The sequence below is a fragment of the uncultured Parasphingorhabdus sp. genome, from assembly GCF_963975555.1.
Lineage (GTDB): Bacteria > Pseudomonadota > Alphaproteobacteria > Sphingomonadales > Sphingomonadaceae > Parasphingorhabdus.
Genome location: NZ_CAXBHH010000001.1, coordinates 977850 through 1034154, shown reverse-complemented (window position 1 = coordinate 1034154; position 56305 = coordinate 977850). Strand labels below are relative to the sequence as shown.

At 57.0% G+C, this 56305-nt stretch carries 56 protein-coding genes and 1 tRNA gene (2 of these 57 only partly in view); 29 read left to right on the top strand and 28 right to left on the bottom strand.

Annotated elements, in window-relative coordinates:
• Nucleotides 1–361, top strand: the 3' end of a protein-coding gene (locus tag AAC060_RS05165; protein ID WP_339823610.1) for a DUF1295 domain-containing protein. 434 nt of this gene lie to the left of the window's left edge; 361 of the gene's 795 nt are visible here — the last part of the coding sequence; its start codon lies beyond the left edge, outside the window; the stop codon is at nt 359–361.
• A 3-nt stretch (nt 362–364) separates the two neighbouring features.
• Here AAC060_RS05165 and AAC060_RS05160 read toward each other — a convergent pair whose 3' ends face one another.
• The 3 genes from AAC060_RS05160 to AAC060_RS05150 are packed head-to-tail and all read right to left on the bottom strand — an operon-like array spanning nt 365 to nt 3512.
• Nucleotides 365–1294 (bottom strand): nitronate monooxygenase, encoded by a 930-nt coding sequence (locus tag AAC060_RS05160; protein ID WP_339823608.1) that lies wholly within the window; start codon nt 1292–1294, stop codon nt 365–367.
• Nucleotides 1291–2445 carry a thiolase family protein gene (locus AAC060_RS05155; protein WP_339823606.1) on the bottom strand — a complete coding sequence of 385 codons (1155 nt, stop codon included), beginning with the start codon at nt 2443–2445 and terminating at the stop codon, nt 1291–1293. Before AAC060_RS05155 ends, AAC060_RS05160 begins: the two co-directional genes overlap by 4 nt.
• Before the next feature lie 2 nt (nt 2446–2447).
• The gene (locus AAC060_RS05150) at nt 2448–3512 is read right to left on the bottom strand and encodes a hypothetical protein (RefSeq protein ID WP_339823604.1); all 1065 of its coding nucleotides are present in this window, start codon (nt 3510–3512) and stop codon (nt 2448–2450) included.
• A 135-nt stretch (nt 3513–3647) separates the two neighbouring features.
• On the opposite strand from AAC060_RS05150, the gene AAC060_RS05145 reads away from it, so the two are divergent.
• Entirely contained in the window at nt 3648–5315 is a 1668-nt protein-coding gene (locus AAC060_RS05145; protein WP_339823601.1) for a class I adenylate-forming enzyme family protein, read from the top strand.
• A gap of 54 nt (nt 5316–5369) precedes the next feature.
• Here the strand turns inward: AAC060_RS05145 and AAC060_RS05140 are convergent, their stop codons facing one another.
• A complete protein-coding gene (locus tag AAC060_RS05140) occupies nt 5370–6824 on the bottom strand; it encodes a carotenoid oxygenase family protein (RefSeq protein WP_339823600.1) in 1455 nt (484 codons plus the stop codon).
• Between the two features lie 129 nt (nt 6825–6953).
• On the opposite strand from AAC060_RS05140, the gene AAC060_RS05135 reads away from it, so the two are divergent.
• The 7 genes from AAC060_RS05135 to AAC060_RS05105 all read left to right on the top strand — a co-directional run bounded on the left by AAC060_RS05135 (nt 6954) and on the right by AAC060_RS05105 (nt 12717).
• On the top strand, nt 6954–7484 hold the full coding sequence (locus AAC060_RS05135) for a nuclear transport factor 2 family protein (protein ID WP_339823598.1): 531 nt from the start codon (nt 6954–6956) through the stop codon (nt 7482–7484).
• Nucleotides 7481–8851 (top strand): MFS transporter, encoded by a 1371-nt coding sequence (locus AAC060_RS05130; protein ID WP_339823596.1) that lies wholly within the window; start codon nt 7481–7483, stop codon nt 8849–8851. Before AAC060_RS05135 ends, AAC060_RS05130 begins: the two co-directional genes overlap by 4 nt.
• Before the next feature lie 71 nt (nt 8852–8922).
• On the top strand, nt 8923–9894 hold the full coding sequence (locus AAC060_RS05125; RefSeq protein ID WP_339823594.1) for a helix-turn-helix domain-containing protein: 972 nt from the start codon (nt 8923–8925) through the stop codon (nt 9892–9894).
• Between the two features lie 78 nt (nt 9895–9972).
• Complete coding sequence (locus AAC060_RS05120; protein ID WP_339823591.1) at nt 9973–10857, top strand: SDR family NAD(P)-dependent oxidoreductase; 885 nt, start codon at nt 9973–9975, stop codon at nt 10855–10857.
• Nucleotides 10858–10883: 26 nt separating this feature from the next.
• Nucleotides 10884–11447 (top strand): nuclear transport factor 2 family protein, encoded by a 564-nt coding sequence (locus AAC060_RS05115; RefSeq protein WP_339823590.1) that lies wholly within the window; start codon nt 10884–10886, stop codon nt 11445–11447.
• On the top strand, nt 11447–12196 hold the full coding sequence (locus tag AAC060_RS05110; protein WP_339823587.1) for an SDR family oxidoreductase: 750 nt from the start codon (nt 11447–11449) through the stop codon (nt 12194–12196). The genes AAC060_RS05115 and AAC060_RS05110 overlap by 1 nt, the downstream gene beginning before the upstream one ends.
• Complete coding sequence (locus AAC060_RS05105; protein ID WP_339823586.1) at nt 12196–12717, top strand: nuclear transport factor 2 family protein; 522 nt, start codon at nt 12196–12198, stop codon at nt 12715–12717. The genes AAC060_RS05110 and AAC060_RS05105 overlap by 1 nt, the downstream gene beginning before the upstream one ends.
• 82 nt (nt 12718–12799) lie before the next feature.
• Here the strand turns inward: AAC060_RS05105 and AAC060_RS05100 are convergent, their stop codons facing one another.
• Nucleotides 12800–15148 carry a TonB-dependent receptor gene (locus AAC060_RS05100; RefSeq protein WP_339823584.1) on the bottom strand — a complete coding sequence of 783 codons (2349 nt, stop codon included), beginning with the start codon at nt 15146–15148 and terminating at the stop codon, nt 12800–12802.
• 550 nt (nt 15149–15698) lie between these two features.
• Between AAC060_RS05100 and AAC060_RS05095 the strand changes: the two genes are divergently transcribed.
• The gene (locus AAC060_RS05095) at nt 15699–16043 is read left to right on the top strand and encodes a hypothetical protein (protein ID WP_339823583.1); all 345 of its coding nucleotides are present in this window, start codon (nt 15699–15701) and stop codon (nt 16041–16043) included.
• Between the two features lie 156 nt (nt 16044–16199).
• Here AAC060_RS05095 and AAC060_RS05090 read toward each other — a convergent pair.
• A tRNA-Gly gene (locus AAC060_RS05090) sits at nt 16200–16274 on the bottom strand.
• Nucleotides 16275–16495: 221 nt separating this feature from the next.
• Between AAC060_RS05090 and AAC060_RS05085 the strand changes: the two genes are divergently transcribed.
• The 3 genes from AAC060_RS05085 to AAC060_RS05075 are packed head-to-tail and all read left to right on the top strand — an operon-like array spanning nt 16496 to nt 18215.
• Nucleotides 16496–17404 (top strand): tetratricopeptide repeat protein, encoded by a 909-nt coding sequence (locus AAC060_RS05085; protein WP_339823582.1) that lies wholly within the window; start codon nt 16496–16498, stop codon nt 17402–17404.
• Entirely contained in the window at nt 17401–18021 is a 621-nt protein-coding gene (locus AAC060_RS05080; RefSeq protein ID WP_339823581.1) for an LON peptidase substrate-binding domain-containing protein, read from the top strand. The genes AAC060_RS05085 and AAC060_RS05080 overlap by 4 nt, the downstream gene beginning before the upstream one ends.
• Nucleotides 18018–18215, top strand: a complete 198-nt coding sequence (locus AAC060_RS05075) for a Trm112 family protein (protein ID WP_339823579.1) — start codon at nt 18018–18020, stop codon at nt 18213–18215. The genes AAC060_RS05080 and AAC060_RS05075 overlap by 4 nt, the downstream gene beginning before the upstream one ends.
• Nucleotides 18216–18256: 41 nt before the next feature.
• Here the strand turns inward: AAC060_RS05075 and AAC060_RS05070 are convergent, their stop codons facing one another.
• The gene (locus tag AAC060_RS05070) at nt 18257–18433 is read right to left on the bottom strand and encodes a hypothetical protein (protein ID WP_339823577.1); all 177 of its coding nucleotides are present in this window, start codon (nt 18431–18433) and stop codon (nt 18257–18259) included.
• 1 nt (nt 18434) lies between these two features.
• Complete coding sequence (locus AAC060_RS05065) at nt 18435–18566, bottom strand: hypothetical protein (RefSeq protein ID WP_339823575.1); 132 nt, start codon at nt 18564–18566, stop codon at nt 18435–18437.
• A 510-nt stretch (nt 18567–19076) separates the two neighbouring features.
• Here AAC060_RS05065 and AAC060_RS05060 point away from each other — a divergent pair.
• The 5 genes from AAC060_RS05060 to AAC060_RS05040 all read left to right on the top strand — a co-directional run bounded on the left by AAC060_RS05060 (nt 19077) and on the right by AAC060_RS05040 (nt 22856).
• The gene (locus tag AAC060_RS05060; protein WP_339823574.1) at nt 19077–19604 is read left to right on the top strand and encodes a LuxR C-terminal-related transcriptional regulator; all 528 of its coding nucleotides are present in this window, start codon (nt 19077–19079) and stop codon (nt 19602–19604) included.
• A 58-nt stretch (nt 19605–19662) separates the two neighbouring features.
• Nucleotides 19663–20031: a hypothetical protein gene (locus AAC060_RS05055; RefSeq protein ID WP_339823571.1), complete on the top strand. Its 369-nt coding sequence runs from the start codon at nt 19663–19665 to the stop codon at nt 20029–20031.
• Nucleotides 20032–20171: 140 nt separating this feature from the next.
• The gene (locus AAC060_RS05050) at nt 20172–20540 is read left to right on the top strand and encodes a hypothetical protein (RefSeq protein WP_339823569.1); all 369 of its coding nucleotides are present in this window, start codon (nt 20172–20174) and stop codon (nt 20538–20540) included.
• A 113-nt stretch (nt 20541–20653) separates the two neighbouring features.
• Nucleotides 20654–21082 carry a DNA repair protein RadC gene (radC, locus tag AAC060_RS05045; protein WP_339823566.1) on the top strand — a complete coding sequence of 143 codons (429 nt, stop codon included), beginning with the start codon at nt 20654–20656 and terminating at the stop codon, nt 21080–21082.
• A gap of 64 nt (nt 21083–21146) precedes the next feature.
• On the top strand, nt 21147–22856 hold the full coding sequence (locus AAC060_RS05040) for a hypothetical protein (RefSeq protein WP_339823563.1): 1710 nt from the start codon (nt 21147–21149) through the stop codon (nt 22854–22856).
• 15 nt (nt 22857–22871) lie between these two features.
• Here the strand turns inward: AAC060_RS05040 and AAC060_RS05035 are convergent, their stop codons facing one another.
• From AAC060_RS05035 to mutS, 7 genes are all read right to left on the bottom strand, one after another.
• The gene (locus AAC060_RS05035; RefSeq protein WP_339823560.1) at nt 22872–23489 is read right to left on the bottom strand and encodes a MarC family protein; all 618 of its coding nucleotides are present in this window, start codon (nt 23487–23489) and stop codon (nt 22872–22874) included.
• On the bottom strand, nt 23486–24202 hold the full coding sequence (locus AAC060_RS05030) for a hypothetical protein (protein ID WP_339823558.1): 717 nt from the start codon (nt 24200–24202) through the stop codon (nt 23486–23488). Before AAC060_RS05030 ends, AAC060_RS05035 begins: the two co-directional genes overlap by 4 nt.
• Nucleotides 24202–25098 carry a bifunctional methylenetetrahydrofolate dehydrogenase/methenyltetrahydrofolate cyclohydrolase FolD gene (folD, locus tag AAC060_RS05025; protein ID WP_339823556.1) on the bottom strand — a complete coding sequence of 299 codons (897 nt, stop codon included), beginning with the start codon at nt 25096–25098 and terminating at the stop codon, nt 24202–24204. Before folD ends, AAC060_RS05030 begins: the two co-directional genes overlap by 1 nt.
• Nucleotides 25095–25391, bottom strand: a complete 297-nt coding sequence (locus AAC060_RS05020) for a YggT family protein (RefSeq protein WP_339823553.1) — start codon at nt 25389–25391, stop codon at nt 25095–25097. The genes folD and AAC060_RS05020 overlap by 4 nt, the downstream gene beginning before the upstream one ends.
• Before the next feature lie 98 nt (nt 25392–25489).
• Nucleotides 25490–26404, bottom strand: a complete 915-nt coding sequence (gene argB, locus AAC060_RS05015) for an acetylglutamate kinase (protein ID WP_339823550.1) — start codon at nt 26402–26404, stop codon at nt 25490–25492.
• A gap of 43 nt (nt 26405–26447) precedes the next feature.
• Entirely contained in the window at nt 26448–27002 is a 555-nt protein-coding gene (locus AAC060_RS05010; RefSeq protein WP_339823547.1) for a redoxin domain-containing protein, read from the bottom strand.
• Nucleotides 27003–27006: 4 nt separating this feature from the next.
• Nucleotides 27007–29586, bottom strand: coding sequence for a DNA mismatch repair protein MutS (gene mutS / locus AAC060_RS05005; RefSeq protein WP_339823811.1), 2580 nt, complete (start codon nt 29584–29586; stop codon nt 27007–27009).
• A gap of 241 nt (nt 29587–29827) precedes the next feature.
• Here mutS and AAC060_RS05000 point away from each other — a divergent pair, with 241 nt between their 5' ends.
• Nucleotides 29828–32098 (top strand): NADP-dependent malic enzyme, encoded by a 2271-nt coding sequence (locus AAC060_RS05000; protein WP_339823545.1) that lies wholly within the window; start codon nt 29828–29830, stop codon nt 32096–32098.
• Nucleotides 32099–32131: 33 nt separating this feature from the next.
• Here AAC060_RS05000 and AAC060_RS04995 read toward each other — a convergent pair whose 3' ends face one another.
• Nucleotides 32132–32572: an outer membrane protein assembly factor BamE gene (locus AAC060_RS04995; RefSeq protein WP_339823808.1), complete on the bottom strand. Its 441-nt coding sequence runs from the start codon at nt 32570–32572 to the stop codon at nt 32132–32134.
• A gap of 199 nt (nt 32573–32771) precedes the next feature.
• Between AAC060_RS04995 and AAC060_RS04990 the strand changes: the two genes are divergently transcribed.
• Nucleotides 32772–33305 (top strand): ubiquinol-cytochrome C chaperone family protein, encoded by a 534-nt coding sequence (locus tag AAC060_RS04990; RefSeq protein WP_339823543.1) that lies wholly within the window; start codon nt 32772–32774, stop codon nt 33303–33305.
• Nucleotides 33305–33829, top strand: coding sequence for a YceD family protein (locus AAC060_RS04985; protein WP_339823540.1), 525 nt, complete (start codon nt 33305–33307; stop codon nt 33827–33829). The genes AAC060_RS04990 and AAC060_RS04985 overlap by 1 nt, the downstream gene beginning before the upstream one ends.
• On the opposite strand, the gene AAC060_RS04980 is transcribed toward AAC060_RS04985, so the two are convergent.
• Together AAC060_RS04980 and AAC060_RS04975 are read right to left on the bottom strand one after the other, a co-directional pair.
• Entirely contained in the window at nt 33826–36606 is a 2781-nt protein-coding gene (locus AAC060_RS04980; protein WP_339823538.1) for a [protein-PII] uridylyltransferase, read from the bottom strand. The genes AAC060_RS04985 and AAC060_RS04980 overlap by 4 nt on opposite strands.
• Nucleotides 36603–38312 carry a class I adenylate-forming enzyme family protein gene (locus tag AAC060_RS04975; protein ID WP_339823535.1) on the bottom strand — a complete coding sequence of 570 codons (1710 nt, stop codon included), beginning with the start codon at nt 38310–38312 and terminating at the stop codon, nt 36603–36605. Before AAC060_RS04975 ends, AAC060_RS04980 begins: the two co-directional genes overlap by 4 nt.
• 79 nt (nt 38313–38391) lie before the next feature.
• Here AAC060_RS04975 and lgt point away from each other — a divergent pair, with 79 nt between their 5' ends.
• Complete coding sequence (gene lgt / locus AAC060_RS04970) at nt 38392–39258, top strand: prolipoprotein diacylglyceryl transferase (protein ID WP_339823533.1); 867 nt, start codon at nt 38392–38394, stop codon at nt 39256–39258.
• Entirely contained in the window at nt 39251–40330 is a 1080-nt protein-coding gene (locus tag AAC060_RS04965; RefSeq protein WP_339823532.1) for an SAM-dependent methyltransferase, read from the top strand. The genes lgt and AAC060_RS04965 overlap by 8 nt, the downstream gene beginning before the upstream one ends.
• Before the next feature lie 17 nt (nt 40331–40347).
• Here AAC060_RS04965 and AAC060_RS04960 read toward each other — a convergent pair whose 3' ends face one another.
• The 4 genes from AAC060_RS04960 to AAC060_RS04945 form a co-directional block, all read right to left on the bottom strand.
• Nucleotides 40348–40947 carry an ABC-type transport auxiliary lipoprotein family protein gene (locus tag AAC060_RS04960; protein ID WP_339823530.1) on the bottom strand — a complete coding sequence of 200 codons (600 nt, stop codon included), beginning with the start codon at nt 40945–40947 and terminating at the stop codon, nt 40348–40350.
• 10 nt (nt 40948–40957) lie between these two features.
• The gene (locus AAC060_RS04955; RefSeq protein WP_339823528.1) at nt 40958–41905 is read right to left on the bottom strand and encodes an MlaD family protein; all 948 of its coding nucleotides are present in this window, start codon (nt 41903–41905) and stop codon (nt 40958–40960) included.
• Between the two features lie 65 nt (nt 41906–41970).
• Complete coding sequence (locus AAC060_RS04950; protein WP_339823526.1) at nt 41971–42786, bottom strand: ABC transporter ATP-binding protein; 816 nt, start codon at nt 42784–42786, stop codon at nt 41971–41973.
• Nucleotides 42786–43898 (bottom strand): ABC transporter permease, encoded by a 1113-nt coding sequence (locus AAC060_RS04945; protein WP_339823523.1) that lies wholly within the window; start codon nt 43896–43898, stop codon nt 42786–42788. The genes AAC060_RS04950 and AAC060_RS04945 overlap by 1 nt, the downstream gene beginning before the upstream one ends.
• 115 nt (nt 43899–44013) lie before the next feature.
• On the opposite strand from AAC060_RS04945, the gene AAC060_RS04940 reads away from it, so the two are divergent.
• The 4 genes from AAC060_RS04940 to AAC060_RS04925 all read left to right on the top strand — a co-directional run bounded on the left by AAC060_RS04940 (nt 44014) and on the right by AAC060_RS04925 (nt 46140).
• Entirely contained in the window at nt 44014–44685 is a 672-nt protein-coding gene (locus AAC060_RS04940) for an HAD-IB family phosphatase (protein ID WP_339823520.1), read from the top strand.
• Between the two features lie 145 nt (nt 44686–44830).
• Entirely contained in the window at nt 44831–45397 is a 567-nt protein-coding gene (locus tag AAC060_RS04935; protein ID WP_339823517.1) for a DUF1993 domain-containing protein, read from the top strand.
• A 65-nt stretch (nt 45398–45462) separates the two neighbouring features.
• Entirely contained in the window at nt 45463–45672 is a 210-nt protein-coding gene (locus tag AAC060_RS04930) for a hypothetical protein (RefSeq protein ID WP_339823514.1), read from the top strand.
• Between the two features lie 3 nt (nt 45673–45675).
• The gene (locus AAC060_RS04925; protein WP_339823512.1) at nt 45676–46140 is read left to right on the top strand and encodes a GreA/GreB family elongation factor; all 465 of its coding nucleotides are present in this window, start codon (nt 45676–45678) and stop codon (nt 46138–46140) included.
• Between the two features lie 560 nt (nt 46141–46700).
• On the opposite strand, the gene AAC060_RS04920 is transcribed toward AAC060_RS04925, so the two are convergent.
• The 5 genes from AAC060_RS04920 to pepN all read right to left on the bottom strand — a co-directional run bounded on the left by AAC060_RS04920 (nt 46701) and on the right by pepN (nt 54073).
• Nucleotides 46701–47678: an SEL1-like repeat protein gene (locus AAC060_RS04920; protein ID WP_339823510.1), complete on the bottom strand. Its 978-nt coding sequence runs from the start codon at nt 47676–47678 to the stop codon at nt 46701–46703.
• Nucleotides 47679–47820: 142 nt separating this feature from the next.
• Nucleotides 47821–49098, bottom strand: a complete 1278-nt coding sequence (locus tag AAC060_RS04915; protein WP_339823806.1) for a cystathionine gamma-synthase family protein — start codon at nt 49096–49098, stop codon at nt 47821–47823.
• 97 nt (nt 49099–49195) lie between these two features.
• Nucleotides 49196–50602 carry a DASS family sodium-coupled anion symporter gene (locus AAC060_RS04910; RefSeq protein ID WP_339823508.1) on the bottom strand — a complete coding sequence of 469 codons (1407 nt, stop codon included), beginning with the start codon at nt 50600–50602 and terminating at the stop codon, nt 49196–49198.
• Between the two features lie 119 nt (nt 50603–50721).
• Nucleotides 50722–51510, bottom strand: coding sequence for a peptidoglycan editing factor PgeF (gene pgeF, locus AAC060_RS04905; RefSeq protein ID WP_339823505.1), 789 nt, complete (start codon nt 51508–51510; stop codon nt 50722–50724).
• The gene (gene pepN / locus AAC060_RS04900; protein ID WP_339823804.1) at nt 51476–54073 is read right to left on the bottom strand and encodes an aminopeptidase N; all 2598 of its coding nucleotides are present in this window, start codon (nt 54071–54073) and stop codon (nt 51476–51478) included. The genes pgeF and pepN overlap by 35 nt, the downstream gene beginning before the upstream one ends.
• 102 nt (nt 54074–54175) lie before the next feature.
• Between pepN and AAC060_RS04895 the strand changes: the two genes are divergently transcribed.
• Entirely contained in the window at nt 54176–55471 is a 1296-nt protein-coding gene (locus tag AAC060_RS04895; protein WP_339823503.1) for a M48 family metallopeptidase, read from the top strand.
• Between the two features lie 15 nt (nt 55472–55486).
• On the top strand, nt 55487–56278 hold the full coding sequence (locus AAC060_RS04890; RefSeq protein ID WP_339823802.1) for an SDR family oxidoreductase: 792 nt from the start codon (nt 55487–55489) through the stop codon (nt 56276–56278).
• A gap of 3 nt (nt 56279–56281) precedes the next feature.
• Here AAC060_RS04890 and AAC060_RS04885 read toward each other — a convergent pair whose 3' ends face one another.
• Nucleotides 56282–56305 carry the final stretch of a DMT family transporter gene (locus AAC060_RS04885; protein ID WP_339823501.1) on the bottom strand. The gene runs 915 nt beyond the window's last position, so only the last 24 of its 939 coding nucleotides appear in the window; the start codon falls outside the window, past its right edge; its stop codon occupies nt 56282–56284.

Sequence of the window (56305 nt, the reverse complement as noted above, 5' to 3'; positions counted from 1 at the left end):
GATCGGCGCTGCACTCGCCGTCGTCGGCATCATCTTTGAAACGGTCAGCGACTGGCAGCTTACGAAATTCAAGAAAAATCCTGATAATGCCGGAAAGGTCATGCAATATGGCCTGTGGCGCTACACCCGCCACCCCAATTATTTCGGTGACGCCTGCGTCTGGTGGGGATTGTTCCTGATCGCAGCGGAGACGCCTGCCGGCATATGGTCTTTCTTCGGTCCTGCCCTGCTCACCTGGACATTGATGAAATGGTCAGGCGCGCCGACGGTGGAAAACCGGTTGCACAAAACCAGAGAAGGCTATGCCGATTATGTGCGGCGCACGTCAGGTTTTATCCCGATGCCACCAAAAGCCAGCTGATCGCTATCCCCCGATAGCGGCCAGCCGTGCTTTGGCGGACATGAATTCACCTTCCAGCTGATCGGCAATGGTCGCGACCTGCTCGCGCCCCTTGACCGCCTGAATACCTTGGCCAGCAGCCCACAGGTCTTTCCAGCGCGTGCCAACGTCATCGCCGCCATAATTGCGGGTGGCCGGCTTGGTCAGATTGTCGAGATCATAGCCGTTGGCAAGCAGCGACGGGATCAGCCAGGACGCCGGTGTACCCGTGACACCTGCGCTGACGATCAGGTCGGTGGCGTCGCTATTGACCACCATATCTTTATAGTCATCGACCGCCATGCTCTCGTCTGCGGCGAGAAAGCGTGTTCCCATATAGACCAGATCGGCACCGGCTGCGACCGCCCCGGCGACACCAGCACCGTCGGATATCCCGCCACCGACGCAGACAATGCCGTCGAAAAATTCCCGGATCGCGGATATAAAGGCAAAGGGTGATAATTGCCCCGTATGCCCCCCTGCACCGGAGGATACCGCGACCAGTCCATCCGCGCCTGCAGCAGCAGCTTTCCTGCCGAGCGCAATCGTCACAATATCGGCCAGCACGATCCCGCCATATTCATGGACCACCGAAATGGCCGGTGCGGGGCTGCCCAAAGCGGTAATCACGATCGGCGGCTTGTGCTTGGCTACCAGCGCAAGATCGTCGGCCAGCCGGTCGTTGGTGCTATGGGTGACAAGATTGGCCGCCCAGATTCCAGCACAATCTTTCGTTTCGGCAACAATTTGCGTCATCCACTGGTCAAGCTGCTCCGTTGTCCGGCAATTGGGTGTGGGAAAGGCTCCGACCAGTCCGGCACGGGCAGCGGCAATGACCATCTCCGGCCCGGAAACCAGAAACATCGGAGCAACGGCCACCGGCAGGCGCAGGCGTTCGAGAATCGGATTCATCATGACAGTCTCTCCACAATCATCGCCACACCGACGCCTTGTGCGCCTGACGCCACGACCAGTCCATATTTGCCATTGGCTGCATCCAGAGCATCCAGCAAAGTGGATAATAAGATCGCACCGGTTGCACCCATCGGATGGCCCTTGGCAATATGACCGCCGCTGACATTCACCTTATCCATATCCGGCTGATAGTTACGGCGGAACAATGCATAAGGCACAGCGAAGGCTTCCATAAATTCTATGCGGTCCATCTGGTCGAGCGACAATCCGGCGTCTTCCAGTACCTTGTCCATCGCGACAAATCCGGCGGTCAGCGATTGCCGTGCGTTGCTGCCCGCATCGGCAAACGCAACCACCCGGGCACGGGGAGATTCAAATGCTTCGCGCCCTCCGACGACTGCCAACCCTGCGCCATCGGTCATCGGCGGCGCATTGGCGACCGTCATCCGCGGAGCCGAAGCTTCACCGGTCAGTGCGTGGGCATATTGTTTCGCCAACTCGCCAAAAGAAGCGGGCATTGCGGCAAGCTTTTCTCTCGTCGTCACCCGCACTGCTTCGTCATGGTCGAGACCGCCGATCGCGATACGGGATGCCTGCAAGCCACTATCCGTTTCCGCTTTGCCCGCCCGTGATTGCGAGAGATAACTGAGATCATCCATCTCCTCGCGCGTGACATCCATTTCCCCCGCCAGCAGATCGGCCGCGAGCACCACCGGAATATAACGGTCGATTGGCGCGAATGTCATGTCGGTATAATAATCCGCCTGATCGCCCATGAACGGAACATGCGACAACATTTCCACACCGCCCGCTAGGGCAATCCGGCTGTGTCCTGCCGCTACCGCAGAAACCGCCTGGCCGATCGCCGTCAATCCGGAGGCGCAGAAATTGTTGATTGTATGGGCGCTGCCGGTTTCCGGCAAACCGGATGCGATTTTCGTGACCAGCGCGATATGGCCGCCCTGGGCGCCGGTCTGCCCGACGCATCCCAGAGTCAGCTTGTCCACATCCGATCGTTCGACCGACCCGCGCTGCTCCACCGCATCGATCAGCGCACCGACCAGACCATAAGGGGTCTGTTTGGCCAGTCCGCCATCCGGGCGCGCCTTGCCGCGTACCGAGCGGACACAATCGCCGATAAAAATTTCCATGATTAAACTTTCTGTCGTTGCAAAGAAATCGAGGGCGGCTGAAAGGCGAAGAGCCCGGCCGGTGCAGCGATGACTTCAGGAATAGCGTTGATGGCGACCGCGCAGACGGCATCGGTCAGCGCACGAGACGGCGGCTTAGCCGGATCGGCCTCGGATATATCGAGGGTCATTTTGATATCGGGGCGGCCCTTGATATTCATGACCCAATGGCCTTGCCGGTCACCGTCATGCAGACTGCGATCCGCTGTCCAGATAATCGACAGCAGCAACTCTGTGCCATTCTCCAGATAGGCGGTCCAACGCCATTCAGTTGCAGCGACTGTATCTTTGGCAATTGTTCCGGCCGCCACGACAATATCACGCGGCGCTATGGTCAGCTGATGGTCCGGCTCTATAGCCGCTATTTTGCTGCCCAGATGATTGGCGCAGAAATACAGGATTTCCGAGAATAATGCGCCATAGAGTTCGCTGAGCGGGCCTTGGCGAATATCCTTTTCCGCCGGATCGGAGCCCAGCCCCATCAGGCCGAAGACAAATTCCGGACTGGCCATGGCGGATGCGTCGACGGTTTCGAAAATCTCGATCCGGTCCGTTTCGACTGACATCGCGCTAGCCGCCATCACCAGCCGTTCTGCGACCATTCCCGGATTGACTCCGACGCCGGCGAGGGTCGCATTCCCCCTGATCGCTGCGGCGCGTAGCGGCCCGGCATAGAGCTCTCCATGCGCGTCGGGCCAGTGAAAGCCCGCGGTGGAAATGACATTCTTGCCCGATTCCAGCAGGCGGACGACATCCGGAACAAGAGCCTCATAAGGCAATGTTATCCGCGGCATATGCAGCACCACATCAGCGTCCGTCCTGAGGATGTCGTCAATATTATTGGTGGCCAGAACGCCGGAAACAGGCCGTCTTGCAATTTCACCGACATCTATCCCGTGTTTCCTGGCAGAATAAACCAGCGTCCCGACCAGGTCCATATTGGCGTGATCGATCACCATCCGCATCGCGGTACGGCCCATCGACCCGCTGGCCCATTGCACGACGCGGATCGCTTCGCCTACATACATATATTCTGTTCCCGAAAAAGTTGCACTTGCCTGTTAGTATCTTTATGCAAGTTTATAAGGTCATCGTCAATTGGCCAGTTAAACCAAATTTTCATATGAGAGAGGGTCGCGATGTTTCTGACACCGAATAGCCAAATGGAAGAGTATCGAGCCAAAGGCTGGTGGGGCAAAAGAACGGTCGATGATATGCTGCAAGATGCCATATCCGCGTATCCAGCCAAGATGGCTCTGGTCGATCCGCTCAATCGGGAATCGCTCGATGGCGTCGCGCCACGTTCTCTCACATGGGCCGAACTTGGACAGGACGTCGAAAAGACAGCGGCTGCGCTGCTCGCCAGAGGTCTGGAGAAAGATGACCGGCTGGTCGTACAGTTACCGAACACGGTCGATGCGGTGATTATATTCCTCGCCGCCGCCCGGATCGGCCTGATCATCAGCCCGGTGGTCATGCAATATCGCGAGCATGAAATAAGCTATATTATCGAGAAAATCGAGCCGGCGGCCTTTGTGACTATCCCGAGATTTGGTGCTTTCGATCATGCCAAGCTGGGCCACAACCTGACCGATGGGCAAACGGGCATTCAGTTGATCACATTGAACGACGACGGTGAAACGGCGCTTGATCTTCACTCTACCGACATCACAAATGTTCAGAATTATCGCAACGAAAATCCGGTGGATGCGGCTGAAATCCTTACCATTTGCTGGACTTCGGGGACGGAATCACGACCCAAAGGCGTGCCACGCAATCATTGTCACTGGGTGCTCAACGCCGATGTGATTGTCGATGCCACAGGGATGGTTGAAAGTGACGTGCTGCTCAACCCGTTCCCGCTGGTCAATATCGGATCGATCGGCGGACTGGTGCTGCCGTGGCTGCAATTGCAAACCAAGCTTGTTCTACATCACCCTTTCGATATCGGCATTTTCCTCAACCAGATCGCAGACGAGAAAGTCAGCTACACGATTGCACCGCCCGCCGTCCTCGGTGCCTTGCTCAAGAACCCCGAGCTTCTGGAGAAATTCGATATCGGGTCGCTACGGGCGGTCGGGTCGGGCTCTGCGCCGCTTTCCCCCTGGCTGATCGAAACATGGAAGAGCATCCATGATATCGAAATCACCAATATTTTCGGGTCGAACGAAGGCTCGTCGCTGTTTTCCAGCCCCGCATTTGTCCCCGATCCCAGCGAACGGGCGCGGTTCTTCCCGCGCCTTGGCGCCAAAGACATCGATTGGCCGGGACGGGTGGCGGAAGTCATGCAAACCCGTCTGGTCGACCCTGCAACCGGGGCGGAAATCACCGAAGCGGGACAGGTCGGCGAGATGCGCCTTGCCGGAGGAACCATATTTAGCGGCTACTGGCGTTCACCAGAACTCAATGATGCTGCTTTTGACAAGGATGGATATTTTTCAACCGGTGATCTTTTCGAAATTGCCGGAGAAGGCGCGCTATCCCGCTATTACCGGTTCGTTGGCCGCTCCAAGGAAATCATCGTGCGCGGCGGCGTTAATATCTCGCCGGCCGAACTGGATGACCTGATTGTCGGCCACCCCAAGATCCGTGAAGCGGCAACAGTCGGCATTGCCGATGACAAGCTAGGCGAACGGGTCGCGGTAGCCGTGGCTGCCAATGCGGGAGAAGAGATCAGCCTGTCAGACCTGTCCGCATGGCTCGGCGAGCAGCATATCGCAATTTTCAAGCATCCCGAAATGCTGGTGACGGTAGATCAGTTGCCCCGCAATGCGATGAACAAGGTCATGCGCGACGAATTGCGCGAAATCGTGATCGCAAAGCTGGCCTGATGACAAGAGTCCCGACCCGTTAACCACGCTCCGCGCAGTTAACGGGTCCTGACCCTAGAGCTTGTCGCGCGACACCCATGTGGAATGGGTTCCGCTGCTGATCTTGTGCGGTAATTTGATCCGGCATACGGGGCCGGCGTCAAATTTTTTCGCGTCAATCAATATGCATTCGGATGTGCCGGCATTCTCGTCGATGATGAAACTGACCAGATAACCGTCATCTTCCGACTGCGCATTGATCCGCGGAGCAAATGGCGATTCCGAGGCATAGCGCCCCTCGTCCAGCATGATCTGCTGGCTCTCGCCTGTCTCCAGATCATGTTTGATGAAGCCGCAAAACAGGAACCAGCCGGGTTTCGCTACCGTCGAATAGACATAGCGATATTTGCGACCCGAATATTGCTGGTTGATCATGCCGAATTCGACAATCCGGTCGTCGAGCCGTTCCTCTGTGGTCGTGCCGTCCTTCAGATTGAAACGCCAGCGGTGGAGCCGCGATTTGAAACTATGCTGGTCCACATAGGCCATCAAGTGGCCGTATTCGCCCGCTTCGGCAATCGGCGGCGGTGAAGGATCTTCCTGGAAATAGCCGTCCATGATGACTTCGTCGCCTTCTTCATAGGCATTGAGCCAGTGCAGAACATAGGTCGGAGCGCCCTCGAACCAGCGAATTTCAGACGGATCTCCATGCCGCGGAATCAGGCCAAAACGCGAAGGCACGTCTTCGTGAAAGCGCACGGCATGGATGTCACGCTTCAGCAATTCCGCGTCCCAGAAGACCGGCAAATCATTCACGATCGACCAGTTTTCACTGAACGTCATATCGTGCGGCAGCCTTGGTCCAGGCAGCTCGATCGGCACGTAATGCACCAGCTTTTGATCCTTATCGACCACACCATAATGCATATAGGGAGCGAATTTCGAATAGTTGAAAAACATCATCTCGCCGGTACTCTCGTCAACCCGGGGATGCGCGGAGATTCCGTCAATCGGCACCCAGGGGGCAAGGCCTTCGGGTTCCAGTGTCACGGGATCGAGCACATAGCCTTCGCCGCACTGGTAAAAAGTCGAAATGGCTTTGCCAGCGTGGACCACGATATCGGTACTGGAACTATCCTTCAACGATCCATGCGCGCCATAGCCGGGACGTATCGAGATGTCCGGCCGATCCATCAATCCGCCCCATAAGGATTGTTCCGCCGCCTGCTCGGCGTCAAAGCAACGTGTCTTGACGAAGCGGTTGCGATAGCTAGCCTTCCCGTTCTGGAAACTGATCTGGTGGATCATCCCGTCCCCGTCAAACGGATGGTAGCGGCCCAAGGGCTGGTGAATCTGATTCTCGGTATTGCGCAGATACAGGCCGTCAATATCGTCCGGAATAGCGCCCTCAATAACCTCCAGATCCACTGCATCCACTTCCTCCATCAAGGGCGTCCAAGCGCCATTGAGATAGGGATGGTTGCTTGGCTGCAAGGTCGATTTGATCGGAGGTAGCTTTTCTACTTTCATCTTCATTTCCATTTTTCACGTTTCTGGCCCGGCATGAATTTGGCGCAAACCAGTCCAAGTATTTTTCTTGACACGATCAACCGAATGTCACACGCATCACTTTTATAACAATACCTACTGGAGGATATCATGAATTTGCGCAAGCTATTTTTACCCGTTTTAGTCGGACTGTCACCATTGGTCCTGTCGCCAGCCATCGCTGCGGACACCATGATTTCCGCGCAATCCCACGAAGCAGCAGAAAAGGACCAAACCACCGTGACCCAGGACCCCAAAATCGCCGTTGTGGAAGAAATGATCACAGCCTGGAACGAGCGGCAGTGGAGCAAAGTAGGCGATTTGTTCACCGAAGATGGCGTACTCCACTCAATGATGCTGGATCCGGTTGTCGGTCGCGAAACCATTCGTGCCCGCATCATCGCATTGGGCGAAGGCATTGAGGAAATCACCCTTCATATCCACAATATCGGCCGCATCGGTGATGTTGTTGTCATCGAACGGACCGACGAATTCACATACAAGGGTCACAAGGGCAAAGTGCCGGTTGTCGGTATCCTAGAAGTAGAGGGTGACAAGGTGAGCGTTTGGCGGGAATATTATGACCGCGCCGAACTGATCGAAGCCCTGGGATTGTCTGACGACTTCGATCCGTCCGCGTGAATTTGAACGAACAGCCTGAAGCGGCCGGGAGCAGCGACATTGCTGCTCCCGGCCGCACCGATATCAGCGAGGCGCCCTATCCCAGCCCCGTGTTATCCTGGTGCATAGTCGCGGCGCTTTTCGTCGCCTATATTTTCTCCTTCATTGACCGGATGCTGATTGGCTTGCTGGTTGAACCGATCAAGAAAGATCTGCTGCTTACGGATACACAGGTCAGCCTTCTGCAAGGTTTTGCCTTCGCTCTCTTCTATACGATTGCGGGAATACCCCTCGGCCGATGGATTGACCGGGCCCCCAGAATGCGGCTTGTGGCGCTTGGCATTGCGGTGTGGAGCGGGATGACAGTCCTATGTGGCACGGTCACCAATTTCTTCCAGTTTTTCGCGGCCCGCATGGGCGTCGGAGTGGGTGAAGCCGTACTCTCGCCTGCCGCTTATTCCGTCATCTCGGATAGTTTCCCCAAAAACCGACTGGGTCTCGCAATGGGCATATATGGCCTGGGCTCGGCCATCGGGGCGGGTCTCGCGTTCATGATCGGAGCGGTGGTTATCGCCGCGGTTGCCAATGCCGAAGCCATCACGGTTCCCGTGCTCGGCGTCATCAAGTCATGGCAAGTAGCGTTTCTCATTGCCGGCCTGCCGGGCGTATTCATTGCCTGCGTTTTCCTGCTGCTGCCCGAACCGGTACGCCGCGTCACTCCGGGAGAGGAGCATCTTACCGGTCAAGTTCCGATGTCAGCGGTTATCCAGTATCTGAAGCAAAACAAGGTCTTGTTCTGGTGCATTTTTCTGGCTGTCGGCATGATCAACCTCTCGGTGCTCGGTTCGATCTCCTGGCTGCCCGTGATGATGGTTCGTTCTTTCGGCATGGGCCTTGCCGATGCCGGCTGGTTATCGGGATCGCTGCTCATCATCGGCGGCCTGATCGGCATGGTCGGCGGCGGCGCCCTCATGGACCGGATCGGCGGCGGAACAGCTGAATCGCGTCTCAAATTCTGCGCGTGGATGACGGTAATCGGGATATTCGGAGCCGCGGCCTTCCCGCTGCTCGACAATAAGATCCTGATGTCCGTCGCATTCGTCCTCTTCTTTACCGCTGCGGCAGTGGCCGTCGGTGCAGCGCCCTCGATCATCCAGCAACTGGTGCCCAATCGCATGCGCGCGACGATTTCTGCGGCCTATGTGTTTGTGATCAACATTATCGGACTGGGAATGGGACCAACGCTTACCGCGGTAATCGGAGACAATTTCTTCCCGTTCGAATCGGGGATCCGATATGCGATCGCGATTGTTGCTCCCTTTGGCTATATTGCCGGAGCCATCTTGCTGTTTATCGCAGCCAGGAACATTCGAACGCACAAGAACTGATTCTTTTCGATCCAGCACGAAACGCGGTGCGTGGATAGACAAATGGCCAGTGTTGCGCCTATAAAGCAGGTATGGAAAAGAAACTTATCCGTTCCTGTTCAATCTGGCGTGCTCTGGAGGTGGTCGGCGACGTCCCGATCCTTCTGATTCTGGAAGTCAGTTTGCTGGGTGGTAAAAGATTTGACGAATTCCGGCGGCGCACTGGCCTTTTCAAGGCGCTGCTTTCCGATCGGCTCGGCCGGTTGGTCAAGGCCGGCCTGATGGAGAAGAGACTCTACTGCGAGAGCCCGCCACGCTACGAATATCTGATGACCGAAATGGGCCAAGGTCTATACTGGACCGGCCTGATGCTGCTGCGCTGGGAAAAGAAATGGCAGGTCGAGGACAAGATCGGTGTGGAATTGACACATCGGAACTGCGGCAAGACATTCGATCCCGTTCCGGCATGCGGACATTGCCACGAGGAAATTAATCCCACCCGTGTGACGTGGAGCGAAGGCCCGGGCCTGGGCTGGATGAAACCGCTTTACAGCCGCCGCCGCAAAAGCCGCGAAAGCATGAGCAATACCACTTCCCTGATGGATCAGGCAGCGCAAATCATGGGAGACCGCTGGGGCAGCCTGATCATGCGATCCATCTATACCGGTGTGAACCGGTTTGACGATATTCGCGCCGACACCGCGATTGCCACCAATATTTTGTCAGAGCGTCTGGCGTGGCTCACCGACTTCGGAATGATCCGGCAACGCCAGTATAACAACAATCCGCCGCGCTATGAATATCGTCTGCGCCGCAAGGGCGTGGATTATTACCATGCACTGCTGATGCTGATGCAATGGGGTGACAAATATTTCGTCGCGCCCGAAGGCCCGCCCCTGTTGCTGACCCACGAAGAATGCGGTCATGATCTCAACCCGCAAGTCATCTGCTCGGAGTGCAAGGAACCGGTTTCCTTCCGCGACGTCAGTTACCGGATTATCGACTGCAATCCGGAACTCGGGATTGATTTGGGCACCGACTCCATATCCCGGGCGGCCTCCTGACAACCTGCCCTAGCGGAACTAATAACTTTCATTATCATACCATCTCGGCTAATAAATTGAAAAAGCCGGAGAGGGTATATGGAAAAGCAGAGAACAGCATTGGTAACCGGCGCCGGCAAAGGGCTGGGCGCCGCTTTTGCCCGCGGACTTGCACTGGATGGCTGCAGCGTGATGGTCAACAATCGCAGCCATGAAGGGCAGCCCAGCTCTGCCAGACAAATATCCGACGCCTTGATTGCAGAGGGTTTTACGGCGAGCCATATGGACCATGCGGTGGATGGTAATGGCGCAGCCCAAAACATCATCGACCACGCGGTCGAGACATGGGGCGGCTTGGATATACTGGTTCTGAACGCTGGGATAACGGGACCTGCGGCAAAGGTCGGGGCGTTGACCGATGCCGATATCCGGGCGGTGATGGAGATTAATTTTCACGCCAACACCGCGCTTGTCGATGCCGCTCTGCCCCATTTGATGGCCTCCCCCGCCGGTCGTGTCCTGTTCATCGCCTCTTCGGCTGGCCTATACGGCGTGAGGGGGCGGGCATCCTATGCTGCGTCCAAGGGCGCATTGATCGCTTATGCCCGAACACTCGCCGATGAATTGGCCCAGACTTCGATACGGGTGAATATTCTCGCCCCTTATGCCGCAACCAATATGACCGCAGCCCAGGGGGAAGAACTCAACGAACCGCTCAACCCCGACAAGGCAGTGGCAGCGGCGGTCTGGCTTTCCCGTCCGGAATGCCAACGCACGGGCGAGACATGGATCGCGGGCGGCGATTATTTCTGCCGGGCGACAGCGATTGAAGGAACGGGCGGCGGCACCCCCGGTGCCACCGCCGACTGGTTCGGCGAAAACGTCGAACGATTGTCCGCAACGGAAGGCGGACAGGAATATCTCGGTGCCGAAGCGGCCTTCGCCGGTTTCTTCCAGCGCGCCAAGCCCGGTTCCGCAAATTAAACATCTTGAACAGGAGTGATGTCACAATGGTACGGCCAAAATCCGTAGAGGAACTATTCGACCGGGAAGAGATATACGACATATTGGTCAACTATGCCCGCGGAGCCGACCGCGGGGATGCCGACCTGATCGCGGCGGCTTATCATGACGATGCAATAGAGGATCACGGCGGTACGTTTTATGGGCCGGCGAGCAAATATGTTGCAATGTTGCGCAAGATTTTACCGGGCGCGGCGCGCATGTCGCATATTGTGACCAACATTAATATCGAGCTGGACGGCGAGAAAGCCTATACCGAATGCTATTTCCTGACATTCTCCCGCCGAGAAGAGGTGGAGAATCCCTATGACAACCTGACCATGGCCCGGGTCATCGACCGTTTTGAACGCCGCAACGGCGCGTGGAAAATCGCTCATCGCCGCCTCGCCTGGGACTGGAATCACGAAATGCCGCTGCTGGAAAGCTGGGGCCGTGGCGAAATCGCCCCCGACCCTTCCAAGCTGACCAGAGGCGCGAAAAAGCCGAACGATATTTTATATGGCGACTGGCTGCGTGACGACAGCCCGGCCGCCCACAAAGGAGGAATATAATGAAAGTCAAAGGATGTACAGCGCTGGTCACCGGCGGAAATCGCGGGATTGGCAAAGGCTTTGTCGAAGAGCTTCTCGATGCCGGTGCCAAACGGGTCTTTATCGCCGCTCGGAAATTGGCCGACGCCGAAGAATTGGCACAAACGGCACCGGACCGGCTGGTAGCGATCGAGCTGGACGTTACCAACAGCGAGCAAATTGCAAAAGCTGCCGCACAATGTACGGATCTGGATCTGCTGGTGAACAATGCCGGCGCCTTTAATAACGTCACCCTGATGGGCGCGGATGACATGTCCGCAATGCGGCAGGAAATCGAAACCAATTATATCGGTGTGGTCGCGATGTGCCGTGCTTTCGCACCGATACTGAAAGCCAATGGCGGCGGCGCAATCGTCAACGTATTGTCCGCAGGTGCTATTATCGCAGTTCCCAATATGGGCGGATATAGCCCCTCGAAATTTGCGTCCCGTGCGGCCTCTGATTGCATTCGCGCCGAACTGGAACCACAGGGCACCCAAGTCTCGGCACTGATTGTCGGTTCGGTCGACACGCGCATGGCCTCCCATGTCACATGGCAGGAGAAAAGCTCTCCCCGGACGATAGGCAAAGCCGGCATCCTCGCCGTAGAACATCGCATCGACGAACATGATACCGATCCACATTCGGTATCGGTGCGCGCCTTTCTGGCCCGTGACCCCCATACGATCAAACGCGCGATGGTCGATGCACTTCATAAAGGACGCAGCTAATGTACAAGAATACGATCGAAACGGTTATCGCCAAACAGGATATTTCCGACGTTATCATGCGCTATGCCCGCGCGATTGATCGTGCGGACGGGCCGTTGCTGCACAGCTGTTACTGGGATGATGCCATCGAAGAACATGGCAGCAATTACAGCGGACCGGCGCGACCCTATATTGATGGTGCGATCGAACGGCTGCAAAACGCTGGCGTGATGATGCATCATGTCGGCAATATCCATATCGAGCTGGAAGACGATCTCGCATGGGTCGAGAGCTATGTGCTGACATTCGCGCGGTTCAAGAAAGACGGCGAACCGTGGGACACGATGACCGGCGGACGCATCTTTGACAAATTCGAGAAGCGCGAAGACGAATGGCGCATTTTGCATCGAAAAATTGCCCTCGACTGGAACCGGGATGATCCGATTTCAGAAAGCTGGTGTCTCGGACTGTTCGATCCCGAAGATCCAAGAATGATTATCGGAGAAAAAGGCAAAGGCGATCTGACCTACTCCAGATTTTAGACAGCGTTTCACCAAAACCTCCCCAGACAAGAAAAGGCCCGTAGATCACTACGGGCCTTTTTTATTTTCCGGTTAATCGCTGTTAGAATTTAACCGCAATTTCCGCACCGTAAGTTCGCGGTGCACCGAGGCGTGATATTTCATCACCGAAGAACGCGATCACGTTTGTACGATAGAGCTTGTTGGTCAGGTTGCGTCCCCAGATCGAGAAAGACAGGTCGCGCGTCGGGCTGATCGTTACCCTTCCGCCCAGCGTTCCATAACCTGGCTCGTTCGCCAACCCATCCGGGCTCCAGCTCATCTTGCCCTGATGGCTATAGCTCACATTGGCCGCGAAACCGTCGGACCACGAGCCGAGATCGGTAACATAGCTGGCACCGACATTGAACTGATAGTCCGGTGTCCGCTGCAAGAACTTGCCATCATTCACATTGCCGACCGAATCCGTGAATTCAAGATATTTGGTGTCGAGCCAAGTCAGTGCGCCGTTCAGATTGAAACCGGGAAACACAACAATTTGCGCTTCCGCTTCGATGCCCATGATCTTCGCGTCGGCAGCATTGTCGGTAATGTTGCACAGACAAATCTGCGACGTCTGGGTGACCTGCAGATTCTTGTAGCGCATCGAGAAGGCAGCAACGTTAAGCCGCGCACGACGATCGAACAGATCGAATTTCGCGCCGATTTCATAGCTGTTGACGGTTTCCGGATCATAGCTGCTCTGCGCTGCCAGAGCATTAGCCGGATCGTCTTCGAACCCGCCACCCTTATAACCGGTCGAATAGGTCGCATAGAGCATTATGTCAGGATTCGGCTTAAATTCGGCAGTGATCTGCGGTGTAAACTGTGCCCAATGGTTGGAATAATCGGTGGTATAGCCGCCACCTTCGACATAATTCGCCGCAAGTGGGGCTGACGGAACCGGATCGTTAGGCGTGAACTTGTCGCCCGTTTCCAGTGCCAGACCCGAGACCGTACCGCTCTTTTTATCACGCGACCACCGCAAGCCGCCGACAACCCGGAACTGCTCGCTAAAGCGGTAACCCAATTGTGCGAACAGCGCATAAGATGTGTTTTCGCCTTCATTATCCCATTGCGATTGGCCGCTCAGGGTCGGGATTGCCGGCACTGCGATTTCGAACGCGATAATGTCATGCTTTTCCACGTTGTCATGCTGGAAATAGCCACCGACGATCCAGTCGAACCCGCGATCATCCGGTTGCTCGGAGACCATCCGGATTTCCTGCGTGAACTGCTTGATATCTTCACTTTCGCGAACCGGAGACCGGAACAGCAGCGGCAAGGTAATACCGTAGCTGTTGCTGGGCCCGATGCCGGTCTGGTCATACTGGCTGAACGCCTTGCCGCTGCGATAGCCGGTGATGCTGGTAAGCGTACCGACACCCTCGAACTCGTTCGAGAGGTTGAGCGTCAGACCCCAGGCTTCGCGGTCGAGCTGCTGGGGAGTCGCGTCCGCGTCGCCCTTGTAGGTCTGCCAGTCAGGCAAACTTTCTCGGATCGAGAGTCCTTCAGGACGCAAGGCAGCCACTTGTGCCCGCGCCGTGCTCCACGGGCCGGCTCCGGCGGCCGGACCATCTATAGCCACCGAATGTGTTCCGGTTGAGCTATCCTTGGTATAATCGGCGATAAGGAGCGCGCTGAAATTGGAATTTGAAGGCTGATATTGCAATTGTCCGCGCATCTGCACGCTGTCGACATTGTCCAGATCGACGTCATGGGCAACATCGTGGCCAAATCCGTCGCGATTGCGTACCTGAAACGCGAACCGGCCATTGACGCTGTCGCTGAGTGGTCCGGTGATATGTCCTTTTACCAGCTTTTCATCATAATTGCCGTAAGACGCGTTTAGACTTCCGCCATAAGTTGATTCCGGACGCGCACTATAGATGCTGATCGCACCGCCGGCGACGTTGCGGCCCAGGAGAACGCCCTGAGGCCCGCGAACCACTTCGACCCGACCGATATCGTAAAGGTCAAAATTGAAAAGACCGGAGCGGCCGACATAGACATCATCGGTAAAGATACCGATCGACTGATCGGCAGTCGGGGAATCGAGCCGGGTGTTGGTGATCCCGCGAATATTGAATTCCTGATCGAGCGGAGACAATGCAGTGAACGACAAAGAGGTCGCTGCGCCTGCCAGATCCTCGAAACTGAGAACCCGGGCTGCTTCGAGTCCTTCAGACGAGAAAGCCGAGATCGCCGCTGACGTATCCTGCACGCTTACATCTCGCCTTTGCGCCGTCACAACAATGACATCGAGTTGCATATTAGAACCCGCTTGCGCTGCCGGTTCGGCCTGCACTTCGGTCTGGGTCGGCGCTCCAGCGGACTGCGCCAGGGCCACCACCGGGAACGCAAAACAACAGATTGCTATTGAAAAATGACTCGATGTTTTAAATAAATTCATATGCTCTCTCCCATCATATCCGGTCATACATGCAACCGAACTATCTTCTCAGGGTCGTTAAACTAGCGAAGTGGGTACGTCAATGCAAGTTAGTTGATCGAGCGAAATTCTTCGCATCTCGATGCCGTCAAATATTCACCGATCAAATATGGCGCACAAATGGGGCGGAAAGGCTCCCGCTCAAAGAAGCCGCGTTTGATGTGGACACGTCGGGAGACCCGAAACTGATAACGGGAATTTTGAGGGCGTAGGAGCAGTGATCAAAAGAGGGTTTGCCCGAACATTCCACGCCCTGCTTTTCAGCCCGGCGTAGAAACCAAGCCTGACTGAAGCACAAAGCACTATATACAATAGCCTGGTGAACACAGAATGATGATCCGGCAGGCGGATACATCCGTATCGCAAACTGGTCCGAAATATCGGCTTTCCCACAATGGCCTGCACTGGACATCGAATCGGTTGCAATTTTCGCTGCGGACACAATAATCACCAAACCGATATAATCCCGACAAGGGCGCATTTACGGACGGAGGGATATAGTGGGATTGTCATGACTCGTTCAGCACAATTAAGCACCGAATCCGGCTATCTTATGATTGATCATATTTCCGGCCTTATTGCCAATGCTTCGCGACTGCGCGAGCAAGCCCTTGAGCGTGCTGCTGCGGGCGACCGGACGGCGGCTGCTGATTTATACGGCCAAGCGGGATCACTAGCCTCCATTGCGATTTCGTTCCGCTACGATTTGGCAGATGCCCATGCTGACACGAAGGATGCGGACGGCTTGATTGCCATGCTCGATAAATGGGCCGCGACATTGGAGTGGGCCCGTGCCCTGGACGAGGAACCTCGAACAGACGTTGCCAACGCTGTGTTTAGCTGGGCGACTGAATAAAGCTGTAAATTGCCTAGCCCGCCCAACAGTCGATTTTCCCGGAACAGGAAACTCGCGGGGTGATAGTGCTGAGAGGTGTTTGGGTGATCGCCCCTTCCTTACGGTCGGGAGTTTTTCGGGCAAACATGCGCCGCATGTTTGCTTTAACCGAAAAACTGGAGCGGGCGAAGAGATTCGAACTCTCGACCCCAACCTTGGCAAGGTTGTGCTCTACCCCTGAGCTACGCCCGCTCGGCGTTGCTGCGACACTTGGGTAATCACTTGGTCAGCAGCAGTTGAGGCGCGCGGTTAGCATGGGTTTTTATACCCCGCAAGCCCCAATCAACCACTAGTTCAATACAAATGCAAAAATATCCTTGGTATTGACGCGCCGGACCCCACATAATGTCCACAAGATTAACGATTTGGGCGCGGGTCCGGGCATTGGTCCGGCGCCATAACAGGAGCATGATGTGGCAACAGCAGGACTGACAGTCGAAGAACAAAAAGCGGTAGAGATTTTCCAGCGGGAAGTCGTGACGCCCAGTATGGACAAGCTCGTCATCCTCGATTTCTGGGCAGAATGGTGCGGGCCGTGCAAGGCACTGACGCCAGTGCTGGAAAAGGTTGCGGCGCAATATGCGGATCGCGGCGTTATATTGGCGAAACTCAATGTCGACGAGAACAAGTTTATCGCCGCGCAATTCCAGGTGCAGTCGATCCCGACCGTCTATGCGATTTTCCAGGGCAAGCCGGTGGCCGACCTGACCAGCGCACGCACCGAGAGCCAATTATCCTCGATGCTAGACCAACTGCTCGAGAAGCTGCCGGTTGGTGGCGGAGCGGAACCCGAACAGGATGTCGCGCCCTTGCTCGCCATGGGCGAAGAAGTACTGGGTGAAGGCGATGCCGAGCGTGCTGCCGGGATTTTCGCGCAGATCGCCGACATGGCGCCTGATAATGTCGAGGCCGTCGGCGGACTGATTCGCGCGCTGGTTGCGGCTGACCATATAGAGCAAGCAGAAGCGGCGCTCGCCGGATTGCCGGAGGAGCTGCTCAGCGACCCCGCGATCGAACGGGCGCAGACAACCCTGCAACTCGCCAAGGACAAACCGGATGCCGGTGCTTTGGAAGCCTTGAAGGCGGCTGTAACTGCCAATGGCAAAGACCATCAGGCACGATTCGACCTCGCCAGCGCGCTTATCGCCACCGGTGACCATGACGCTGCCGCCGAGCATCTGCTATCCATCATCGCCGCCGACAAGGAATGGAACGACGGTGCGGCCCGTCTGAAATTGCTGTCGCTGTTTGAAATGGTCGGTCTTGAAGACGAATGGGTTGCCGCCACCCGCCGCAAGCTCAGCGCTGTGCTCTTCGGATGAGTGAAACCAAACGGCTCTCTATATTCCCATTGTCGGGCGCGTTGCTGTTTCCCGGCATGCATCTGCCGTTGCACATATTCGAGGAACGCTATCGTGCGCTGATCAACGATGCGATGGCCCGCGACCGGCAGATCGGAATGGTCCAGCCGAAGGAGGCGGGCAAGCACCCTGCCCTGTTCGACATCGGCTGCCTCGGCAAGATCATCGATATCGAGGCGCTGGATGACGGCCGCTTCAATGTCGTATTGGAAGGTGTGGCCCGATTCCGCATTGTCGAAGAAATCGACGCGTCGACTGCATTCCGCCAGGTAAGAGCTGAAATCGAAGACGATCAGGAACTGGACGAGGTGCTGGCCAGCGCCGAACGCGCCGCACTGGAGATTGAATCGCGGAAATTTGCCGACCTGCAGGGTTATCAGGTCGATTGGGACAGTATCGGCCGACTCGACGACACGGCCTTTGTCAACGGTATCGCACAGATCGCGCCTTTCGACGCCGCCTCGAAACAGGCCCTGCTTGAGGTCGATGGCTTGGCCAATCGCGCCGAGATGATCATCCAGCTGCTGGAATTTTTCGGCCGCCAGGATGGCGACGACGATCGGGTCACGTTACAATGACCAATGAGTCAGCAACCGATGGAAAGCGGGCAATTGATCCCGAGCTGCTGGAAATACTGGTTTGCCCGATAAGTCGCGGGCCGCTTGTCCATGATGCCGAAGCGCAAGAACTCATCAGCGAAACGGCGGGCCTGGCCTATCCGATCCGAGACGGGATTCCGGTGATGCTGATTGAAGAAGCGCGTAAATTATAGAAACGCATCGCTACGTCTGACGCAATGGTGCGGGTGTCAGATTACATGACGTCAGACGCTGCTCCGCCAGCCTGGACTTCTTCGGCAGCGATGCTCGGGGCCAAAGAAATTGCCAGAGTCAAGGCCGTGACGATGGAACCCCAGGCCACGAAATTCCCCAGAATCAGTTCTTTTTCTCTTCGGTTCAGATTTAATTTACGAAGTTTCATTTTTTCCAATTCAATCTCTATTGGCCGCAAAATTTTGCTGGCCACCAAACAAATTTTTCGGCTCGAAGCCATATCCTGAAAATGATAAAGCAAATTCAGTCGAATTCGCGAAGGCGGCGGCTATCTTTTCCGGGTCGATCATTTCTTGGGAGAAGGTCGATCGACCCGGATAGATAATCTAAACGAAGTGCATCGGGACCGACCACTTCATTTAGTTCGGATGGGAGCCCAATAGCAGCGAGAGAATATTGACCAGAATATTCCATTCGCTTGACCAATGGCTGCTCAGAAAAAGCGGATCTGAATCCAGGGGGACCGGAACCATCTCACCGCATTTTCCTCCTACCATTGCCCGGAGCTTCCAACCGAACGCCATTGGTTATGCGCCGATCGGATGGCGTTCTCGAGTTTCAAACCGTTTCACTATGCGGAAATAGGGTAACAGGTTAACACCATTGCCGGAAAACAGGCAGAAATCCGTTCACAGGGCCGAAGATCAGGCGATTTTTCTTAACTATTTTTAGCGGTAACATTTGATTTTACCCCATTTAATCAGGGCCAAAACTGGTTCGGAGCCACCGCATCACGCCGGATAGAATTTATCTTGTCGATCTTTTTTGCAATATCGCCCTGCCTGATTTATGAATGACGGATGACCAGTACGCCTTGCGATGACCTGAACGAAAAGGAAAAAGAGGCACTCCACCTCCTTTTGCAGGGTCATGACGCCAAAACCGCTGCTCAGGTTAGCGATGTGACCCCCAATATTATTAACGAACGTTTGCGGTCAGCGCGCCAAAAACTGCAGGTAACAAGCAGCAAAGCGGCTGCGCGCATGCTGGCTGACCATGAGGGTATCGCTCCCAAATTTTTTGTGCCCAAGAATATTGGGATTGTCCCAAAGCCTCATTCCGACGCAATTTATCCCTTGCCTGGACAACAGGCAGCGTCACCGGACCGGGATAGGGTCAAGGAAATGCAGGCGACTTACCAGTCTTATGCAACGTCCCCCAATCCACCTCTGTCTGTGCCGTTCCGCAAGCAGGGAGAATTGGGTAATGATTTAAGCAAGGGAGCACGGATCTGGGCTATCGCTGACCTGTCGGTCAAACTAGCCTTCGCATTCGCCTTTGTCTGTCTCGCAGCGATGCTTGTGAGCCGGTTGATCAGCCTAAGCTAATTCTCTGTAAATTTGGTCATCAGTCGACGTCGGAGTCATCCGGCGTCTGGAGAATCACATGTTGAATCAACGTATCGAAGCAGCCCGCCCCATTGCCAAGAAAATTAACGAAGTCGAAAAATCCCTCAATCTGACGATGATTCAGATGGGCGAACTGATGAGCAGCATCGCTGCTGCCCGTCTCGCACCTGGAACGCGCTTTTCTCTGACCGCAGGAATCGATGCATCCGAAAAACTGATCGCTGCAGCAGCGCAAACAGCGCGCTCATACCGGGAAGTCGTGGAAGCACATGCCCATTTGGCCGAGGACCGGGAAGACGCAGGACTGCGGGCAGTTGCACTGGGTGATGTTTTCGAATGCCCACCAAACCGAGCAACAGCTACGGATGAAAAATTGAGTCCGCTTCGCGTTGTTGAAAGCGCCTAACAAAACCAGCGAGACTTGACTGCGCCTCCCTTATTTGGTCCGGTCATCCAATGTCTCGCATTGATCTCTTCTTCTCTCTTCTGGCGGTCGTTTGCATCTATTCGGCAATCAGGGGAGGACAGCCCGAAAAGCGGGCCGTGATGATCTTCATTGTCGGTATTGCAATGACAATCGTTACGGCCTCGCCTTCGGAAGGCAGATTTGCGCAACCGGAAGTCGGCATCTTTATAGTCGATCTGGCAATATTGTCCGCATTTGTGATGTTAGCGCTACATGCAGAAAGGTATTGGACGATATGGATTTGCTCGATGCAGGTTATTCAAGTTTTGTCACATATTCCAATAATGATAATACCGGAACTGCTTCCCCAAGCCTATTTTGTAATAGCCGCATTCTGGGTCTATCCGATGTTGATCGTTTTGACCGCAGGGACTTACCGCCACCAGCAACGCCTTCGGCAATTCGGGGTCGACAAATCCTGGAGCGACTTTTCATTCTGGCAAAAATAGACAATGCCTCCGCTGTAGCGGGCGGGATTATCGCGGAATTCGGCTCCATTGGAGGGGCTCTGCACGCCCAAAGCCGGATAACCGAGAGCAACCCCGCCCGGGCAATCCTGTCGTTGGTACACGAAGCCATGCTTGTATCGTTCAAGGACGAGATGCTGGACCGTATTTCCCTTTCCAAAGCGGCTGACGTGATCGAATATCTTGTTGTCGCCATGGCGCGTTTGCCGATTGAAGAAGTGCGTGTATTGTTTCTGGACAGCAAAAACCGGCTTATCAGCGACGAGGTGGTCAGCAGAGGCACTATTTCCGAAGCACCCATTTACCCGCGCGAGATTTTGAAACGGTCGCTCGCTCTGGACGCAACAGCGCTGATCCTTGCGCATAATCATCCTTCCGGTGATCCAAAACCGAGCGAAAATGATATCGACGCCACTCTCAGGCTGGTCAAAGCCGGGAAAGAGCTCGGACTCACCGTTCACGATCATATCATTGTAGGCCGTGAGGGCTGGATCAGTCTTCGGGACTGGGTGGAATTCGAATGATGGATATCGCCGGCCGAAACCCAGGCATCTTGGTTAAAATCCCGACGTTTGGGAGTTCGAAATAATGTACTCGTCGACCGCGGGTGAACAGCGAACCAGACTGCTTCGCGCAGAAGCCAATTCGCTTCTGCAATCGTCGGACTTTGTCCGTTCTCCAGTCATGTCCCAGCTTCTCCGCTATCTGGTTGATCAGGCGATTTCCAACCCGGCAAACCCGCCTAAAGCCTATCAGATTGCAGTAGACGGGCTCGGTCGCACCGAAGATTTCGATGTCCAGGTCGACAGTTATCCCCGGGTACAGGTGGGAAGATTGCGCAAGATGCTGGTGGCCCATTATGCAGCAATGGGCAGAGAAGAGCGGCTACGGATACCAATTGGCCACTATGCCGTCGAAATCCAGATGGACGATGCCGGGCTGGACGAAAATCCGGACAACGCAGATCCATATGTCAGTGATGTGTCTGCCATCTCACCCGTCGAATCTGAAATGGATCGGTGGTTCAGCAACCGACAGACAACTCTCGGACTAGCGGCATTTCTCCTGATTGTAGGAATCGGCCTGGTCTGGTCGCTGAACAGCTTCGACCGGAATATATCCGGCACAGAGACCGCGTCGCAGGATTATACCCTGCCTCCGAAAATCTATTTTTCGCCCTCGCAGAACGCACTACCCGACAAAGAGCTTGGCAGTGACACCGAAATCCGGCTGTTTTTGGAAAATGCCTTTGCCAGTTCTCCACTAGTGCGGCTGGCAGCAGGGGAAACATCCAGCGTCATCCCGGGAAAGGATCAGAATGCCTACCGGTTTAAAAGCCAATTGGTAGCTGGTCCGAGCGGTCCGGAAGTCATATTGTCCCTAACCTCGCTGGCGGAAAGCGAAACAATCTGGTCGACAACAATAGCCATGCCGGATTCAGCGGCTGATTATCCCGAAAAACTTGGCCCTATCGCCGGTCGCATAGCTGGTATTTACGGTGTGGTTGCCACCGATCAGCGCAAACATCTGCCGGATAATGCAATGATCGGCTACGCTTGCCAGCTTCGCTTCGAAAACTACCGTGCCAATCGGGACCCAGAACTATTGCCTGCGGTCGAGTCGTGCATCAAACAATCGCTAGTCGTAGACCCTCTGGATAGCCGAATTCTTGCAGCCGCTTCCTTCATGTCTTTTTTGCGGGAAGAGGCCACCGGCAGGAAACCCGATCCCGAGGCCGGTCTGCAGTTTGCTCGCCGTGCGATGGTTCGCGGCAGAGAAGATTCATCCGCAGTCTTCGCTCTCGCCAGATCCAGCTTCTTCAATGGCAACTGTGCTCGCGGGAAAGAATTTGCCGAAAGAGCTGTCGCGCTGGACCCTTATGAAGCCTCTATTCAGGCAGAAACCGGCGCCAATCTCTTTGCGTGCGCCGATCCCGATGCCAACCAGTATCTGAGACGAGCCATCGCTTTGGATCCGCGAGGCTCGATTCTTGCGGAGACTGGCCTCGTGCTGACTTTGATGGCAGAGGGCAAAGACAAGGAAGCCCTGATATTGGCCGAGAAAATCATTCCGTCCAGCACCGGAGTCGGTCCCTATTATGATGTCGCCATGGCCATGGTCTATGCCAAAAACGGCCGGATCGCGGAATCGCGGGTCTCATGGGATCGACTGGTTGCAGCCTATGGAAGCGGAAGAAACGAAAGCCCGCAAGAATTGCTCGCCCGGCTGATCGTCAGTCCGGCATTGGCCGATCGTGCCTACAAGCTGCTGTCCAGCGCGGGCGTGATCACCGGGTGACGGCGAAGCGGTAAATCAGAAACTCGCGTTCAGCCCGTCGACCACAAATTGCACCGCCAGCGCGCCGAGCAGCACGCCGAGAACCCGGGTGATGACGGCCTCGACCTTGTTGCCCAATATCCGCATCAGCGGCCCGGCAGCAAGCAATCCGATTAGCGTCAGCAACAACACCGTTGCCAGCGCACCGAGAATGACAAGCGCATTGTCGATACCATCATGCTGGGACGTCAACAGCATGACCGCAGCAATCGAACCCGGTCCGGCAATCATCGGCATGGCCATGGGGAAGATCGATACATCCTCGATCTCGGGCTGTTCGATAATCTCCTGTGCCCGGTCCTCGCGCCGTTCGGTGCGTTTCTCGAACACCATTTCCAGCGCGATCAGGAACAGCATGATGCCGCCAGCGATCCGGAAACTGTCGAGGCTGATGCCAAGCGCACCCAGCATCTGTTCGCCGAACAGGGCAAAGACGAGCAGGATGATCGCGGCGACGAATATCGCCCGAATGGCCATGACCCGGCGATCGCGCTCGGGCACGCTGCTGGTCAGACTGGCGTAGATCGGCGCGCAGCCGGGTGGATCAATCACTACAAAAAAGGTGATGAAGGCAGAGATGAAAAGTTCGATCATGAGGTTGGTGCGTCGACCTTATATTCATGTACCCGCTTGAAGCTGCCATCGGCTTGAGCGAGGTCGACAAAGACGATGCGCGATCCATCGGCGGTGAAAGCAGCGTTCCACAACAGACTCCCGTCCACTGAAGCCCCGGACTTGCCCTTCGTCGTCAGGCCGGCCGGTGCGGTAGCGGCGCGCCCCTCGGACTTGCACGAGGCGACTTCGGTTTCGACATAATCGGGTTCCGCAAGCGGCGTGGTCAGCGGCACACCATCATCAAATATCCATTTCCACGACACGTCTTTACTGGGTCGACGGTTGCCGAAATCATCCTGGTGCCAGATGGTGGTAAAATGGCCGGTGGCGCCATTTTCCTGTTGCCAGGCGCCGGTCGCGACACCGATGCTGCCATCGCAGGACATGAAAATTTTATGCGGCTGCCAGTCGACGGCCTGCGCCGGATCGGCTTTGCCTTTCAGCCACTGCTGGGCGTTTACAAGGGCGGGAGTGAACATGATCGCATCATCCGCAGCGGTTTCACGGAACGCGGTCCACTGACCCTTTTCCTGCGCCAGACGGGCGAAGGACAATTCGGCTTTGACCACGGCACTGGGATTGGCGACCGGTTTTCCGATCACCCGATTATAACGCTCGCGGTCGTTGAGCCCGCCGCCGCTGGCACAGCTCGAAAGCATCAGTGCAATTCCGACTACGGCAAATAGACGCATTACAAACCCTCCGGTTTCTCCAGTCCGGCGCGCGCGGATGCGGCGACCAGAGTATTGCGCAATAGCACCGCAATGGTCATCGGGCCAACCCCTCCCGGAACCGGCGTAATCGCGCGGACATGGTCGAGTGCTTCGGCGGTGGCGACATCGCCGACCAGACGACCCTTGCTCTCGCCCGGCGCGGCTTCCAGCCGGTTGATACCGACATCAATCACGACCGCGCCGTCTTTCAGCCAGTCGCCCTTGACCATTTCAGCACGACCAACGGCAGCGACTACAATATCAGCGCGGCGGACGACGTCGGGAAGATCCCGGGTCCGGCTGTGTGCCATGGTAACGGTGCAATTTTCAGCGAGCAGCAGTTGTGCCATCGGCTTGCCGACTAGTATCGATCGGCCGACCACAACGGCGTCGAGGCCGGTCAGGTCGCCCAATGTGTCTTTCAGCAGCATCAGACTGCCGAGCGGTGTGCACGGTGTCAGCGCTTCTTCACCATTGGCCAGCCGGCCCGCATTGATCACGTGAAGACCATCGACATCCTTGTCCGGATCGATCGCCATCACCACCGCTTTTTCGTCGAGGCCTTTTGGCAGAGGCAGTTGAACCAATATTCCGTCCACCGTTTCGTCGGCGTTCAACTGCTCGACCAAAGCGAGCAGGTCGTCCTGAGCGACATCGGCGGGCAGCCGGTGCTCGAAACTTTCCATACCCGCAGCGATGGTCGCCTTGTGCTTGGAAGCGACATAGACCTGACTGGCAGGATCTTCACCGACCAGCACCACGGCCAGACCCGGCGCACGGCCAGCCTGCTTTACGAAAGCAGGAACCGCTTCCCTGATCCGCTCGCGAAGACCGGCTGCGAAAGCCTTGCCGTCAATGATATGTGCGGCTGTCAACTGAGCAATGCCTGCGCCAGAGCTGGCAGGATTGCGTCCTGCAGGATGATGATAGCGATAATGACAACCATCGGCGTAAGATCAATCGCTCCGAAATCCGGCATGATCTTGCGAATTGGCCGATAGATCGGCGCGGTGAGCGCATCCAGCGTGGTCCAGATCGCGTTGACGATGTCATTTTGCAGGTTGATGACGTTGAACGCGAGCAGCCAGCTCATAATCGCCTGCACGATGATGATGGTAATTGCCACATTGAGCAGGATTGCGATGATTTGAAGAATTGCTAATGCCATGGACGGACCCTTTATCGATAATCTGGCTTAGCGGCTAGAGGTTTGTCGCCTGTAACGCCAGTAATTTACTGTATCAACTATATAACACAGTCAGGCAATTATACAACCCGGTGACTGTCCTTGACCAGCGTACCCGCGCCCTTGCTGGTGAAGATTTCGAGCAGCATCGCGTGCGGGATACGACCATCGAGTACGACGGCGGCATCGACGCCTTCCTGGACAGCTTTTACACAGGTTTCGAGCTTCGGGATCATCCCGCCGGAAATCGTACCCTCATCGACCAGAGCCTGTATTTTCGTCGGGTCGAGATCCGTCAGCAACTCTCCTTGCTTGTCGAGCACGCCGGGAACATCGGTCAGCAGGAACAGCCGCGCGGCGCGCAGGGCCGAAGCCACCGCACCGGCCATTGTATCGGCGTTGATATTATAGGTTGCACCGTCTTCACCGACGCCGATTGGCGCGATAACCGGGATCATTCCGGCGGTCGAAATCATGTCGACCACGCTGCGATCGACTTGCTTCGGTTCGCCAACATAGCCGAGGTCTATGATCCGTTCGATATTGCTGTCCGGATCGCGTTCGGTGCGGCGCAATTTCGTCGCCTTGACAAAACCGCCGTCCTTGCCGGAAATGCCGATGGCGCTGCCGCCAGCCTGCTCGATCCAGCTGACCAGTTCCTTGTTGATCGCGCCCGACAGGACCATTTCGGCAATTTCCGCTGTCTCCTTGGTGGTGACGCGCAATCCGTCGACGAATTTGCTTTCCACGCCGATCCGTTGCAGCATCGCGCCGATTTGCGGTCCGCCGCCGTGCACAACGACCGGGTTGATCCCGACCGCCTTCAGCAGAACAATATCCTCGGCAAAGTTGCGCGCCAGTCTGGCGTCGCCCATCGCATGGCCGCCATATTTGACGACAAAGGTCTTGCCGGCATAGCGCTGCATATACGGCAGTGCGTCGGTGAGCGTTTCTGCTTTGGCAAGCATGGCTGGATCTGGTGCGTGATCGGTCATAGAATTCCTTCAGTCTAGCCGTGCGGCAAATGCAAGTGTTTAATCAGCTTTTGGAGAGTGCTTTCACTTTTGCAAGCGTGCCCGATACATGGCCCTGTGGTTTCGTCGCGCTATGGACAAAGACGATCCTGCCGCCCTCGTCGATAACATAGCTGGTCCGGTTGGTCATCGCGAGGCCGGGTGCCATCCGCACCTGATAGGCTTCGATGATCTTTTCATCTGCACGGGCAACCGCGAATTTGTCACGGCATTCGGAGACGGAGAATTTCTTCAACCCTTCGATATCATCACCGGACATTCCAATCACCGTAGCCCCGGCGGCATTGAATTCAGAGGTGGCCTCGGCGAACATATTGGCTTCGATCGTGCAACCTTCGGTGAAGACCTTGGGAAAGAAATAGAGCACGACCGGACCGTCTTTCAGTTTGTCGGCCAGCGAGAATTGGAATTCCTGCCCGGCAAGCGCGCCGGTGGTGGTAAAATCGGGTGCAGTCGCACCGATTTCCAGCGGCTCGGCATTAGCACTGCGGGCATAATAGACAAAGACTGCCCCGCCGGCGATCGCCGCGGTCAGCAATATCACGATCCATTTTTTCATATCGTCATTCCTGTTCGAGCTGCGCTTTCAGCGCGTATAGCTGGTCCAGCGCCTCGCGCGGGGACAGTGCATCCACGTCAATCGCACCGAGCGCCTGACGCAAGCCATCGGATTTTTCTTCAACATCCGCAAGGCTGGCGGCAAATAATGGCAAATCGCCAAGGCCCGCAGCGAGACCACCGGTTTCCGCCTTGCCGGCCTCAAGCTTGTCGAGCACCGATTTGGCGCGATTGAGCACCGGCTTGGGAATGCCCGCCAGTTTCGCTACCGCCAGACCATAGCTGCGGTCCGCCGGACCTTTGGCCAGTTCGTGGAGCAGAACCAGATCGCCCTTCCACTCACGGGCGCGGACATGGTGGAGCGACAGCGCATCCAGCCGGTCGGCCAGTCGGGTGAGCTCGTGATAATGGGTTGCGAACAGGCAGCGGCAGCGATTGGTCTCGTGCACTGCCTCGACCACAGCCCAGGCGAGCGCAAGACCGTCATAAGTTGAAGTGCCCCTGCCCACTTCGTCGAGAATGACGAAGCTTTTCTCGGTTGCCTGCGACAGGATCGCGGCGGTCTCGACCATCTCGACCATGAAGGTCGAACGGCCCTGCGCCAGATTGTCCGAGGCACCGACCCTGCTGAACAGACGATCGACAAGGCTGAGTTTCGCCGACGAGGCCGGAACAAAGCCGCCTGCCTGGGCAAGAATGACGATCAGCGCATTTTGCCGCAGGAAGGTCGACTTACCGCCCATATTGGGACCGGACACCAGCCACAGCCGCTCGTCCTGAGCGAGGGTGCAATCATTGGCGACAAAGGGATCGCCCTTGGCCGACAGAGCCGACTCGACCACCGGATGACGGCCAGCCTGGATATCCAGTATATTTCCATCGACAAATTCGGGGCGGCACCATTGGCCCTCGGCAGCGCGCTCGGCCAGCGCTGCAGAGACATCGATCCGGGCCAGCGCGTCGGCGCTTTCGCCAATCTCGTGCTTGCGCGCCAGAACCTTTTCGACCAACTCCTCAAAATGAGCCGCTTCGGCAGCCAGAGCATGCGCGCCGGCCTGTGATACACGGACGGCTTCTTCGTGCAGATCGGTCGAGTTGAAACGCACGACACCGGCCAGCGTCTGACGATGGGTGAAACCGGAATTTTCCGCCATCAGACTGTCGCCATGTCGGGCGGGGACTTCAATAAAATAGCCGAGCACCGCATTATGCTTGATCTTGAGCGTGTTGACTCCGGTTGCTTCGCGATAGCGCGCTTCCAGTATCGCGATCGATTTGCGACCGTCGGAACCGGCGCTGCGCAGTTCATCAAGCGCCGGATCGAAGCCCTGTGCGATATAGCCGCCATTGGTCATATCGGTCGGCGGTGCCTCGACCAGCGCCCGCTCCAGCAAGTCGACCAATTCGCCATGGCCATCAAGCGCGGGCAGAATATTGTCGAGCAGTTCCGGCAAACCGGCCACCAGTGTCAGCCGTTCGCGCAAGATCCGTGCGCCGCTCAGGCCATCACGAATCTGGCCAAGATCACGCGGACTGCCGCGCCCGACCGAGACACGGCCCAACGCCCGGCCGATATCCGGCAAAGCCTTGAGCTCGGTCCGCACATCATCGCGCACCGCCGAACCGTCATGGAACCACTGCACCAGCCCGAGCCGCTGGTTGATCTGTTTTTCATTGAACAATGGCGCGGACAGGTCCCTCGCCAGTAAACGCGCGCCGGCGGGGGTAACCGTACGGTCGATAGCGTGGAGCAGGCTGCCCTCGCGCGCGCCGGCCAGCGTCCGGTCGATCTCGAGACTCGCACGGGTCGGACCGTCGATCGAAAGAAATTCCCGGGTTTCGCGCCTTCTCGGTGGATGCAAATAGGGCATATTGCCCTGCGACACATGTTCGACATAAGCTACCAGACCGCCCGCCGTCGCCAGTTCCGCACGCGAAAATTCGCCCATGCCGTCGAGTGTCGCCACCCCGAAATGGTCCCGCAGGCGCTGTTCCGCTCCAACGCTGTCAAAATGATCCTTGTTCCAGCCGGTCGCCTTTGCCAGTCTTGGCAGCAGCGCGGGCGGACAAATGATCTCCGACGGCGCGAGCCGGGCCAGTTCGGCATCAAGCGCGTCGTCCGCAATCGTCGCCAGTTCAAAACTGCCGGTCGATATATCCGCTGCCGCCAGCCCGATCTCGCCCTGTATCTGGGCGAGAGCGACCAGCATATTGTCGCTGCGCGCATCAAGCAATGTATCTTCGGTCAGCGTTCCGGCGGTCACATAACGGATGATATCCCGCGCCACCAAAGCCTTGTAACCACCGCGCGCCTTCGCTTCGGCCGGCGTTTCGATCTGCTCGGCAATCGCCACCTTAAAACCGGCACGGATCAATTTTGCCAGATAGTTTTCAGAAGCATGGACCGGCACGCCGCACATCGGGATAGAATCCCCCGCATTTTTCCCGCGCGAAGTCAGGGCGATGTCGAGCGCTGCCGAAGCCAGCTTGGCATCTTCGTAAAAAAGCTCGAAAAAATCACCCATCCGATAGAAAAGCAGGCAGTCGTCCGCCTTTTCCTTGAGCGCGAAATATTGCTCCATCATCGGCGTCACCTTGGCCGTTGCCGGCGAAGGGTCTTTGACCGTGTTTTCCACTTTATCCTGAGTCCGGGTTGCCATGCACTCGCGATAGCCGAGTGCAGCGATACATAAAAGAGTAGCAAGCACATCCTATTGAATTTTACTTGAATATTGCGGCTTCGCGACAAAGCGAGTAGATCGCCATCCGGGACGTGAACATCCAAACGGCGTATTCAAGCCAATCAACGATAAACGGAGATATAATTTGGCCGACAAGAACGATAGCAACCTAGACTTTTCCGAACGGGAAGCCCTTCTTTTTCACTCCCACGGGCGTCCCGGGAAAATCGAGATTATCGCGTCGAAGCCGATGGCCACCCAGCGCGACCTCAGCCTGGCCTATTCGCCAGGCGTCGCCGTCCCCGTCAGGGCAATCGCCGAAGACCCTACAAAAGCCTATGATTATACCGCAAAGGGCAATCTGGTCGCCGTCATCTCGAACGGCACCGCCATTCTTGGCCTTGGCAATCTTGGCGCACTGGCCTCCAAGCCAGTGATGGAAGGCAAAGCGGTATTGTTCAAACGCTTCGCCGATGTCGATGCTATTGATCTGGAACTCGACACCGAAGATGCGGAGAGATTTATCAACGCCGTCGAGATCATGGAGCCCAGCTTTGGCGGCATCAATCTGGAAGATATTGCCGCACCCGATTGTTTCATCATCGAGCAGACCCTGCGCGACCGGATGAATATTCCGGTATTTCACGATGACCAGCACGGCACCGCGATTATCGCCGCTGCCGGCATCATCAACGCCTGTCTGCTGACTGATCGCAAGATCGAGGATATCAAGGTTGTCGTCAACGGCGCCGGTGCCGCCGCCATTGCCTGCGCCTCGCTGATCAAGAGCCTCGGCGTTCCGCATGACAATCTGACCATGTGCGACCGCACGGGCGTCATCTATCGTGGCCGCGACGATGTCGACCAGTGGAAATCCGCTCATGCTATCGACACCGATGCCCGTACATTGACCGACGCGCTTTCGGGTGCCGATGTTTTCCTCGGCCTGTCTGCGGCTGGCGCCCTGAAACCGGAAATGGTCAAGGACATGGCCCCGCAGCCTATCATCTTCGCCATGGCCAATCCCGATCCGGAAATCACGCCGCCTGACGCAAAAGCCGCCCGGCCCGATGCGATTGTCGCCACCGGACGCTCCGATTATCCCAACCAGGTCAATAATGTCCTCGGTTTCCCTTTCATCTTTCGCGGTGCCCTCGATGTCCGGGCAACCCGTATCAACGAGGAAATGAAAGTCGCCGCCGCTCACGCGATTGCCGAACTGGCTCGCGAACAGGTTCCGGAAGAGGTCGCGGTTGCCTATGGCGGACTAGCACCAAGCTTCGGCGTCGAATATATCATCCCTGCCCCCTTTGATCCGCGCCTGATGGACGTGGTTTCCGCGGCAGTGGCCAAAGCCGCCATGGATAGCGGCGTTGCCCAGAAGCCGATCGAGGATCTCGATGCCTATCGGCAGAGTTTGAAGGCACGTCTCAACCCGACGACATCGGTTCTCACACAAGCCTATCAGGCTTGCCGTGTGGCCCCCAAACGGATCATTTTCGCCGAAGCCGAAGAAGATGTTGTGCTGCGTGCTGCGATCCAGTTCCAGGATGGCGGCTACGGCACGCCGGTTCTGGTCGGCAGAGATGATCGTGTGCGGGCGAAACTGAAGGAACTGGGCGTGAGCGATCCCGACCGTTTCGAGGTCCATAACAGCCGCAATAGTCCGCTGGTGCCCGACATGGTGAGCATGCTTTACGAGCGTCTCCACCGCCGGGGCTACATGGAGCGTGATATCAAGCGCATGGTCAATCAGGACCGCAACATATTCGGCTCTGCCATGCTCGCCATGGATCAGGGTGACGCGATGATCACCGGGGTTACCCGCCCTTATTCGCAATCCTTCCGCGATGTCGCCAAAGTGATCGATGTCGCGAATGGCCGCACCGCCTTTGGTATTCATGTCATGGTCGGCCAGCATCATACGGTGTTCATGGCCGACACCACGGTCAACGAACGACCAACGGCTCATGAACTGGCGGATATCGCCGAGCAGACTGCTGCTGTTGCCCGGCAGATGGGCCACGAGCCGCGCGTTGCCTTCCTCAGCTATTCCACCTTTGGTAATCCCGAAGGACGTTGGCTTGAGAATCTTCGCGAAGCAGTGGCAATCCTCGATCAGCGACGGGTCACCTTCGAATATGAAGGTGAAATGGCGCCGGACGTTGCCCTCAACCCCAAGCTGATGGCGAACTATCCGTTCAGCCGCCTCTCACAACCCGCCAACGTACTGGTCATGCCGGGCCTGCAATCGGCAAATCTGTCAGCAAAATTGCTGCGGGAACTGGGCGGAGATTCGGTCATCGGACCGATGCTGGTCGGACTGGAAAAATCGGTTCAGATTGCAACCATGGCATCAACCGCATCGGAACTGGTGACACTGGCAGTACTCGCCGCCAGCGGTATCGCCAAATAAGGGCGACCGCCGGGGCGAATATTGGGTTAGGCGTTAGGGGTTTGTTGGATCGTTGCTTGGGCCAGTCGCTCCACCAGCCCCAACCGCGCCGATATTGCCGAATAACTCTTCGAAAAAGGAGCGATCACGGCCCAGAGTCGGTGTCTTGTCGCCGTCCGGGCTGATGCTCGCCACCAGTTCAAGACCGGTGCGATCAACCGCGGTAACATTGCCTTCAGCGTCAAATTGCACGCGCATCACCTGCTGGTCGCGCGGACGCGGGGTGCTGAAGCCATATTGGCGGGTATCACGGGAGAGATAATACCAGGTATTGTCGTCAAACTGGCCGGTAAAGGTCGGACGACCAAGCGATGCCTCAACCGACTGCCGGTTGTCGATGCCTGCCTGAACGGCCGACATCAGCACTTCATCGGCAATATAGCCCTGATGACCGCGCACCTGGGTGCATCCCGTCATCGTCATGGCGCCAGCCATTAGCCCAAGCCACAAGCTGTGTTTTTTGATATTGCCGACCATCGAACTCATTCTCCACTATATAGCCAGCACCATATCGGTTGCCTGACTCGTCATCGCCCATTGCATCTCGGGCGATAAATATCAATATGCCCTGTATCCAGACTTAACAAACGACCCGATCGTCCATAAACTTGCGATCCAACCAGCGGAACCAGCAATGTCATTTTTCAGCAAGATATTTTCCAAAGACAAATCCAACGCCGGGATGCGTCCCTTATACGAGGCAATTGTCCGCGAAGGACGGCAGATAGCCTGGTATGAGGAAGGCCAGGTTCCGGATAGTATCGACGGCCGGTTCGACATGATTGCCGCGATATTTGCTCTGGTCATGATCCGGCTGGAAAAAGACGAGGAGCGAGGTCAGGATATTGCATGGCTGACCGAGATTTTTATTTCCGACATGGACGGACAATTGCGGCAGATCGGGATTGGCGAGATGGTGGTCGGCAAGCATGTCGGGCGGATGATGGGTGCGCTGGGCGGTCGGGTCGGGGCCTATCGCGAAGCGCTGGAAAATGGCGCGGACTTGCAAGACGCGCTGTTGCGCAATATTTTTCGTGGCGAGAGACCGGATGATGAAGCGCTGGGCTATATTGCGCAGAGAATCACCACTTATCATGCCGCACTGGAAGCCTGTAAAACCGACGAGATTATTGCGGGCAACATCCCGGACAGCGGAGCGGTTGTATAATGGACGCGCCTGAATTTTCCTGCATCATCAAACTGTCCGAAATCGGCTCGAAGCCCAAGACCGGCAAGCTCGTGGCCAGCGCCGAAGAGCGAAGCGCTCTGGCACTTAGATTCGACTTGCCGAAAATTTCCAGCCTTACGGCAAGCTACAAACTGCTGGGCGGCGAACGCGGGATAGGTTTTTCCGGAAAACTCGAATCCGATTTGCTCCAGAGCTGCGCGATAACCGGTGAAGACATCCCGGTGCAGGTCCGCGATACATTCGATATATTGTTCATACCCAAGGCCGATCCGGAGCAGCTTGAGGAAGAGATCGAACTGACCGAGGACGAATGCGACATCGTCGAATATGAGCAGGCGCAGGTCGATCTCGGCGAAGCCATTGCGCAAACGCTCTATCTTTCGCTCGATCCGTTTCCGCGCGGCCCCAATGCCGATGAGGTTGCCCGCAAGAAAGGGCTTAAATCCGAAGCGGAAGCCGGTCCCTTTGGTGCTCTGGCGGCGTTGAAAGACAAGCTGGGCTAGGCAGCTTTCTCGTCGACCTTGGCCGCCGCAGCGTTGGTCAGGCGTTTTTGCAACCCGTTTAGCCGTTGCTTGCTGGTTATCTTGCCGCCCAGTAAATCGGTGATGTAAAATGTGTCCACCGCGCGTTCGCCGTAGGTGGCGATATGCGCGCTGTGCACAGTCACTTTCGATTCGAACAGGGCATAAGCCAACGCATTGAGCAAGGCCGGACGGTCCTGCGCGTTGACTTCCACCACGGTAAACCGGTTGGACGCATCATTGTCGACCAGCGCAAATGGCGTGATGGCGAAGGCGCCTGCCCGTGAATGGGTGAGCGGTCGGGCCTCGAGTTTGGTCGAGAGCTTCGACCGGTTGGCCAGAGCATCCTCGACCGCTTCCTTGAGCCGGTCCAGCTGAGCCTTTTCGGAAAAAGGCTTTCCGTGCGCATCCTGAACAAGGAAATTATCCAGTGCCATGCCGTCACGGGTGGTGTGAATGCGCGCATCGATGATATTGCCGCCAGAGACATGAATACCCCCGGCAATCCGATAGAATAATCCCGGATGATCAGCGGCATAGACAGTGATCAAAGTGGCACCGCGTTCAGCATAGATATCGGCAAAAATCGCCAGATCGGTATCCTCGGCATCAAGCACAAGCTGCGCATTTTGTGCAATAATATCATCAGGTTCGGCGATCCAGTACGGATCGGGGAACCGCTTTGCCAATTTCTTGAAGTCGGCGTCCGGCAGATTCAGCGCCTCGGCCAGAACGGCCTTTTTCTCGTCAATCCGTTCCTTGCGACCGCGCTGTTTGTGACCGAGCAACAGCATCTCCTGCGCCGCTTCAAACAGGTCAGTCAGCAACTGCCGTTTCCAGCTGTTCCACACTCCCGGTCCAACTGCACGAATATCGACGACGGTCAGCACAGTGAGCTGGCGCAGACGCTCGACGCTTTTTACCTTGCTGGCAAAATCCTGAATGGTCTTGAAATCGGAGAGATCGCGCTTGAAAGCCACCGCCGACATCAGCAGGTGATTGCGGACCAGCCACGCGACCAGTTCGGTCTCATGCGGCTTCAGACCCAGTCGTGGACAGAGTTTCATCGCCACTTCCGCACCCAGGACACTGTGGTCGCCGCCGCGTCCCTTGGCAATATCATGTAGCAAGGTAGCGACGAACAACACCCTCCGGTTTTGCAATTTTGCCATGGTCGCGGTGCTGTTTGGATGGTCGTCGACCAGATCACCTTTGCCGATCCTTGCGAGCAGGCCAATTGCGCGGATCGTATGCTCGTCGACGGTATAATGATGATACATGTCGAACTGCATCTGCGCCACAACCCGGCCAAAATCCGGGATGAAACGGCCGAAAATCGCCGCCTCGTTCATCCAGCGCAGCACCAGTTCCGGATCACGCGGAGAACAGAGCACATCCAGAAACAGCTTATTGGCCCGGGCATCCTTGCGAATCTTGTTGTCGATCAGCTTGGCATCCCGCCGCGCTGCCCGCATCGCCATGGGATGGATTTCCAGCCCGTGCTTGTCAGCCAGCCAGAAGATTTCCAACAGCCGGACAGGGTCTTGTTCGAAAAATTGCTCGTCGGGCAAAGCCAGCCGGCCGCGATCGAGGACGAAGCCCTTCAGCTTTTTCGGTTTGCGAGTCATCGAAGGCAAAAACCGGCGGACCCCTGCATTATGGGTTTCGTCGAGATGGGCGAGGAACACACCCGTCAGGTTACCGACGACTTTTGCGTTCAGGAAATAATATTGCATGAACCGCTCGACCGAGGATTTACCGGGCCGATCGGCAAAGTGCATCCGCCGGGCGACCTCGGGCTGCAGGTCAAACGTCAGCCGGTCCTCGGCGCGACCGGTGATATCATGCATGTGACAGCGGACTGCCCAGAGAAAGTTGGCTGCCTTGCGAAAACGCTTGAATTCGTCTGCGGTCAACAGACCGACATCGACGAGATCCTCCGCCGACGCTACCCGGTGGATATATTTGCCGATCCAGTAGAGGGTTTGCAGGTCGCGCATGCCCCCCTTGCCTTCTTTGACATTGGGCTCGACGACATAGCGGCTGTCGCCCATTTTCATGTGCCGGACATCCCGTTCGGCCAGTTTCTCCGCGACAAATGTGCTGTCGGTGCCAGCAACGACCTCGTTGAAAAAACGCTGCTTCGCGTCTTCGTAAACGCCGGTATCGCCCCAGATATAGCGACCTTCGAGCAACGCGGTCCGGATCGAAAGATCGCCTTTGGCCATGCGCACCATTTCGTCGATCGAACGGCTGCTTTGCCCGACCTTCAACCCGAGGTCCCAGAGCCAGTACAGCATCGCCTCGACCGCCTGTTCGGTCCAGCTGGTGGTCTTGTGCGGCGTCAGAAACGCAATATCGACATCGCTATGCGGTGCCATTTCACCACGCCCATAGCCGCCGACTGCCATCACCGCGATGCGTTCACCCGATGACGGATTGTTGACCGGGTATTGATGTTGCACCGCGATATCGTGAATGAGCCGTACTAGCTGATCGACCAGAAACGACTGGGCTGCGGCCATTTCATGGCCGGCAGACGGCTTCTTCAGCAGGCGCTTGCTAATCTCCGCCCGGCCATTCGCGAGCGCGTCCTGCAGGATAGGGAGAATCTTTGCCCGCGCGCCGGGCATGCCATATTCGGCAATCAGCTCCTCAATCTTTTCAGCCAACGCCCGGCGATTGATAATATCCCGCTGCCGGACGATCCGCGTCCCCGGGTTCGCCGGCGCAGCTGGAATATCGGTGCGTATATTCATCCAGTCGCTGCCAGCTCGTCACGATGCTTTTTCGCAAGCACGATTTTGGCGATTTTTGCCGTGCCGAGTTTCGGCAACGGTTCGTCATATTGCCAGACATGTACCGGCATTTTATAGGGTGCCAACTGGTGCTTGAGCGTTTCCAGCAGTTCCTCGTCGGTCAGGCTATGGCCTTCCTTGGTGTGATAGACCAGTGCCGGCACTTCCCCGAACCGTTCATCGGGAACGCCAAAAATACAGGCTTCCGCAACCGCCGGATTTGCATAGACCGCCGCTTCCACTTCCTGACAGCTGATATTCTCTCCGCCACGGATGATGATCTCCTTCTTGCGGTCGACAATGTAGAGATAGGATTCGGGATCAAGATAGCCGATATCACCGGTGCGGAAATAGCCGTCGTCGGTGAAAGCATCCCGGGTGGCCTCTTCATTGTTCCAGTAGCCGGTGAAATTGGCAGCGGTGCGGATACAGACTTCGCCGCGCTCGCCCTGCGGCACCTTGTTGCCATCATCATCAAGGATCGCGACATCGACAATCGGCGGGGTTGCCCGACCGGTACTGTCCGGTTTTGCGAGATAATTCTCATTCTGGTTGGAACAGCCAACGCCATTGGTTTCTGTCAGGCCATAACCAATCACCGGGAAACCATCGCCCATTTTCTCCTTGATCCGCCGAACATGCTCGACCGGACGCGGCGCACCGCCTGCGGCCATGGTGACGCAGCTGCTGAGATCATATTTGTCGAGATGCGGATGCGAATAGATTTCCATGCTCATAAGCGGGACGCCGACAAAATAGGTAACCCGTTCCTTCTCAATCAGCCGCATCGCCTCTTCGGCATCCCATTTGTTGAGGAACACCAGTTTACGACCGATCGCGTAGCTGACCAGCACAAGCGGCACCGAAGCGGTGACATGGAACAACGGCACGCAGACCATCGCGGTCGGCTGCCCTTCCGGCATCGTACCGGCTGCGGTCATCATTTGCACCAGCACCAGTACCGTGCCGACATAGCTCATGGCACCCTGTACCACCGAGCGATGTTCGGCATAGGCACCCTTGGAGCGACCGGTGGAACCGGAGGTGAATAATATCGTCGCATTGTCTTCGGGTCCGATTTGCGGCATCGGCGTCTCCGCACCACCACCTTTTTCCAGCATGACTTTCAGCCCTTCGAGAGGCAATTTGTCATGTTCGAAGACCAGGAGTTCGGCACCGTGGTTGCGTTTCGATTCGACCAGACGCTGGGCCCGCTGATAGTCGGCAAAGACATAGCGACAGCCAACATCCTCAATGCCGTCCGCCAGTTCATCGCCCTGCCACCAGCCGTTGAGCTTGGTCGAAACGCCGCCCGCTATCGTGATCGCCATGTCGAGGATGATCCAGTTTGCCGAATTGCGCGCGGCAATACCGATCCGGTCGCCTTTCTGAACGCCATAGCCTTCGACCAGCCCGCCAGCCAAAACACGCGCGGCGGCATAGGCTTCGCCAAAGGTCAGGCGGATATCACCATCGACCAGAAATTCCTTGTCGGCATTCTGGTGCGAAAAATAGGCAAGATAATCCGCGACATTCTGCGGCGCATTCTTGAACACCGGCATGTCGACACCGAATTTATTGATCGTGTCGAGTTCCAGCATTTGACCAGGTTGAGTCAGCGCTGCCATCGTTTTATCGATTGCCAGGTCCAGTTCAGAGATCGCCATTATTCTAGTCTCCCGTTGTTCCCTCTTGGTAAAGGGGAATTTCCCTTTATATGGACAGGAAACCACGCGGGGAAAAGAGTTGATTGATATTATATTGGCCAATGCGGCACAGTTTACGCGCTTTGAGGAGCTTGGCCTGTCTCCCAACGCACTCGATCTCGGCTTTTTCCAGCTCAAATGGTATTCGCTTGCCTATCTTGCCGGGATATTGATCGGTTACTGGTATCTGAGCAAATTGGTGGCCCAGCCGGGCTCGCCAATGGCCCGTCGCCATGCCGATGACCTGATCTTCTGGGCGACGCTCGGGATCATCGTCGGCGGCCGATTGGGCTATGTGTTTTTCTACGCTCCCGAAATCCTGCAAGAGCCGATCAGAATATTCGAGGTCTGGAAAGGCGGCATGTCGCTGCACGGCGGAACGATCGGCGTCGTGCTCGCCTTGTGGTGGAGCGCACGGCGCGAGAAGCTTAATTTTCTGCGGATGTGCGATTATATCGCCTGCGTCATCCCCTTCGGCCTGTTCTTCGGGCGACTCGCCAATTTCGTCAACGGCGAGCTGTGGGGACGGCAAACAGACGTATCCTGGGCGATTATCTTCCCGATGGGCGGCGAAGTCGCACGCCATCCCAGCCAACTCTACGAAGCAGGCCTCGAAGGCCTCCTTTATTTCATCATCCTCTCGCTGCTGTTCTGGAAGACAGATGCCCGCTATCAGCCGGGCAAGCTGCTTGGTACCGGACTGCTGGTCTACGGCTTCAGCCGGTTCACCGTCGAATTCTTCCGTCAACCCGATGCCCAGCTTACCTGGCTGGTCGAGCAATCGGGCTTCAGCATGGGCCAATGGCTGACGGTACCGATGATATTGCTTGGTGCCTGGCTGGTCTTTACCGCTAAGAGCAGGCGCGCTCGTATCGAAGCGGTGGCCGGAGACAAGAGCGTTGCCTGACGGCATCAAAACGGACCCTCCCAGTGCAGCGCATATAATCGCCGACCGGATCGACCGCGAAGGTCCGATCCCGCTCGGCGACTATATGGCAATTGCCAATGACTATTATTATGCCAGCAAGGACCCTTTGGGCGAAGGGGGTGACTTTGTTACCGCACCGGAAATCAGCCAGATGTTCGGCGAAATCGTCGGTATCTGGCTGGCCGATCTATGGCTGCGCAAAGGGTCGCCCGATCATTGCCATTATGTCGAACTCGGCCCCGGCCGCGGCACATTGGCCAGTGACGCGCTACGCTCCCTCGCCAAATTCGGCTGCTCGCCAACCGTCCATTTCGTCGAGACCAGTCCGGTCCTTAAAGCCAAACAGGCGCAGCTGCATCCCGAAGCAATATGGCATGACGACATAGCAAGCCTGCCGGACGAAGGGCCGTTGCTAGTTGTCGCCAATGAATTTTTCGACGCTCTGCCAATCGAGCAATTTGTCGCGACCACCGGAGGCTGGCGGCGGCAGATGGTCGCGCGCGACCGCAGCAAATTTGTCGCTATTCCGAGTGACGAAGTGGCGGAGGACCGGATCGGCGGCAGCATGAGCGGCTTTCCGGATGGCACGATATTGGAACGCTCTCCGGTCAGCGTCGAACTGGCCGGCCATCTTGCCAGTCGTCTCGCCAAACAGGGCGGCACGCTGCTGATCATCGACTATGGCTATACGCGGCCCGGAACCGGTAGCACGTTACAGGCGGTGAAGGATCATATGCCGATCAGCCCGTTTGACAGTCCGGGAACATCCGATCTCACCGCCCATGTCGATTTTCACACTTTGGCGAATATCGCGCGGACGCGGCTGTTGGCGGTGCATGGCCCCGCCGAACAGGGCCAGTGGCTGAAGTCGCTCGGGATCGATCAGCGCGCAAAGGCCTTGATCAACGCGACGCCGAAACAGGCAGATAATATCCGCGCGGCGCATCAGCGGCTCACCCATGCAGACGAGATGGGCTGCCTCTTCCGGGTGATGGCGGCAACCCCGATCGACTGGCCGGAACCCGAAGGTTTCAGCTACGGCGAGGAATAGCGGACTTTGCTAGACTGTTAGCCAACCCATGCGGCGACTTCGGCAGCCACTGTATTGGCCGCCTTGTTCAGGCCTTCTCCCACGGGAAGTGGTTCGGCCGCAAAGACCTTTTCACTGGCCTGGAAACGCTTTTTCTCGACCGGCTTGTCCGTGACCATTTTCACCGCATCATAGGTGACGGTGACCGTCAGACTGGGGCCGTGAAGTCCGAAATCGACCAGTTCGCCAGTGATATAGGTTTGCGCGTTACCGCCCGCTTCCGTTGCTGTCAGCACCAGCCGGTTGTTTTTTGCCGCAATAGTCTCGCTGAGCAGATCCTGAAACAGGCGCGCCGGCTTGTCGACCCAGACGGCATCTTTCAAATAGGCAATGCCCGTGCCAGTGGTCTGAACCGGAACCCGGATAGTATTCAGCTTTTGCGGAGCAGCGGGCAACGCGACAACCAACGAACCTGTCTGCGGTCCACTCCGCATAGCTCCGGCCGCCAATTTCTGGTCGGGAGACAACGACAACAGCGACGGTGGTGGTTCAGCGCCACCGAAGCTGACGCAGGCGCTCAGCGCGGCAGTGGCGGCCAGCAGACCGACGGCTTTCAAAAATCGAAACTTGCTCATCATATCGGCCCCTTCATTGTCCAGGCTCATAGTCAGGCAGCGCTGGCGCTGACAATAATGACCCGGCCCCGCCCTGATCCAGCCGCTCGGTCACCTTGGTCATGGATTTGGTCAGTGCCTGCATATCCTCGACCAACTGGTCGATTTCCGGCAATGTCTTTTTCGAGAAACGCTCCGCACCGGGCTGTGCATTTTTCAATACACCTTCCAGAGCAAGGAGGCTCTTGGAGGCGGAATCCAATGTCGTAGCGAGGTTTTTTGCTACCGGCTCGCCGTTATTGGTCAGGAAAGCATTGGTATTGTCTGCCACCAGGCCCAGCTTCTCGACGGTCTGACCGGCATTGCGAATGGCAATCCGTGATTCCTCCATCAGCGCTTCCAGACCCGGTGCCTGTTTCGCCAGACTGCCGGTCAGCTTGTCGGTATTGGCCAATATGCCGCTGATCGATTTCTGATTGTCATCCGACAATAGCAAGGTCAGCCGGTCGGTCAGCGTTGCCAGACGCTCCACCACCAGCGGAGCGCTGTTCAGCAATTCGCCGAGCGCACCCGGCTTGGTCGGAATCACCGGCACCCCTTCGGGTCCCTTTTCGGTAATCGGTGGCGCGCCCTTTTTTGCCCCGTCGAGTTGAATATTGGGAGGCGCGGTGAAGCTCACGCTCTGGATGGTGGCGGTGGTGCCTTCGAGGATTGGCGTATCCTCACTGACGGCAATGCGGACACGGACGAAGTTCGGGTCCTTCTTCCACAATTCGACCTTGATCACCTGCCCCGATGGCACACCGGCAAAAGTAACACCGGTTCCCGATGCCAGTCCACCGACCGACTGGGCGAAGAAAATATCATATTGCTTGGTCGCACCGTCGCCAAAGCGGACGATCCACACCAGAAAGGCGGCCACAAGAGCCAGCATCACCAAAGTGACGACACCGACAAGGATATGATTGGAGCGCGTTTCCATCTATTTCACCTCTATGACAAGCGGTCTCGCCAGCTGCAAGAATTCTCTGAACCGGTTGATCATTCTCATCCTAACATCTTTTTTCCGGCAGATGCCATCCGACCCCGCGGGCCATTGAAATATTCCTGTATCCAGGGATGGTCGAGCGCCAGCAGTTCATCGATTGTACCGACGGCGATAACCTGCTGGTCGGCGAGCACCGCGACCCGGTCACAAATGGCGTGCAGCGTATCGAGATCATGGGTGATCAGGAACACCGTCAGCCCCAGAGTCTGTTGCAATTCCTTGGTCAGGCTATCGAACGCGGCCGCGCCAATCGGATCCAGCCCTGCGGTCGGTTCATCGAGAAACAATAGTTCGGGATCGAGCGCGAGCGCCCGTGCGATGCCGGCCCGTTTCCGCATTCCACCCGATAATTGGGAAGGATATTTCGGCGCCGCATCGGGCGGCAGTCCGGAAAGGCAGACCTTATATTTAGCGACTTCCCGCCGGAAGTCCCGATCCATATCCGGATAGAATTCGCGGATCGGCACCATCACATTTTCCGCCACGGTCAGCGTCGAAAATAGTGCGCCGCCCTGAAACAACACGCCCCAGCGCTTGCGAATTTCGATCGTCTCGGCATCCGACTTGCCCAATATATGCTGGCCAAAAACCTCGACCTCGCCCTCATTCGGGGTCTGCAGCCCGATGATCGAGCGCATCAATACCGATTTTCCGGTACCGGACCCACCCACCACGCCGATAATTTCCCCGCGACGCACATCCAGATCGAGATTGTCGTGAACCACCTGCTCGCCAAAGCTGTTGCGAAGACCGCGAACGCTGATGATCGGACCGTCATAATCGGGATTATAAGCGATAGTCTCTGACTTGCGCATCAGTTCCACCCGATCCAGCTGAAGAAGACCGCGAAAAAGGCGTCGAGCACGATGACGAGGAAGATCGCCTGAACGACTGCAGCAGTCGTTCGTTTGCCAACATCCTCGGCATTGCCCTTGACCTGCATACCCTGATAACAGCCGGTCACCGCAATAACCGCTCCGAAAACCGGGGCTTTCACCAGCCCGACATAGACGTCGGTCAAAGGAACCACCTCGCGGATGCGGGCGAAAAAAGTGGCGGGCGGGATGTCGAGTTCGACCCAGCTGAGCAGACCGCCGCCGATTATCGCGACGATCGAGGCGTAGAACCCGAGCAAAGGCAGCATGAAGACGGCGGCGAGGAATCGCGGCAGCACCAGCGCCTCGATCGGCGACACGCCAATCGTCCGCATCGCGTCAATTTCTTCGGTCAGCTTCATCGTACCGATCTGCGCGGCAAAAGCCGAGCCGGACCGCCCCGCCACCATGATGGCGGTCATCAGCACGCCCAGTTCGCGCAGCGTCAGACGCCCGACCAGATTGACGGTGAACACCTCCGCGCCGAACTGCCGCAGCTGGACCGCCCCTTGCTGGGCGATCACCAGCCCGATCAGAAAACTCATCAGGCCGACAATGCCGAGCGCGCGAACGCCGACAACATCGAACCGCTGGATTACCGCATTCCATCTTATCCTGCCGGGATGCCGCACCAATCGGATAAAACCGATGATGATCGCACCGAAAAAACCGACCAATCCGCTTAATGTCGTAAAGGCAACGGTTGTTGCCTCACCGACTTCGCTGATCACGCGGATGACCGGGTTGAGCGGCTCTGGCCGAATATCGGTTGGTTGATCGGCACCGGCGACCGCCGCTATCAGCCGCTGCGCATCATCGCTCGCGCCGACAATCTCGGCTCCGCTATCCCGCGCTGTCCTGTGAACCAGCCAGGCACCCACCGTATCAACATAGCCTGTACCGGAAATATCCAGCCGCGTCGCTTCGCCCGCATAGGCGCGCAAACGTTCCGGCAAGTCGCCCACGCTGGCTATCGAAAGGTCGCCCGAAAAATGCAGCGTAACCGCACCATCTTCGGCTGTCTCTTCGACAAAATCGCTGGGTATCGACATCGCGTCTATAGGTGACCGAAATTGCGACAAAGCTCAAGAGATTAAACTGCTCAAATATTTGGTGCTTTCACAGCCTGACTGCTAAGGACGGCGCGAACAGGAATTTCCGGACGGCATGCAGAAAATATCACTTTACGACATGGACCGCACAATCACCGTGCGCGGAACCTATACGCCGTTCCTGTTCCATATGGTCTTTGCCAGAGCGCCGTGGCGTCTGATATTCCTGCCGCTCCTGCCCTTTGCCTTCGCCGCTTACGGGCTCAAGCTGATCAGCCGCGGGCAATTGAAAACCTTTAACCAGCGGATGTTGCTCGGCAGCGGCCCCAAGCTTTCGGCCCTGCAACCGCATATCGAGAGGTTCGCGGACAAGGTCCTGCAATCCAATCGCCACCGGAAAGCGATTGATCAGGTCGAAGTAGATCGTGCTGACGGGCGGATATTGGTGCTGGTGACGGCATCTTATGAACTTTATGCCAAAGCCATCGCCCGCCGCCTTGGCTTTGATCATCTGATCGGTACGCAACTGACGGTCGACGGCGAAGGCCGCGTACTGCCGCAGATCATCGGCGAGAATTGCTATGATGATGCCAAGATAGTTCGGATCGAAGCGCTGTTTGCCAAGCAGGGCTGGCAGCGTCCTGAAATCCATGTTCGCGCCTATTCCGACCATGTCAGCGATCAGGCGATGCTGGAATTTGCCGACGAGGCAATCGCGACAACGCCGACCCTCAAATTGCGCCGTCTGGCGGAGACGCGCGGCTGGAAAATTGTCGACTGGCGCTGACCCGAAAGCGACAGGGTGCCTTGAACCAAGGGCCTGCGACTTGTTGAGCAATGTCCGCCAATCTGATTTTTGTGGACAGCCGAACGGCGATGAATCAAATGGACCGGATTGCCAGCCACCAATTCCACGCCGGAGATAAAAAGACATGTCATTCACGAAGCTGCTTGTACCGACTTATACACAAATGCTCAAAGCGCTCGCCGGGTGGCTCGACAAGGCTCAGCCCCAGTTTCCCGATACTGATTCGGAAGCGTTGCTATCTGCGCGCCTCGCGCCCGACATGTTCCCCCTGTCCACCCAGATTCGCTTTGCCTGTGTACAAGCGCAGGAAGCGGTGTTCCGGCTGCAAGGAAAATCCTTCCCCGCGTCGCTCGGCGAACTTGTCGATGAAGGGCGCAATGCGGGAGAGCAGCCCGGTTCGTTCGCGGAAGCAAAGGCGCGGATCGAGGAGACCATCGCACTGCTGGAGGCCCTGAACCCGGACGCTCTCGATAAGGACCCGGGCGACCCTATTGCGCACGAACTTCCCAATGGCATGGTGTTTGATCTCACCGCGGAGCAATATGCTCGCGACTGGACGCTCGGCCAGTTCTATTTCCACATCATGACCGCCTATGCGATATTGCGGAGCGAGAGGGTCGAACTGGGCAAAGCCGATTATATTCCGCACATGTTTCCCTATATTCGGGCTGATACGATACCAAAGGGCTGATGATTGGGCTGCACGGCGTCACCATATAGTTGACAGTCCGGCGCATCCATCGCAAGCGGCGCGGCATGGCTATTATCGCAACCATCATGAACAGCACCACCGGTCAGCCGATCCAGAAAATGACCTTTGGCCGCATGCCCAAACCCTGGGCCTCTTTCAGCCTCGAGAGCGGTGAACTGGTCACCGCCGAGCGGATCGATGTCGGCACGCCCGCGCACGGCAAGTTCATCGCGCCGGTTTCGATCTGGGTTACGCCCAAGACACCCAAGACCTGATCGATGAGCGTTGCTTTCCGCAGAGAAGGTGATGACGAGCATCTCGAACCCAAGTTCGAGCATCCAATCCCTGTCGGCCCCAATCTGGTCACCGCCCGCGGCCTGCAGCTGATCAAGGACCGTGTAGCCGAATTGCAGGCAAAGGTCGCTGCGCTGACCGACGAGGTCGCGCTCAAGATCGCCCAGCGTGACCTTCGCTACTGGAACACCCGACAATCGACCGCGGAGCAACCGCCGGTACCGAGCGGCGCAAAGGTCGAATTCGGCACCACGGTTACTTTTCTGCTCAACGGCAATGAAAAAACGCTCTCGCTTGTCGGCGATGATGAAGCCGATCCGGCGAGCGCGCTGGTTTCATTCTCCGCTCCGATCAGCCGGGCGCTGATGGGACTGGAGCTCGGAGACCTCGGCGACTTTGCCGGACGCGAAGATGCGATTGAAATCCTGTCGATCGAGGTAATGCAGTAGCAATAAGCTATATATTTTGGTCAGAGCCATCCAAACTGGCACGGCGGCTCATCTAATTAAACTTTACACATAGACCTGCTTTTATTTTCTGTAACCTTAGCCCCAGAGCACTGAATTCTCAGGCCTTTTCTCCCGACAGCATAGCGCCGAGTGTGACCTTTCAAACGGGCGCCAGACAAGGTGCTGTTGCCTGATGCCGGCGAGCCTTGCCCTGTCGCCAACGAATTATCCATATTGTCAAAGAGCCTGTCCCGAACTGCTCGGCAGGATATGCGACCAGCCTGGATGTAGGAAAGGCCAAACTCTTCCCAGGACAACGGCACAGGACGAGAAACTTCGCGCAATCGGGAACCGCAGTTCGATAAATCAGGCCATCAGCGGCCGTCGGCTGACGTCACCCTTATTAACCCTGGCCTGTGACACCGGAATCCCAGACCGGCAATATCAGTGCATCCGGGTCTTCGACGCCGTTAGACATGCCCGCCGAATTGTCGGTGATGCCTAGCGCGGCACTGCGATGGCTGTGGCAATATCTTTCCTGCTTTCCCGCGCAATCCTGCTCAATCGCAGCCGGCGTAATCACTTTCCGAACAACGCACGGCCATGGCCTGAGCTTCTGCTATTTGCTCGCTGGTCATTTGCTTCGCAATATCCTTCCTGCTCGCGCCACTGTCTTGCTGCCCGAGAAGTTCCGCCATGGCAAACCAGGCATAGGCTTTGATCGAATTTGCTGTCACGCCTTTGCCTTCAGTATACATAATGGCCAGATTATTCTGGGCATCAGCATTGCCCTGACTAGACGCGAGCCGGTACCATTTGACCGCCTCTGCGGCATCTTTTTCAACCCCGGTTCCCGTGTCATACATGGTCCCAAGATTGAATTGGCCAACGGGATGGCCTTCCTCGGCAGCTAAGCGATACCATTTCACCGCCTCGCTGGCGTCGATTGTCACGCCCGTGCCATTGGAATATTTGCTGCCGAGATTCACTTGCGCCTTGGTATATCCGGCTTCGGCCGCGAGCCGATACCATTTTACAGCCTCGGTGTCGCTTTGCGCCATCCCCTCACCTTTTGCCGCCATCAGCCCGAGATTGAATTGCGCTCTGACATCGCCCTGTTCGGCAGCGAGCCCATACCATTTTACAGCCTCTTGGGCGTCTTTCGCCAGTCCTTTGCCCGTGGCATAGATAAAGCCGAGATTGAATTGCGCTTCGCTATTTCCCTGGGCTCCGGCCAGCAGATACCATTTCGCGGCTTCTGCATCGTTTTTCGGTATGCGGCGGCCCTTTTGGTACAGTTCGGCCAACCTCAACTGGGCGTCGATAAATCCTTGCTCCGCCGAAAGCCGGTACCATTTCACCGCTTCTGCCATATCGCGCGGCACCCCGTCACCGGCATCATAGGAATAGCCTACATAAAATTGGCTGGAAGCATTCCCCTGGTCCGCTTCCGTCTGCCACGTCGGATTGACCTGCGCGGGTGCCGCCGATGCCATGCCGAAGCCAACAATGGCCGCAACAAAAGACCGATAATGCATATTTTCCTCCTCGACCGCCCGTCACAGCTTTTGCTGGACCAGACGGAATCCTGCAACCGTCATATTATTTGCAGCGCAAAACCCTTGGTCACGGAGCAAACATTGCAGCTTATCGCTCGTTTTTTCCCGCAATGCAAAACCCTCAAACCGCAGCCAGCGCCTGATCGAAATCGGCGATCAGATCATCCGGGTCTTCGACACCGATTGAAATGCGCACCAGATTATCGGTGATACCAAGCGCGGCGCGGCGTTCGTCAGGGACCGAGATATGGGTCATCGCGGCGGGCAGACTAGCCAGCGTTTCGGTGCCGCCGAGGCTCACCGCCAGCTTGGCGATTTTCATTGCGTCGAGAAAGCGGAAGGCCTCCGCCTCGCCGCCCTTGATGAAGACCGAGAAGGTGGAACCGGCGCCGCTGCAATGGCGGGCGTAGATATCCTTCTGGCGCGCGTCCTCGATGAAGCCGAGATAACCGAGGCCGTCGACCTTGGGGTGGCCTCGCAGGAAAGCGCACACCTTCTCGGCATTTTCACCGGCACGGGTCATGCGGAGTTCCAGCGTCTCGAGGCTGCGCATCAGCATCCATGCCGTATTGGGATCGCAGATCGTGCCGATCGTGTTCCGGATCGCGCGGATCGGATCCATATGAGCCTTGCTGCCGAGCACGCCGCCGGCGACCAGATCGCTGTGTCCGCCGACATATTTTGTCAGACTGTAGATGACGATATCAGCGCCATGTTTCAGCGGTTGCTGCCAGAGCGGGCCGAGGAATGTATTGTCGATGGCGATAGGCGGCGCGCCATCTTTGCCAAACACCTGCTCGCGGGCATTGGCGACGCCTTCGATATCGACCAGAGCGTTGGTCGGGTTGGCCGGGCTTTCAAGATAGATGATCGCCACCTTGCCGCCGTTGGTAGCCGCCTGCGCCTTGGCCTGTTCAAGCATCACGGCTACTTCTGAGGGGGTGGCACCGGCCGGGAAGTCGAGGAAAGTGACCCCGAAACGTCCGAGGATCTTGTTGATCAGCGTTTCGGTCGCTGCATAGAGCGGGCCGCTGTGGACCACGACATCGCCCTGATTGACGTTGGCCAGCAGCACCGTGGTGATAGCGGACATGCCGCTGGAAAATACCAGCGCGTCCTCGGCTTCGTCCCAGATACTCAGCCGGTCTTCCAATATTTCCTGATTGGGGCCGTTGAAGCGCGAATAGACCAGACCGTCCGAACCGCCGGGACGTTTGCCGGTGATCCCTTCAAAAAAACGTTTGCCGGCAGCGGCATTTTCAAAAGCAAAGGTCGAGGTCAGGAAAATCGGCGGCTTGAGTGCGCCTTCGGAAAGCTCCGGATCATAGCCGTGGCCCATCATCAGGGTCGCCGGCTTCAGCTTGCGGCCGCCAATTCTTTCGATCGGGGCCTTGGGCATCCGGCGTGTAACCGGTACTGCCGCCGTCGGATCATTTTGCTTTGCCATATTCTACCTCTCCACAGCGATGAATTTGGATGAAGTCATGCCTCAAAAATTAACTGGTTACAATGGAAACCACCCACACGCAGCCGATTATGATCGGGACTCCGGCGAGATCGAGCAACAGTCCGGATTTCAGCATTTTCGGCAATTCGACATGGCCGGTCGACCAGGCAATTGCATTGGGTCCGGTGCCGGACGGCAACATGAAACCCCAGCTCGCCGCCATTGCCGCTGGCACCGCCAGCAGCACAGGATCGACACCGGTCGCGAGTATCAGGCTGGCGACCACCGGCATGATGCCGCTGGCGGTCGCAACGTTCGACGCGAATTCGGTGACCAATATTACCAACGCGACCAGCGCCACGGCAATGACCAGCACCGGAACCGATTTCAGCGGCTCGAGCGCGCCGCCCAACCACTCTGCCAGACCGGATTCAATAATACCGGCCGCTAGCGCCAGCCCGCCGCCGAACATCATGATCACACCCCACGGCGCGTGATTGGCTTCATCCCAGTTGAGCAGACGCCTGCCCGTACCATCGGGCAGAATGAACAATAGAAGCCCGCCGACAACCGCGATACTGCCATCGTGCAAGGCGTCTTCGGGGAATAATGTCTTGATCTGGGGAAGGAACAGCCAGCCCAGCACGACGAGCGCGACCACGGGAACGACGCGCTTTTCCGGTATGCTCCACGGCCCCGGCGAACCGATCGCCAGCTTGGCCTTGACCCCGTCGAAACTGCGACGACCGACCTTTTGCACGGCAATGAGGATGACCGCGAGAACGGGGATGCCGATGATCACAATCGGGATGCCGAACTTCAGCCAGCTGAGAAAATTGAGGTTCATGCCCAATGTCTTGTTGATCAGACCGGCGGCAATCGCATTGGTCGGGCTGCCGACCAGGGTGCCCAGCCCGCCGATTGATGCGGCAAAGGCGACACCCATGATCAGCGCCCCGGAAAAGCCGTCGGTTTCGCCGTCCTTGACGCCGCCGGCAACCAATACCGCCACCGCTATCGGGATCATGATCAGGGTCGAGGAGGTGTTGGAGATCAGCATGCTAAGCAGGGCCGTCGCGATCATGAAAGCGAATAATATGCCCCAGGCGCTTTTACCGGACAGGCCGATGATCGCCAGCGCCAGACGCTTGTGCAGGCCGACCCTTTCGATTGCCAGCGCCAGAAAGGCCCCGCCGAGGATGAGAAACAGAATCGGCGAATAATATTGGTTCGCGGTTTCATTGACGGACATCACGTCCATCGTCGGCAGCGCGAGAAACGGCAGCAACGCGGTCGCCGTCAACGGCACTGCCTGGGTCATCCACCATGTCGCCATCAACAGGGTCAGCGCGGCGACATGCCAGGCTTCGGGCACCATCGATTTCGGGGTCGGCGCGAGCAACATGGCGACAAACACGGCGAGCCCCGCCCATAGACCGATGCGTTGTGCGTTCATGCCCTCTCCCCGTTTTCTCGTCTGGCCAGCATGGACTGGCGCGAAAACCGATCGGCCGTTTTTAGCGGCCTGTTCGGTTCAGGTCCCAGCCTTCGCTGGGGTGACGGTGGAAATCAATATTATTCCGCAAGGCCGATCAGCGAAATCTGTCGCCCGTAGCCCGCTTCGTCGCGGTGGCAGGAGCGGCGGTAGCTGAAATAGCGGTCCTCGTTGACGTAGGTGTCGAGGCCGAGTTTATCAATTCCGGTAATGCCCGCCGCTTGCAGCCGCGCCGCGACATATTCCTCGATATCGAATTGGAAATGGTCCGGTTTTCCGGCGGCGAAGAACCGGTCGTTGGCCGCATCAGCGCCGACAAACCGAGCGCGGAAGGCGGCATCGACTTCATAACTGACCTGCGCAATGCACGGGCCGATGGCGCAGGCAATATTGCCACGATGCGAACCGAGCTTTTCCATCGCCGCGATCACATTGTCGGTCACGCCGCCAAGCGCGCCCTTCCAACCGGCATGGGCTGCGCCGATTATCTTGGCTTGCCGATCATGGAACAGCACCGGCACGCAGTCGGCGGTCAATATGCCGAGCAGGAGATTCGGCTGGTCGGTGACCATCGCGTCGGCGTGGGGGCGCTGGTCGAGCGGCATCGGGCCGGTCACCGTCACGACATCAGCGCTGTGCACCTGATGCACGGTGACCAATTCGCTGCCCGGGAAAACGCCTTCCGTCGCCAGACGCCGGTTTCCCATGATGGTGTCGCGATCATCATCGCTGCCCAGACCGATATTCAGTCCGGCATAAATGCCCTCCGAAACCCCTCCTGCCCGGCCGAGAAAGCCGTGTACGGCGCCGCCAAGCAGGGGAGATTTGGTAATATCAAGCAAGGCTTTTGTGGACCTGTTCGGCAACATCTTTCGACAGATCCGGCTGCGCGGCGATTTTCTCCAGCGCCAGCCGCATCAGTTCCGACCGTCCGCGTTCGTAGCGCCGCCAGCGACCGAGCTGCGGGATGAAGCGCGCTGCGGTTTGCGGATTCTGCTTGTCCAGCGCCATCACCATATCGGCGATCATCTGGTAGCCCTTGCCCGACGGATCATGGAACCGGACCGCATTGCCGGTGAACGCGCCATAGAGCGCACGCACGCGGTTGGGATTGGACAGAGTGAAATCGGGATGGCGCGACAGGCTTTCGACCCGTTTCAGCGTATCGCTGCGCATCGACATCACCTGCAGGCTGAACCATTTGTCGAGGACCAGCGCATTGTCTTTGAACTTCTTGTAGAAGTCATCAAAAGCAATCGTACGTTCTTCGGCCTCGAGATGCGACAATACCGCCAGCGCGCCCTGCATGGCGGTCATATTGTCCGCCTCGCGATATTGTTCGAACGCCAGCTCGGCGGCATCTTCGGTATAGGATGCAGCGAGATAGCCAAGCGTGACATTGCGCAATTTGCGCTTCGCCCGCGCTTCGGCATCGAGCGAGAATTCACCGGGCCAGCAGCTCTTGTACAATTTACGGAACTGTTTTTCGAACTGCACAGCAATCTTGCCGCGCAATTTTTCGCGTTCTTCGTGGATTGCCTGCGGATCGACTTCGGCCATCTGGTCGCCGAGAAAGGCTTCGCTGGGTAACAGAAGCAGTTCGGCGAGAAAGGCGGGATCGATAGTCTTGTCACCGAGAATTTTTGCCACGGCCCGCAAGATGATATCACGGTCAACCGGCGTGCCCAGTACCTTCGCGGTCAGATAGCCGGTCATCAGCCGTTGCACGGCCTCGAAGCGGGCGAACGGATCGTCGTCATGGGCTGACAGGAAGGCCAGTTCTTCGGCGGTCTGGTTGCTTTCCAATATGATCGGCGCGGAAAAACCGCGATTGATCGACAGGACCGGATGGTCCTTATAACCTTCAAGAACGAAGCTTTGCTCAGCCTTGTCGAGCAGCAGCAGCTGCTCGCCCTGATGCGCGCCGGTTTCCGGATCGAGCAGCGCCGTCCGCAGAGGGATCAGCAATTCCGATGCCTCCGGCTTTTCGCCTTTCTGGGCAATTTTCTGCTTGAGCTGGATCGTGACGGTACCGGTTTCCGGATCGTGGGACAGCGTCGCGGACACTCGCGGCGTGCCCGGCGTTTCATACCATTTGCGGAACTGCTTCAGATCGATTTCGCCGCCGTCTTCCATAGCGGTGACAAAATCCTCGCAGGTCGCTGCCTCGCCGTCATGCCGGTCGAAATAGAGATCGGTGCCCTTGCGGAAATTTTCCGGCCCCATCAGTGTGTTCATCATCCGGATGACTTCGGCACCCTTGTTATAGATGGTGGCAGTGTAGAAATTGGAGATTTCCTGATAGCTTTCCGGGCGGATCGGATGGGCCAGCGGACCTGCATCCTCGGGGAATTGTGCAGCCCGTAAAATACGTACATCCTCGATCCGCTTCAACGCTGCCGAACCCATGTCGGCGGAGAAGCTCTGGTCGCGGTAGACGGTGAAGCCTTCCTTCAGACTGAGCTGGAACCAGTCGCGGCAGGTAACGCGGTTGCCGGACCAGTTGTGGAAATATTCATGCGCGACCACGCCTTCGATGCCGTCGAAATCGGCGTCGGTGGCAACTTCCGGATCAGCGAGAATATAGCGCGAGTTGAAGATGTTCAGTCCCTTATTCTCCATCGCGCCCATGTTGAAATCGCTGACTGCCACAATGTTGAACAGGCCAAGGTCATATTCGCGGCCATAGGTTTCCTCGTCCCAGCGCATCGAATCCTTCAGCGCCTGCATGGCGTGGCCGGTGCGGTCGAGATCGCCGTCGCGGACCCAGATATTGAGTTCGACCGGCTTGCCCGAACGGGTAGTGAAACTGTCATTATTGGCGACCAGATCGCCCGCCACGAGAGCAAAAAGATAGCTCGGCTTGGGCCATGGATCATTCCACTGCACCCAGTGGCGGCCATTTTCGCCATCGCCTTCGGCAACCTTGTCGCCGTTGCAGAGCAGCACCGGGAATTTCGCCTTGTCGGCTTCCATCCGCACTTGATAGCGGCTGAGCACATCGGGCCGGTCGGGCGCGAAGGTGATACGGCGGAAGCCTTCCGCCTCGCATTGGGTGCACAGCATTCCGTTGGAACCATAAAGCCCCATCAACTGGGTGTTGGTCGACGGATCGAGTTCAACCTCGATTTCGACGATATGCGATGCGCCGCTCAGTGGCAGGACCAGATCGCCTTCGAACAGCGTCCAGTCGGTGCGGGCCTGTCCGTCTACCTTGACTGAAGTCGGGGTAATATCGTCACCCTGCAGAACCAGAGCTTCATCCGGCTTGGCACTTTTCGACCGCCGCACATCCAGTTTCGAGCGCACCACGGTCCGCTCCAGATCAAGCTGAAAGTCGAGTTCGACTGCCGGAATGAACCAGGCCGGTGGCCGGTAATCCTCACGGCGGATAGTGGCCGGATCCTTGGGGGCTGGCGCAGCATCGGCCATTTCGTCATTCGGTGCTTTTTGAATATCTAACATGGCCTTGCCATAAGAGCCATTTGCACCCCGCGCAATTGCGTTTATGGCTGGGGCAAAAGGGAGTGGGTCATGTCCAGATTATTGCTGTTCTTAATCGCCGCCATGTTGATCGCCGGTCTGCCAGCGGAAATGCTTTTCGCGCAATCCGGCAGCACGGCGTTTAACGTCGAACAGGCCAGTCGCGCCTATATCGACACGTTGCAAGGCGCCGAACTGGAGAAATCCAACAGCTATTTCGAGGGGGGCTATTGGCTGATCCTGTGGGCCGCGCTGGTCGGGGTACTCGTCGATCTCTTGATACTGAAGTCGCGCTTCTCCGCCCGCTTCCGGGACTGGGCAGAGCGGGTGACCAGCCGTATATGGCTGCAACCCGCGCTTTACGCCCTGCCCTATGTGCTTGCCGGATTTCTGCTCACCCTGCCCTGGACGATCTACACCGGCTTCTTCCGCGAGCAGCAATATGGCCTGCTGAACCAGAGCTTCGGCGCCTGGTTTGGCGAGCAAATGATAGGTCTCCTGATCTCGCTGATCATAGTCCCGCTGCTGATCATGGCAATTTTTGCGGTGATCCGTCGGGCTCCGAAGACATGGTGGATCTGGGGAACCGGCGTTATTTCGATCTTCCTGTTCATCGGGATGCTGCTGGGGCCGGTGTTCATTTCCCCATTGTTCAATGACTATAACGACATGGAAGAAGGGCCGATGCGGGACCGGATCGTCGCCATGGCGGCACAATATGATATTCCTGCCGACCATATCTACGTGTTCGACCAGTCCAAGCAGCATAAACGTATATCGGCCAATGTTTCCGGTATCGGACCGACGATCCGGATTTCGCTGAACGACAATCTGCTCGAACGCACGGATCCGGAGGAAGTTGCTGCGGTCATGGGGCATGAACTGGGTCACTATGTGTTGGGCCATACTTGGCGTACGGTATTCATTCTGACGCTGATCATGGCCTTCGGACTGTTCATCGTCGCGCGATTTGCCCCCCGGCTTATCGAACGGCACGGTGCAAAATGGGGCGTCAGGAATATTTCCGATCCGGCAGCGATTCCGTTGCTCAGTCTGATTCTGACACTTTATTTCTTCGCCGCGACCCCGGCGTTCAACAGTCTGATCCGGATCAATGAAAGCGACGCAGACCGCTTTGGTCTCGACACCGCCAAGGAACCGGACGGCTTTGCCAAGGTCGCCATGCGCCTGTCGGAATATCGCAAGATCGAACCGGGACCGGTGGAGGAAATGCTGTTCTTCGATCATCCCTCCGGCGCCACGCGGGTGCGCATGGCGATGCAGTGGAAGGCCGACAATGTCGAAAATCCGCAAATGCTGGAACCCGGCACATTGGAGAAAGAATAGACCGTGACGCGCCACATGCTGATCTTCGGAATGGGCTATAGCGCCTCGCGGCTGGCCGAGCGGCTGCGCGGAGACGGCTGGACCGTGACCGGCACCCGCCGCGAAGCTAGCGAAGGCGTGATTGCCTTTGATGATCAGCCTGCAGTTCTGGCGGCGCTGGCGGCGGCGACCCATATATTATCCTCGGTTCCACCGGCCAGCGATGACAGCGAGCCTGTGCTCGACCATTATGGCGAAGCGATAAGTTCAGCATCGCTGCAATGGAGCGGCTATCTCTCGGCTACCGGCGTCTACGGCGATGTCGATGGTGCATGGGTCGATGAAAGCGCGCCCATAGGCTCGGGTCGCCGAAAGGCGCGCAGCAAGGCTGATCCGCGCTGGCAGGAGTTGCGCGACGATATGCACGTCTTCCGCCTGCCCGGCATATATGGTCCGGGCCGCAGCCCGCTTACCCGGGTACGCAGCGGCAAGGCGCGGCGCGTCGATATGCCCGGACAAGTGTTCAGCCGCATCCATGTCGATGATATAGCTTCGGCGGTGATCGCTTCATTCGATGGCCCGGCCGGAGTGTATAATATCGCGGACGACCTGCCCGCGCCGCAGCATGAAGTTATCGCTTATGCAGCGCGATTATTGGGAATGGACGTGCCGGCCTTGCAGTCGTTGAAAGAAGCCAACCTGTCTCAGGCCGCACTCGGTTTCTATGAAGAGAACCGGCGCATTGCCAATGGCAAGGCGAAGCGGCTGCTGAAATGGCAACCGCAATATCCGGATTATAAATCGGGACTGCAGTCGCTGCTGGACTGATATTCAGGCCGATATGCGCGGCGTCTT

Excerpts from the sequence above, each read along its gene's own strand:
- AAC060_RS05055 (WP_339823571.1), top strand. The coding sequence starts at position 19,663 with ATGTTGAATCAACGTATCGAAGCAGCCCGCCCCATTGCCAAGAAAATT.
- AAC060_RS05035 (WP_339823560.1), bottom strand. The coding sequence starts at position 23,489 with ATGATCGAACTTTTCATCTCTGCCTTCATCACCTTTTTTGTAGTGATT.
- AAC060_RS05105 (WP_339823586.1), top strand. The coding sequence starts at position 12,196 with ATGTACAAGAATACGATCGAAACGGTTATCGCCAAACAGGATATTTCC.
- AAC060_RS04935 (WP_339823517.1), top strand. The coding sequence starts at position 44,831 with ATGTCATTCACGAAGCTGCTTGTACCGACTTATACACAAATGCTCAAA.
- AAC060_RS05140 (WP_339823600.1), bottom strand. The coding sequence starts at position 6,824 with ATGAAAGTAGAAAAGCTACCTCCGATCAAATCGACCTTGCAGCCAAGC.
- AAC060_RS04985 (WP_339823540.1), top strand. The coding sequence starts at position 33,305 with ATGGACGCGCCTGAATTTTCCTGCATCATCAAACTGTCCGAAATCGGC.
- AAC060_RS04945 (WP_339823523.1), bottom strand. The coding sequence starts at position 43,898 with ATGTCGATACCCAGCGATTTTGTCGAAGAGACAGCCGAAGATGGTGCG.
- AAC060_RS05040 (WP_339823563.1), top strand. The coding sequence starts at position 21,147 with ATGTACTCGTCGACCGCGGGTGAACAGCGAACCAGACTGCTTCGCGCA.
- AAC060_RS05010 (WP_339823547.1), bottom strand. The coding sequence starts at position 27,002 with ATGAAAAAATGGATCGTGATATTGCTGACCGCGGCGATCGCCGGCGGG.
- AAC060_RS04895 (WP_339823503.1), top strand. The coding sequence starts at position 54,176 with ATGTCCAGATTATTGCTGTTCTTAATCGCCGCCATGTTGATCGCCGGT.
- AAC060_RS04940 (WP_339823520.1), top strand. The coding sequence starts at position 44,014 with ATGCAGAAAATATCACTTTACGACATGGACCGCACAATCACCGTGCGC.
- AAC060_RS05080 (WP_339823581.1), top strand. The coding sequence starts at position 17,401 with ATGAGTGAAACCAAACGGCTCTCTATATTCCCATTGTCGGGCGCGTTG.
- AAC060_RS05125 (WP_339823594.1), top strand. The coding sequence starts at position 8,923 with ATGGAAAAGAAACTTATCCGTTCCTGTTCAATCTGGCGTGCTCTGGAG.
- AAC060_RS05095 (WP_339823583.1), top strand. The coding sequence starts at position 15,699 with ATGACTCGTTCAGCACAATTAAGCACCGAATCCGGCTATCTTATGATT.
- AAC060_RS05020 (WP_339823553.1), bottom strand. The coding sequence starts at position 25,391 with ATGGCATTAGCAATTCTTCAAATCATCGCAATCCTGCTCAATGTGGCA.
- AAC060_RS04930 (WP_339823514.1), top strand. The coding sequence starts at position 45,463 with ATGGCTATTATCGCAACCATCATGAACAGCACCACCGGTCAGCCGATC.
- AAC060_RS05100 (WP_339823584.1), bottom strand. The coding sequence starts at position 15,148 with ATGAATTTATTTAAAACATCGAGTCATTTTTCAATAGCAATCTGTTGT.
- AAC060_RS04950 (WP_339823526.1), bottom strand. The coding sequence starts at position 42,786 with ATGCGCAAGTCAGAGACTATCGCTTATAATCCCGATTATGACGGTCCG.
- AAC060_RS04975 (WP_339823535.1), bottom strand. The coding sequence starts at position 38,312 with ATGGCGATCTCTGAACTGGACCTGGCAATCGATAAAACGATGGCAGCG.
- argB (WP_339823550.1), bottom strand. The coding sequence starts at position 26,404 with ATGACCGATCACGCACCAGATCCAGCCATGCTTGCCAAAGCAGAAACG.
- pgeF (WP_339823505.1), bottom strand. The coding sequence starts at position 51,510 with ATGTTGCCGAACAGGTCCACAAAAGCCTTGCTTGATATTACCAAATCT.
- pepN (WP_339823804.1), bottom strand. The coding sequence starts at position 54,073 with ATGGCCGATGCTGCGCCAGCCCCCAAGGATCCGGCCACTATCCGCCGT.
- AAC060_RS05110 (WP_339823587.1), top strand. The coding sequence starts at position 11,447 with ATGAAAGTCAAAGGATGTACAGCGCTGGTCACCGGCGGAAATCGCGGG.
- AAC060_RS04910 (WP_339823508.1), bottom strand. The coding sequence starts at position 50,602 with ATGAACGCACAACGCATCGGTCTATGGGCGGGGCTCGCCGTGTTTGTC.
- AAC060_RS04995 (WP_339823808.1), bottom strand. The coding sequence starts at position 32,572 with ATGGCTGGCGCCATGACGATGACGGGATGCACCCAGGTGCGCGGTCAT.
- AAC060_RS05060 (WP_339823574.1), top strand. The coding sequence starts at position 19,077 with ATGACCAGTACGCCTTGCGATGACCTGAACGAAAAGGAAAAAGAGGCA.
- AAC060_RS05075 (WP_339823579.1), top strand. The coding sequence starts at position 18,018 with ATGACCAATGAGTCAGCAACCGATGGAAAGCGGGCAATTGATCCCGAG.
- AAC060_RS04955 (WP_339823528.1), bottom strand. The coding sequence starts at position 41,905 with ATGGAAACGCGCTCCAATCATATCCTTGTCGGTGTCGTCACTTTGGTG.
- AAC060_RS04960 (WP_339823530.1), bottom strand. The coding sequence starts at position 40,947 with ATGATGAGCAAGTTTCGATTTTTGAAAGCCGTCGGTCTGCTGGCCGCC.
- AAC060_RS05160 (WP_339823608.1), bottom strand. The coding sequence starts at position 1,294 with ATGATGAATCCGATTCTCGAACGCCTGCGCCTGCCGGTGGCCGTTGCT.
- AAC060_RS05115 (WP_339823590.1), top strand. The coding sequence starts at position 10,884 with ATGGTACGGCCAAAATCCGTAGAGGAACTATTCGACCGGGAAGAGATA.
- AAC060_RS04990 (WP_339823543.1), top strand. The coding sequence starts at position 32,772 with ATGTCATTTTTCAGCAAGATATTTTCCAAAGACAAATCCAACGCCGGG.
- mutS (WP_339823811.1), bottom strand. The coding sequence starts at position 29,586 with ATGATGGAGCAATATTTCGCGCTCAAGGAAAAGGCGGACGACTGCCTG.
- AAC060_RS05155 (WP_339823606.1), bottom strand. The coding sequence starts at position 2,445 with ATGGAAATTTTTATCGGCGATTGTGTCCGCTCGGTACGCGGCAAGGCG.
- AAC060_RS05120 (WP_339823591.1), top strand. The coding sequence starts at position 9,973 with ATGGAAAAGCAGAGAACAGCATTGGTAACCGGCGCCGGCAAAGGGCTG.
- AAC060_RS05145 (WP_339823601.1), top strand. The coding sequence starts at position 3,648 with ATGGAAGAGTATCGAGCCAAAGGCTGGTGGGGCAAAAGAACGGTCGAT.
- AAC060_RS05030 (WP_339823558.1), bottom strand. The coding sequence starts at position 24,202 with ATGCGTCTATTTGCCGTAGTCGGAATTGCACTGATGCTTTCGAGCTGT.
- AAC060_RS04890 (WP_339823802.1), top strand. The coding sequence starts at position 55,487 with ATGCTGATCTTCGGAATGGGCTATAGCGCCTCGCGGCTGGCCGAGCGG.
- AAC060_RS04925 (WP_339823512.1), top strand. The coding sequence starts at position 45,676 with ATGAGCGTTGCTTTCCGCAGAGAAGGTGATGACGAGCATCTCGAACCC.
- AAC060_RS04980 (WP_339823538.1), bottom strand. The coding sequence starts at position 36,606 with ATGAATATACGCACCGATATTCCAGCTGCGCCGGCGAACCCGGGGACG.
- AAC060_RS05150 (WP_339823604.1), bottom strand. The coding sequence starts at position 3,512 with ATGTATGTAGGCGAAGCGATCCGCGTCGTGCAATGGGCCAGCGGGTCG.
- AAC060_RS04920 (WP_339823510.1), bottom strand. The coding sequence starts at position 47,678 with ATGCATTATCGGTCTTTTGTTGCGGCCATTGTTGGCTTCGGCATGGCA.
- AAC060_RS05050 (WP_339823569.1), top strand. The coding sequence starts at position 20,172 with ATGATCTTCATTGTCGGTATTGCAATGACAATCGTTACGGCCTCGCCT.
- AAC060_RS05065 (WP_339823575.1), bottom strand. The coding sequence starts at position 18,566 with ATGATCGACCCGGAAAAGATAGCCGCCGCCTTCGCGAATTCGACTGAA.
- AAC060_RS05135 (WP_339823598.1), top strand. The coding sequence starts at position 6,954 with ATGAATTTGCGCAAGCTATTTTTACCCGTTTTAGTCGGACTGTCACCA.
- AAC060_RS04915 (WP_339823806.1), bottom strand. The coding sequence starts at position 49,098 with ATGCCCAAGGCCCCGATCGAAAGAATTGGCGGCCGCAAGCTGAAGCCG.